Below are 55,503 nucleotides of genomic sequence, written 5' to 3'. Positions count from 1 at the left end.
ACACCGGACCCGTATCCGGGGACGGGGCCCGAGCATCCGGGTTTCATGACCCGCGGGGTGCTCGACCCCTCCACCTACTACTACCGGCGGCTGTTCGCCGACGCGGCCCGTGCTGTCGACGCCGCGCGAGCGATCCCGCAGATCGACCCGGCACGCGTGCTCGTCGCCGGGGGGAGCCAGGGCGGCGCGATCGCGCTGGCTGCGGCAGCCCTGGTGCCGGACGTGGCCGGGGCGATGATCGACGTCCCGTTCCTGAGCGACATCGCCCGCGCGCTGACGATCACCGACGAGGACCCGTACGCGGAGGTCGTGCGCTACCTGCGCATCCGACGCGACGACGCCGACGCCGTGCTGCGGACGTTGTCGTACATCGACGGCGTCACGATGGCTCGTCGGGCCCAAGCCCCTGCGCTCTTCTCGGTCGCGTTGATGGATCCCGTGTGCCCGCCGTCGACCGTCTACGCGGCGTTCAACGCCTACGCCGGCGCGGCCAAGGAGATCGTCGAGTACCCGTGGAACCAGCACGAGGGTGGCCAGCTCGACCACGAGGAGCGCAAGCTCGTCTGGGCGCTCGACCGCGTCGGACCGTCGGAGCCCGGCACCGAGCCGAGGCCTCGTCGTGGCACGGGGCCGGCATGACGGAGCCCGTGGTCGTCCCCGCCACACCGCTCGGACCGCTGCCCGACGCCTGGCGGACGTGCATCGGAACAGGTCGGATGAACCTCGCCCTGCGGGCCGACTACCAGGCCTCGCTCGCGCGGGTGCAACGAGAGATCGGGTTCACGCACATCCGCGGGCACGGGCTGCTCAGCGACGACATGGGACTCCTGCGGACGGAGGACGTCGGCGGTCGGTCGCACCGTCGGTACTCGTTCACCTACGTCGACCAGGTGCACGACTTCTTCCTGTCGCTCGGCATCCGACCGTTCCTCGAGCTCGGGTTCATGCCGTCGGCGCTCGCGTCCGGGCCCGAGACCGTCTTCTGGTGGAAGGGCAACATCACACCGCCGGCCGACATGGACGCGTGGGTCGACCTCGTGCAGGCCCTGCTCCGCCACCTGATCGAGCGCTACGGCATCGACGAGGTCCGGCACTGGCCGATCGAGGTGTGGAACGAGCCCAACCTCGACATCTTCTGGAAGGACGCCGACCAGGACGCCTACTTCCGGCTGTACGCGGCGACCGCACGGGCGATCAAGGAGGTGGACGCGTCGTTGCAGGTCGGGGGACCAGCTCTGGCGCCTGGGTGTGATGCGTGGTGGCCACCGTTCGCCGACTTCGTCGAACGCCATGCCGTGCCGGTCGACTTCGTGAGCAGGCACGCCTACTCCTCGTACGAGCCCGCCGAGATCCCCTTCGGCACCTACCAGAGGCTCATGCCGCCGTCGGCCCTGCTGGAGCAGTTCGCGGAGCCTCGGCTGCACCTCGCCGGCACCCGCCTCGCCGACCTGCCGGTGCACATCACGGAGTTCAACACCTCGTACCGGCCCGACAACCCGATCCACGACACCGCGTACAACGCGGCCTACCTGGCACCGGTCCTCGCGTCGGGAGGCGATCTGGTCGACTCGTTCTCCTACTGGACGTTCTGCGACGTCTTCGAGGAGCTGAACATCCCGACCTCGTTCTTCCACGGGGGCTTCGGCCTGCTCACGCACCGGCAGGTGGCGAAGCCGACGTTCCACCTCTACGCCTTCATGGCTCGGCTCGCCTCCCAGGTGCTCGCCCGCGGCGAGGACCACCTGGTGTGCGCGGACCCGGACGGCCGCGTGACGGTCCTGGCCTGGCAACCCGTCGGCTCCGGCGACGGACCGGCGCCCGACCGCCACGAGCTGTCCCTGTCGGTGCCCTGCAGCTCCTCGGGTTCTCCACTGCCGGACGGTACCGGCGTGTTCGTCCGGCGCGAGAGGGTCAACGAGACCGCCGGGAACGCGTTCACGGCGTGGCGCGAGCTCGGCCGACCGGCGTCACCCACCGCCCGCCAGCTCGACGACCTGCAGGCGTGCGCGAGCCCCGCCCTGGAGCACTCCCGACTGACCGTGGAGCGCGGACGCGTCACCCTGCGCCTGTCGCTGTCGCAGCACGAGGTGACCCTCGTCGAGCTCACCCCGGTCGTGGACACGGTCTACGACGGGCTGGACGACCGGCGACTGCTCGGCGGTGTCGACGACCGTCTCCTGGTCGAGCACGAGCGCTGAGAGCGGGACGCGACTCGTCACGGGGCCAGGAGACCGAGGTCCGTCGTGCCTCTCCGGGAGGTCGAAACGGGCCGGGACGCAGGTCCTCGCAGCGGACGAGCGCATCGTCCTCGTTCCCTGACCAGAGGCCTCAGGTGGTGGCTGCGGCGCCAGCGATGACGACGTGGAGGCAGTCGTCGAACAGGTCGTCGGGCGTGCGCCCGTCCTGGAAGTAGTCGGTGATCCCCGCGATCACGGTGGGGTGAGCCGCGGCGAACTCGGCCAGGTCCCAGCTCTCGAGCGCGACCTGGTCGGGGCGGGGTGCTTGCTCCTCGAGCACGTAGCCGACGGTGAAGCGCTCGGTGGCCAGGGTGATCACGCGCGCCTGGCGGAGCGGGACGCCCGCGTCGACGAGAGCGCTCATGGCGCGCTCGGAGATGGTGTTCATCGCGGCGGACAGCTGCGCGGCGGAGACCACGCGCGCTCCGTCGGGGTGGGCGAGCAACGCTCGGCGCAGCCCTCGGGCGAGCCCCGTCAGCCAGTCCTCCCAGGCCTCGTCGTCCTTGGGGGCCGACAGGTGCTGCACCAGGTCGGCGAGGATCGCGTCGGCGATCGCGGTGACGAGGGCGGCCTTGTTGGGCACGTGCCAGTAGAGCGAGGGGGACTGCACGCCGAGGCGGGTGGCGAGCTTGCGCGTCGTGACTCCGTCGAGCCCGTCGGCGTCCAGGAGCGCGACCGCCTCGGAGACGACCTGCGCGCGGTCCAACGCCATCGTCCGACCCCTTCCGCGAAAGCCTGTACTCCGACTCTATCAGTGATAGATTCTCCCTATCGGTGGTAGGGAGGATCGCGTCCCGCCACCGCTCGACGACGAGAGGGGAAGCCATGTCGAAGGAACATGTCGTGCGAGACGTGCTGCACGAGGCGACGCACCACGTGCCGGGGGTTCCCGAGCACCAGGAGAACCCCGACGGCCATCGAGGCCCCGGCCATCACGGTGGGTCTGTGCACGCGCGCTCGCTCCAGGGTCGCGACGCCGGCCTGGCTCCCGCGCACGATCGCCCGCCGCGGGTGCTGGTGGGCTGGCAGAGCTGGATCGCCGGCCTGTTCTCGCGCCAGACCGACTGACCTCAGGCGAAGGAGAACAGCGGCGGGAAGACGATCACGACGACCGCCGCCCAGGCCGCGTAGACCGGCAGGTACCGCGTCTGCCAGCGCTCGAGCTCCGCGAACGTGCCGCGACCACGCAGGAACCGGGCGCTCCGCCACGCGGAGACCCCGAGGTGGACGAGCAGCAGGAGGTTGAGCCCGAGCGCGGCGATCTTGTTGGGGCTGGTCCCGAACTGCGCGATCCGCGTGAGCATCGCGGTCAGCATGACGGCGTCGACCGCGAGGGCGGTCCCCACCAGGACGAGCTGGAGCCAGTCGGAGAGCGCGGGGGGTGCGAGCGGGTCGCGGGCCGAGATCGAGTAGAGGAGCAGCGCCAGGACGAGCACGAGGATCGCGTCCATCAGGATGAGCAGGTCGCGGTCCACCTCGACGAGGCCCCCCGACGCGATCAGGGCCACGAGGACGGCCACGAGCATGACGATGGTCAGCGGCGTGAAGATCCGGGTCAGCACGGGCGCGATGTTCTCGACGACGTCCTGCTTGGCCTCGACGAGCCAGGCGGCGACGATGAGGGCGCCGGGGACGGCGAACGGCATCACCCAGCCGGCGATCACCGGTTCGGGGTCGATGCCGACGAGCTGCAGCACCCCGGCGGTGAGCCCGAGCAGGACCCCGCCGCCCAGCGCGAGCAGCGTGAAGTAGATCGCGAGCTCGCCCGTGAACCGCACGAAGTCCATGCGCCGGCCGTCCGAGCGCCAGGAGCCGGCGACGTACGCGAGCCCCACCAGCAGCCACAGGACGACGGGTGTGTGCAGCACCGCGAGCACCTCGGTCGACCCCTCGGGGACGAACGGGTACGCGTTCAGCACGACGGCCAGCACGGCGAACGGCACGGCGATCGCCGCCACGGTCCGCGGGCCCGCCTGCCGCTTCCACCCGAGGTACGCGGCAAGGAACGGCACGACGAGCAGGCCCGCGTTGAGCGCAAAGGTGATCTCGTCGTCGAACCAGGCGATCCCGGCTCGCACCGCGACGCCCGCGCCGACGGCGAGTGCGAGCACCACGGTGAGCTCCCGCCAGCGCGGCGAGGGCGAGCCGGGGGACTCGTCGGGGACGAGCGCGAGCTGTTTCCACAGCCGGTCCGAGTGCTCACGGGCGTACTCGCGGGAGACCGCGTCCAGGTTGCCGAGGCGCTTGATCGCGACGAGGAACGCCTCGTCGTCGTCGAGCCCGATCGCGCGCAGGTCCGTCACCTGTCCGCGCAGGTGGTCCTCGAGCTCGTCGACGTCCGCCGACGAGATGACCTGACGCCGGTGCACGTACCCGCGCCACCGGTCGACCTGGGCCTCGAGCTCGTCGTCGTGCGCCATCACGCCCACCCCTCGACGACGGTGGCGGGCCGCGGCGCCGACTCCCAGACCTGCCGGAGCGCGTCCGCGACGACGGTCCACTGCGCCTGCCGCTCGGCGAGCGCCGCGCGCCCGGTCGGGGTGATCGCGTAGTGCTTGCGACGCCGGCCGGACTCGGACGTGCCCCAGGAGGACGAGACGTGGCCCAGCCGTTCGAGCCGGTGCAGGAGCGGGTAGAGCATGCCGTCGGTCCACTGCATGCGTCCCCCGGAGAGCTCGCCGACGCGTTTGAGGATCGCGTAGCCGTAGAGGTCGCCGTCCACGAGGATCCCGAGCACGAGCGGGGTCGCCGAGGCGGCGACCAGGTCCTTGTCGATGCGCACGACAGCTCCTCTACCTTGATGTGCTAGGTATTAAACCCTAGCGGCTCTAGGTATGGAGTCGACCGTTCGGGGGACTAGCTCGTCCCGACGAGCGCCATGCGCTCGGCGCGGGCGACCGCGTCGGGGATGGTCAGCCGGGTCACCGCGCCGCTGCGCCGGTCGACCAGGCGCGGCCCGTTGGCGACCGGTCCGTCGCCGCGTCCGCCGCTGGTGTCGAGGACGACCAGCAGGAACGACGCCTCGTCCTGGCGCGCCCGCCGACGGTCCACGTGCAGGTGGGGGGAGTCGAGCGTGGCCTCGACGGCGGCGACGGCCTCCGCCAGCGTCATCTCGTTCACGGTCATCGGGGAGCCCTCTCTCGCGCACTGCTCGTCGCAGGCGAAACAGGTACCTGGTCGCTCGGCATTCCGGCGCCGGCCCGATCCCGAACCCGCCCCGCCCGTCTAGCGGGGTCGGACCGGCTCAGCCACACGCCCGAGCCACGTGCTGACCAGGGGCTCCCGCTCGAAGCAGCTGTCCGCCTTCGGGCCACCCCAGTAGGCGCCGTGGATGGAGAAGTCGCCCATCAGGAAGATCTGCCACCACGGCTGCGCCGGCAGGTAGGTCACCTGTCGAGTGGGCTGCAGTGCCGCGCCGGGCGTCGCGGGCGTCGTCTGGGTCGTCGTGTCGTCGTCGTCGCGGAAGTTGGAGCCGAAGACGTCGGACGCGTTCAGGACGTTGATCCACTCGAGGTTCGAGGGGTAGGGCCAGCGGTCCTCGAACCACCGCGGCCAGTAGAGCCGCGCGAAGTCGGCGGGGCACCCGATGGTTGTCAACGACGTCACCATCGACGCCAGGTCACGAAGGTTCGGGTCGACGAGCGTCTCGCCGTCCCGGCTCCGCTGCGGGAAGAGGGCGTCCAGCAGCACCAAGGACCCGAAGCTGAAGCCGACGAGATGGATCGGCCCCCTCCACGTCCGGTCGCGCAGGCCGTCGAGGGCCTCCCAGACGGTGCGCACGACGGCCGCCCGGTAGCGCGGGTCGTCGGCGAAGTTCATCATCCGTTCGATGCGCTCGGCGCCGGCCGTGAACTGCGGGCGGTACCGGGCCCAGATCCCCGCGACGGCCACACCGGAGCCGATCGAGATCACGGCGGCGTTGTCGTCCCCGATGAACCCGTCCCCGATCCCCATCGCGTGCAGCGACGTCACGATCGCGACGACGGCCAGCAGGAGCAGCACCACCAGGGAGCCGAACCCCCACAGCAGCTGCATCCGAGCGCGGGCCGACTTGCCGGCCCGGCGGATCGCGGGAACGAGCATCAGCATCCCGCGGATCGCGAGGAACCCGCTCCGGACGAATCCCGGTGCCGACGCGCCCCTCCCGATCAGGTCGGCATCCTCGAGCCGGCTCAGGTAGTCCAGCTCGAGGACGTCCAGGACGGGGGAGCCGTCGGGTCCCACGATCGTCTTGCAGACCCGAAGGCCGGTGCCCTGCTCGCTCCTGTCGACCACCTTGTAGGTGCCGGGCAGGATGCTCGCCTTCTTCGCTATCAGCTCGGCCACGCGGGTGCCGCTGTTCGACGACGAGCGGGCGAAGGCCGGCGCGAAGATCAGGATCGGCAGCGTGCCGTCGCTCGGGTCGGGGGGCTCGCTCGTGGGCGGTGCCGGTGCCGGCACTGCTGCGGGCGCCATCTCGGGTGCTGCCTGCTCGCGTCGCTCGGTGTCCACGGACATGAGGCCCCTCCTCGTCGATCACTGAGAAAGGGTGAGATCGCCGTGGGCAGATACCTGCGGGCTCCGGTCACCCTCCCGACGTGTCGAGCGAGCCGTGCCGCAGGACCTGCCACACGGTCGGGAGCATCCTGCGGGCCGGGATGCCCTTCATGATCCTCGCGACCTGTCGGCCGACGACGAGCACACCGGCGACGCCGACGACGGACTGGACGACGATCAGCCAGATGAGCGCGTCGTCGGCCGGGATGCCGAGGACGTCGGCGAGCACGGGCGCGGCGAGCCAGACCGGGATCCACCACAGGAAGACGAGGAAGATGCCGACGCGCAGCCGCGTCGGCGACACCCCCCGGTCGTCGTCCGGCACGGCCCCGCGCGCCTATGCCCGGAGCGGGCCGCGCACGATCGAGTCGCCGGAGTGCGCCGGGTTCCCGTCGAGGCTCTCCTGCGACACGTCGACCACGGAGTACTGGGCCAGGTCGAGCCCCGCCGGCAGGTCGAACCGGCCCGACGTCCCCTCGAGCGTGCCGAGGCTGACCAGGCCGGTGACGTCGGGCGTCAGCAGCCAGACCTCCTGGAAGGCGTCGTCGGACGGCACGGCGGTGGACAGGTCGACCACCAGGACCCGGCCACCGTCGGGTGCGGTCTCGACGACGGCCGAGCCGGTCGCGCTCCACCCCGGGAGCGGTTCGAGCGTCGCCGTGGCCAGCACGGTGACCGGCTCGGTGCGGTTCGAGATCCACCACGCACCGCCGCCACCGATGACGAGCCCGACGGCCGCGGCGCCGGCCAACCACGGCCACGGGCGCTGCCGACGGCGCGAGCTCAGTGGGACGACCCGAGCGGGTGGTGGTTCCGGGGGCGCGACGGCCGCGCGGGTCTGCGGGGCGAGGCCCAGCTCGTCGGCGACGCGCTCCCAGACGGCGGGCGCGGGCGCGACGATCGGCAGGTCGCCGTTCCCGGAGCGGGCGATCCCGACGACCTCGCGCAGGGTCGACAGCTCGCCGGTGCAGCGCTCGCAGCGCTCGAGGTGGGCGAGGTCCGCTGCGGACCCGACGTCCTCGCCGAGCGCGAGGAGGGCGAGCACGTCGTCGTCCACGTGCGACTCATCGAACGACACCGTCGGCCTCCCATCTGGTCCGTAGTCGGGCGAGGCTGCGCCGGACGTGACTCTTGACCGTGCCGAGCGGCAGGTCGAGCCGGTTCGCGATCTGGTCGTGGGTGAGGTCGTCGTAGAAGGCGAGCCGCAGGATCGTGCGCTGCGGGTCGCCGAGCCGGTCCAGCTCGTCGGCGATCACCACGCGGTCCACCACGCGGTCGTCGACGACCGACGGCACCTCGTGCAGGGACTCCGCCGACCTGTCGCGCAGCCGTCGGTCCCGGGAGCGCCGCTCGTGCGCGTCCGCGACGACGTGGCGCGTGATGCCGAGCAGCCAGGCGGGCAGCCGCGACCGGGTGGGGTCGAACCGTTCACGGCTGCGCCAGGCCTGGACGAAGACCAGCTGGGTGACGTCCTCGGCGTCGGGGACGCTGCCGAGCGAACGGACCGCGATCGAGTGCACGAGCGTCGCCCAGCGCCGGTACGCCTCGGCGAGGGCGGACTCGTCCCCGCCGGCGAAGGCCAGACCCAGCTCTTCGACGCCGTCACCGTCTGGATCCCGGCCGTGGACGGCGTGCAGGCGCGCCTCGTCCCTGGAGCCCGGTCCGGGTACGGTCACGGACGGCTCCTCACTCGTGTGCGCCAGTGTCATGTCGCTATCCATCGACCGGCTCGGCCGTGACGACGACGTTGTCCTCATAGTGCCCGATGTCCCGTCGGAATGTCCCGCCGCAGGTCACGAGCACCAGTCGCGGCGCGCCCGTCCGGTCGAACCACTGCGCGACGGGCGCCACGTCCTTGGCGACCTCCTGGCGGTCGACGACCGTGTACGCGTGCTCGACGCCGTCCGCGGTCGTGAGCGTGAGCGTCGCTCCCGGAGCGACGTCGCGCAGCCGCGCGAACTGTCCGACGCCGGTGAGCCGGCTGTCCACGTGGGCGGCCAGCACGGTGGCGCCCTGGACGTCGGAGGGCGCCGGCCCGAACCGGTACCAGCCGGCGCGGTTCGCGTCCGGGGGGATCTGCATCTCGCCGTCGTCCTGGACGCCCACCGGGTCCACCGCCATGTCGATCGAGACGTCCGGCACGACGAGCCGTACGGGCGCCGGCGTCGCCGCGGCCGGGGGTGTCGCGCCGAGCGCGGCGTCGTGCACGGGGACCGACGGCACGGGCGCCGACGGCTCGGGTGGCGAGAGGCTCGGCCGCGGTCCCGCCGTGGAGGGCGACGGGACCGCGGGGTCCGGACCGCTGCAGGCGGTGACGAGGCCGATCGCGGCGATCAGGACGAGGAGGGCAGGGCGCACCGAGGCCCGGGCAGGCGCGGCGGCCTGCCCGGGCATCGGTGAACCGGTCCGCGACAGGGTCAGCTCGACCGGGTCGACGAGCGGCGGGCGATCCCCAGACCGACCAGGCCTGCGACGGCCAGAGCCCCGAGCGCGTACGGCCAGGCGGGTGTGCCGGAGTCGCTGACGAGGCCGACCTCGCCCGCGTTCACGCCGGAGGGGGAGCCGTGCAGGCCGGTGATCGTCTGCGTGGCGAGCGCGAGCGTGGCGGGCGTGGCCGTCGCGCTGCCCCATGCGTAGACGATCGTGTTCGTGCCCTCGGCGACCGGCACGTCGGCCGGGCCCAGGAGCGCTGGTGTCGTCGTCCCGGTCGCGGTGACGCTCGCCGAGACCGTCCCGGCCGGCAGGTTCAGCACCTTCTCGTTCGGGTTGGTGAGGTTCGTGATCACCGCGGTCCCGCCCGCGAGGACGTCGACCCCGGGTGCCGCGGCGACGTGCCGCACCGTCAGCCGCCCCTGCCCGGCGGCCGTGGTGGAGATGTCGTTCGTGAACAGCGTGGCGGTCGGGGTGCCGGCCGCGTCGAGGTGGGCCACGGCGGTGTAGTTCTTGCCGGCCTCGAGCGCGAGATCGACCGGCCCGATCGCCGGTGCCGAGGCGTCGGCGGCGTCCGCGGCCGTGATGGCGACGGTGTACGTCCCGGCCGGAAGGTCCAGGGGACCCGCCATCGACCCGGGTGTGAAGTCGTCGAGCGTCCGCTCGCCGTTGACCCACACGTCGACGGTGAGCCCGGGCACGCCGTGGAACACGGAGAGCTTGGCGGGGTCCGCGGCCGACGCGGGCACCGCGGCGAGCGTGAGGAGGGCGAGGGTTCCGGCGGCGATGCCGGCGAGCAGTCGTGCGCGCATGGTGCGTCCTTCGAGGACTGGCCCGACGAGCGGGGCGGCCGATGTGCTGACACCCCTCCTTCGCCCGTCGGGCCGTCCCCGGATGCAGGGTCGGCGACCTAGAGGTCGACGGGCCGCAGCACGAAGGTGATCGCGTGCGCGATCTGGACGTTGCCCGCGTTGAGGTCGAGGCGACCCGGGATCAGGAACGGGTTGAGGTCGTTGCGGTCCTGGTCGCGCAGCTGCACGATCCCCCACCGCTTCGAGATCACGTCCACAGTGAACGTGCCGCCCTGCGCGGTGGTCAGGACCGCGTCGTCACTGGCCAGCGCGGTGCCGGAGTCGATCGTGGCGCCGGGGACCACGTGGTAGAGCAGGACCTGCTCGAGGGCGTCGATGCCGACGGCGCCCGCGAGCGCCGTGAACACCTGCTCCTCCGAGCCGTACCAGCGGTGGGTCAGGTCCTTGGCCAGGAGCTGGAACGCGCGGTCGGTGGGCAGGAACGCGGTGAGCGGGACCGAGCCGTCCGCGAGGACGGCGACCGGGCTGGAGGGCTTCGCGGCCAGCACCGCGCCGATCGCCTGGTCCAGGATGTCGAAGTCCCGCCAGCTGCGGTCGAACGTGTCCCCGTCGGACGCGAGCAGGGCGGCCAGGCTCGACGTGCCGGAGGGTGGCGCGGCAGTGGCGGCGGGCGCGAGCGCGACGCCGGTCCCGGCGGCCAGACCTGCGACGACCAAGGTCGTGATCGTGCGACGGATCCTCATGGTGGGCTCCTTGCGTGGGTGGGAGGTCGGCGGGCGGCTGATGCACCCGCGCACCTTCTTCGCTCGCCGGACCCGGTCGGGATGCACCGAGGTCGTCGGCTTGCGCCTCGCCGAGGACGTGTGAGGCTGGCAGCGGCGACCGGCTCCAGCGTCGGGGTGGTGTGGTTCGCCACCGAACGCGCAAGGACCTCTCCATGAAGCTTCCCCATCCACGCGGCGCTCTGAGCGAGGCTCTCGTCGACGTGCTCGGCGCCTCGGCCGACAAGGCCCGCGTCTCCGGAGACCTGGTGGACCGGGCGATCGCTGGTGCCGACGACCTGCTCACGGACGACGATGTCCAGCTCAGCCTCTACGTGCTCTACGAGCTCTTCTACCGCGGGTTCGCCGGCGTGGAGGAGGAGTGGGAGTGGGACCCGGACCTGCTCCGGGTCCGCGCGACGCTGGAGCTCGCCGTCGAGTCGGCGCTGACGGAGGCGCTGGACGTCCCCCGCGGAGTGCCCCCGGAGCGCGGAGCCGTCGCCGGGGCGCTCTTCGCCATGACTGCGCCGAGCCCGGGTCCGAGCCTGTCGCGATACGTCGCCAAGAGCGCGACGGTCGAACAGCTGCGCGAGCTCCTCGTGCACCGGTCGCTCTACCAGCTCAAGGAGGCCGACCCGCACACCTGGGCGATCCCGCGGCTGGAGGGGCGGCCCAAGGCGGCGTTGGTCGAGATCCAGGCCGACGAGTACGGCGGCGGTGCGCTCGAGCGCATGCACGCCGAGCTGTTCGCGCGGACGATGCGCGGCGCCGGGCTCGACCCGCACTACGGCGCCTACGTGGAGCAGGTTCCGGCGGTGACGCTCGCGCACGTCAACGTCATGTCGCTGTTCGGGCTGCACCGTCGTTGGCGAGGTGCCACCGCCGGGCACCTGGCGGCGTTCGAGATGACGTCGTCGCTGCCCAACCGCCTGTACGGCGACGGCTTCCGGCGGCACGGGTTCGACGCGGACACCACCGGGTACTTCGACGAGCACGTCGAGGCGGACGCCGTGCACGAGCAGATCGCCGGCCGCGACCTGGCGGGCGGTCTGGCCGAGCAGGAGCCCGAGCTCGTCGACGACCTCTTCTTCGGCGCCGCGGTCTGCCTGTACCTCGACGACCTCGTCGCGGGCCACGTGCTGGAGGCGTGGCAGGCGGGCGAGTCCTCGCTGCGCACGCCATGAGCGAGCGCCCGCCGCGCGCGCGGCCGACCGAGCCGAGCATCGTCGCCTGCCCGGACGGGCCGATCCTGGTCCGGGGCGACGTCGCCATCGTCGACGGCTCGGGTGCGCCTGTGCCGAGACGACGGGCGACGGTGGCCCTGTGCCGCTGTGGGTCGTCGGCGATCAAGCCCTTCTGCGACGGGTCGCACAAGGCGATCGGCTTCAGCGCGCCCTGACCTGCGTCGGACGGCAGACTCGACCCATGGACGTCGCCGCCTGGGTCTTCGACTACGAGCGCGCGTGGCGCGACCGTGACGCAGCCGGGATCGACCGCCTGTTCACGGACGACGCGCGCTACCTGCGATCCGCCTACGACGACGGCCTGTCCGGCATCGACGAGATCCGCGGTTTCTGGGACGACGACACGCCGTTCACCATGACCTCGGCCGTGCTCGCGGTGGACGGCGACACGGCCGTGGTCCGGGCGGAGGTGCACTACCTCGGCGACGAGCCCCACGAGTACCGCGACCTGTGGATCCTGCGGTTCGCCCCCGACGGCCGGGTGCGGCACTTCGAGGAGTGGGCGCACTGGCCGGGCATGCCCGGGTGGAGCGAGTCGCAGGCGTGACGCGCGTGGGACCGGTGCGCGTGACCCGACCCCAGGCCCTCGCCTGGCGGATGCGTCGCCACCTGCTGGAGCCGGTCGGCACCGGCAGCGCCGAGGACGTCGTGCGGCGGCTGACCGCGATCCCCGCGCAGTCCGACGTCGACCTCGCGGTCCGGACCCGGCAGCGGGCCTCCCGGGCGGGGGAGGTCGAGGCGGCGGTGCGCGACGGCCGGCTGCTGCGGACGTTCGCGTTCCGCGGCGCCGTCCACCTCCTCACGCCCGAGGAGGGCGGGGCGTACCTCGCGCTGCGTGCGGCAGGCCGGCAGTGGGAGCTTCCCAGCTGGCAGCAGCACTACGGCCTCGCGCCCGAGGCCTGGCCCGCGTTCCGGTCCGCGGTGCGGGACGCCCTCGACGACCGCCCCCTGACCCCGGCCGAGCTCGGCGACGCCCTCGCCGAGCACCACGGGTACGCGCACCTGCGGTCGATCTTCGCAACCGATCCGTGGACGCTGCTCAAGGCTCTGGCGTGGCAGGGCGATCTGACGTTCGGCCCGTCGCGAGACGGCCGGGCGACCTTCCAGCGGCTCGACCAGAACCCTCGGTGGACGAGCTGGCCGGACCTCGCCGACGCGGGCCGGCACGCGGTCACCGCGTATGCGCGCGCCTACGGGCCGACCACCCCGGACCACCTGCAGTACTGGCTCGGCGCCGGGCTCAGCGCCGGCCGCCGGCGGATCGCGGCGTGGGTCGACGACCTGGCCGACGAGCTCGCACCCGTCGACGTGGACGGCACGACGGCGTTCGTGCTCCGGGAGGACGTCGACGAGCTCGTCGCGACACCGCCGACGGACGTCGTCCGGCTGCTGCCCGGGTACGACCAGTGGGTGCTCGGGCCGGGGACCGCAGACCCCGACGTCGTGCCGCCGGCCCGCCGCGCGCTCGTCACTCGCGGCGCGAACGTGGTGGTGGCCGCAGGGGTCGTCGCCGGGACGTGGTCGGTGCGCGACGACGCGCTCGAGGTGACGCTGTTCGAGGCGACGACGACCCCCGCGCCGAGTGCCCTCGACGAGGGGGTGGCGCGGCTCGCGGGAGTCCTCGAGCGCGACCTGCGTCCCACCGTGACGACCGGCTGACGGCGTGGCCCCTCGCTCGCCCGACGGATCGGCGCCCCCGGGCGTACGGTCGAAAGGACGCGTCCGCCGACCGGCGCACGCCCGGACAGGAAGCAGCCAGATGAGCACCGAGACCCCGGTCCCCGACGACGAGACCCGCGCGCACGCGACCGATCCGGCGGAGGGTGCCGACGGTGCCCCGGACGCCGTCGGCGGGGACGCTCGCGAGCACGCGAGCGAACCCGCCGAGGGCGAGGACCCTGACGCCTGACCCGGCGGGCCTCAGACGCGCTGCTCCGGAGGCGCCTCGTCCACGACGACGTCGGGGTCGATCCGGTCGGCCGCGCTCAGTCGCTCGTCGAGCTCGGTGCGTGCACCGCTGGCCTCCTGGGCGTGGGAGCGAGCCTCGTTCTGGAGCGCCGCGGCATCCGCGGCCCGGGCGTCGGCCTCGGCCTGCGCGAGCCGAGCCTGGGCGTCGAGACGGGCCGCCTCGGCCTCACGTCGCTGCAGCTCGACCTGGTCGGCGGCCGCCTGCTCGCGGATCGCCTGCGCCTTGGCGCGCTGTGCGTCCTCCCGACGCCGTCCGCGGCCGGCGAGTGCCACCACCGCGACGATGATCACGATGATCACGACGACGGCGACGATGATCCAGACAGTCTGAGCATCCATTTCGGGAGCCTCCTTCTGTAGGTTCCCCCCAGCTGGTATTGGACTGCCGTCCCGATGGGGCCGCAACCCGGGCGCGCGCCCGGGAGGCGTGCTCCGGTCGCCTGGGCGGATGACGATCCGATCGCCGAGACTGGCCCGATGACCGACCGCTACGACGGCCACATCCTCGGCTTCGCGACCGCGGACGGTCGGCGCGTCGTCGTCGGCCGCTGGCTGCGTTCGCCCTGGCCGCCGTTCGCCGACGTCATGACGCAGGACGCCGACGGGCGGCGCACGCTGATCGCCCCGAGCCGCGGCATCGCCGACGAGATCGCCGCGACCTACCAGTTCGACGAGGTCGTCGTCGCGCCGGTGCAGGTGCGGTGCGACCGTGCGGCGCGGACCTGGGACGTGTCGGCCGGTGCGCTCGACGCCGTCGTGACGCTGGGCGGACCGACGGCCCTGGGCCGGGCGCTGGCCGCCGTGCCGCGCTCCGTCACGAGGTCGCGCGCGTTCGCGACGTTCGCCGACCCGGTGGTGCGAGTGGTCCTGCCGGGGGTGCGCACGCGGGGGACCGCCGGCGCCGACCGGCGCGAGTGGTACGGCGCCGTCGGTCAGCACCGCGTCGCCGACGTGCGCGCGACCTGGCACTCCGTGCCGTGCGGCGCGCTGCTGCCGACGGTGCCCGCGGTGCAGTTCGGATTCTCGTCGGTGCCCGACCGTCCGACCGTCACCGCGGTGCGGACGACCATCGTTCGGGTCGGCTGACCGCGCCGGCACCGGTTCCGGTTCCGGTTCCGGTTCCGGTTCCGGTTCCGCGAACGCTACGGGGAGACGGCCCGCTCAGACGAGGGCCGCGGCGTCCGCCCGGGCGCGGGACTCCAGGATCGCCGGTGCGTTGGCCTCGGACCACGAGCGCATGGTCTGGAGCGCGTCGAGAAGTGAGGTGCCGAGCGGGGTCAGCCGGTACTCGACGCGCGGCGGCACCTCCGCGAACGCCTGGCGGGCCACCAGCCCGTCGCGCTCGAGCGCCCGCAGGGTCTCGGTCAGCACCTTGGGCGTGATGTCGGTGAGCAGTCCGCGCAGCTCGGAGAAGCGCAGCACCGAGCGGTCCAGCGACAGCAGGATGCGGACGGTCCACTTCTCGCCGACGCGTGCGAGCACCATGCGGCTCGGGCAGGCGACGTCGAGGACGTCGTAGGGCACGGTATCCACGGGGTGACCGACTTCCGTTGAAGTGACCAGTTTCCAATCCATACTATCGGCGACGACGCAGCTCATCCACGACAAGCGGGAGTCCTCACATGTACGTCCTTCTCACCGGCGCCACCGGGTACGTCGGGTCGAACGTCCTCGCCGCACTGCGGTCCGCGGGCCACGAGGTGCTCGCCGTCACGCGCAGCGAGTCGTCCGCGGCGCAGGCCCGGGGGGCGGGGGCGAAGGCCGTCGTGCACGACCTCACCGACACCGCCTGGCTGGTCGACGAGCTCGGCACGGTCGACGCCGCGATCCACACGGCGGCCACGGGGGACGGGCAGAACCCGGCGTTCGACGACGCGGTGATCGACGCGGTCGTCCGGGCGTTCGCGGGCACGGACAAGCAGTACGTGCACACCAGCGGCATCTGGGTCTGGGGTGCGGGCGAGGTCGAGGAGGACGGACCGCTCGACCCGCCGACGATCGTCGCGTGGCGGCTCGAGCGCGAGGACCGGCTGCTCGCCGCGGACGTGCGCGCGACGATCGTCGCGCCCGGCATCGTCTACGGGCAGGGCCGCGGGATCGTGGCGGGTGTGCTCGGCGCCGGGCCCCGGACCGAGGACGGCGCGCTGCGCCTGGTCGGCTCGGGGGAGCAGCACTGGACGACGGTGCACGTCGAGGACCTCGCCGACCTGTACGTCGCGGCCCTGTCCGGCGGGCTGCGCGGTCGCGTCGCGGGGGCCTCGGGCCAGAACCCGACGGTGCGGGAGATCGCCCAGGCGGTCGTCGGCGCCGACGGTCGGGTGCTGCCCGAGTCCGACGACGAGACGCGCGCCCGGCTCGGCGCCGGATTCGCGGACGCGCTCCTGATCGACCAGCGGGCGACGGGGGCGCTCGCCCGCGCCACCTGGGGATGGGTTCCTCGTCGGCCGAGCCTGCTCGAGGAGCTGTCCGCCTGAGGCGAGACGTGTCTCACATGTCACGTCCCTGGACGCCCCGGGCACAGATCCCCGAACGTGCCCTAGTTTTGGGCCCGTGACTGCACCGAGCGACGCCCCGCAGGGTCTGGCCAACCACGAGGTACCCGAACCGCTGCGCAACGACGTGCGGGTGCTCGGCGAGTTCCTGGGTCGAGTGCTGCGCGAGGCCGGCGGGGACGACCTGCTGGCCGACGTCGAGCGGTTGCGCGAGCTGGCGATCCGGGCGCACAACGGGCCGGACGCCGAGGCGCTGGCGCAGGCCGAGGAGCTGGTGTCCGGCTTCACGCTGGCCCGCGCCGAGCAGGTCGCCCGCGCGTTCACGTGCTACTTCCACCTGGCCAACACGGCCGAGGAGTACCACCGCGTGCGGGTCCTGCGTGAGCGCGAGGCCAGCCTGCTGCCGCACCACCTGGCGCCCGACGACTCCCTGCCGGCCGCGGTCGCGCAGCTCGCGCAGGAGGTCGGCCAGGACGTCGCTCGCCAGCGGTTGTCCGAGATGGAGTTCCGCCCGGTCCTGACAGCGCACCCCACCGAGGCCCGCCGCCGCGCGGTGTCGGCGTCGATCCGGCGCATCGCCGAGCTGGTCGCCGAGCGCGACTCCCGGAGCATCGGGGGCATGTCGCTCGCGGAGAACGACCGTCGGCTGCTCGGCGAGATCGACACCCTGTGGCGCACGGCCCCGCTGCGCGAGGCCAAGCCCACGGTCCTCGACGAGGTCCGCACCGTGCTCAGCGTCTTCGAGTCCACCCTCGCCGACACCCTGCCGGACGTGTACCGGCGCCTCGACGACTGGCTCCTGGCCGACGCCGCCGGCACCACCGCGCCCGCGGTCCGCTCGTTCGCGCGGCTCGGGTCGTGGATCGGTGGCGACCGCGACGGCAACCCGAACGTCACCGCCGAGATCACGCTGCAGGCCGCCGCGATGGCGTCGGACAAGGTGCTCAGCGAGCTCGAGGTCTCGGCGCGCCGGACCGCGGGCGGCCTGACGCTCTCCGCCGACGACACCCCGGCCTCCGCCGAGCTCACCGCGCTGTGGGACGGCCAGGTCGCCCTCTCGCCGGCGCTGGCCGAACGGATCGCCGTCGACGCACCGAACGAGCCCCACCGCCGCGTCGTCTACTTCCTGGCCGAGCGCCTCGCCGCCACGCGCCGGCAGGACGCCGAGCTCGCCTACGCCGACGCCGCCGAGTTCGAGTCCGACCTCGCGGTCGTGCAGCGCTCGCTCGCCGAGGCCGGCGCCCCGCGGTCCGCCTACGGCGAGCTGCAGCGACTGATCTGGCAGGTGCAGACCTTCGGGTTCCACCTGGCCGAGCTCGAGGTCCGGCAGCACTCGCAGGTCCACGCCGGCGCGCTCGCGGACATCGCGACGAACGGCCTGGGCGGCGAGCTGGAGCCGCGCACCGTCGAGGTGATCGCCACGTTCCGCGCGCTGGGTGAGGTGCAGCGCCGGTTCGGCATCTCGGCGGCCCGCCGCTACATCGTCTCGTTCACGCAGTCCGCCGAGCACCTGGCCGCGGTCTACGAGCTGGCGGAGCTCGCGTTCGAGGGCGCGGACTTCACGCCGACCATCGACGCGATCCCGCTGTTCGAGACCTTCGCGGACCTCGAGGCGAGCGTCGACATCCTCGAGGGTGCGCTCGCGTTCCCGCAGGTCCAGCGCCGGCTCGCGGAGAACGGTCGCCGCGTCGAGGTCATGCTCGGCTACTCGGACTCGTCGAAGGACGTCGGCCCGGTCTCTGCGACGCTCACGCTCGACACGGCGCAGCGCCGCATCACCGAGTGGGCGCGGCGCAACGACATCGTCCTGACCCTGTTCCACGGCCGCGGCGGCGCGCTCGGACGTGGCGGCGGCCCCGCCAACCGCGCCCTCCTGGCCCAGCCCCCGGGGTCCGTGGACGGCCGGTTCAAGCTCACCGAGCAGGGCGAGGTCATCTTCGCCCGGTACGGCGACCCGGTCATCGCCGCCCGGCACATCGAGCAGGTCGCCGCGGCGACCCTGCTGGCCGGCGCGCCGTCGGTGGAGAAGCGCAACGCGGCCGCGACCGACCGGTTCAGCGCGCTGGCCGCGCGCATGGACGAGACGTCCCGCGTGCGGTTCCACGAGCTGGTGAAGTCCCCGGGCTTCCCGCAGTGGTTCGCCGAGGTGACCCCGCTGGAGGAGCTCGGGCTGCTGCCGATCGGCTCGCGGCCGGCCCGTCGTGGCCTGTCCGTCGAGTCGCTCGACGACCTGCGCGCGATCCCGTGGGTGTTCTCCTGGTCGCAGGCGCGCATCAACCTGGCCGGCTGGTACGGCCTGGGCACCGCGCTCGAGGAGGTCGGCGACCTGGACGAGCTGCGTGCCGCGTACGCGCAGTGGCCGCTGTTCACCACGATGATCGACAACGTCGAGATGTCGCTGGCCAAGACCGACCAGCGGATCGCCGAGCGCTACCTCGCCCTCGGTGACCGCGACGACCTGGCCGGCCAGGTGCTCGAGGAGATGGCGCTGACCCGCAAGTGGGTCCTGCTCATCACCGACAGCGACGCGATCCTGTCGCGCCGCCGCATCCTCGGCCGCGCGGTGCAGCTGCGCAGCCCGTACGTCGACGCCCTCTCGCTCCTGCAGCTGCGAGCCCTGCGTGCGCTGCGCACGGGTGCGGCGCCCGAGCAGGTCGACGACCTGCGACGACTGCTCCTGCTGTCCGTCAACGGCGTCGCCGCGGGTCTGCAGAACACCGGCTGACTCGACCCCGCCTCTCGACACATGGGCCCGGTTCCGGACGCGTATCGTCCGGAACCGGGCCTACGGTCGTCTCATGACAAAGACCGTTCCCTGGGAACCGCCCCTCGCGAGCAACGAGCTCGACCACCTCGTCGGCGCGCTCGACCGGATGCGCACGACCTTTCGCTGGAAGGCCGACGGACTCGACAGCGCCGGCCTCGACCAGCACATCGGTGTCTCCGCACTGACCCTGGGGGGACTGCTCAAGCACCTCGCAGCCGTCGAGGACACCACCTTCTCCTGGAAGCTCGCGGGCCAGCATCCCGGCGAGGGGATCTGGCACCCCGAGACCTGGGGCGAGAACGACACCGAGATCCTGTCCGCCGTGAACGACAGTCCCGAACAGCTCTACGCGGCGTGGGACGACGCGGTCGCACGGTCGCGCGACCGGCTGGCTACCGCGCTGGCCTCCGGCGACCTCGGCCAGGAGGTGCGCGACGGCGACGACGCGGGCAACCACGCCAACCTGCGTCGGTTGCTGTTCGACCTGCTCGAGGAGTACGGCCGGCACACGGGGCACGCGGACCTGCTGCGCGAGGCGGTCGACGGCCGTGTCGGCGAGGACCCGCCGCTCGACTGGCGCCCGGTCTCGGGTGCGCCGCTGGGCTGGATCCGGGAGTGGGACCGGTAGGTCAGGGCCCCGTCGGGCCGAAGCGTTCCGTGCGGATGCGGTCGGGGTCGTGGCCGAGGTCGACCAGCGTGTCGGCCACGAGCTCGACGAAGGGTGTGGGGCCGCAGACGAAGACGTGCGCGTTCTCCGACGGCGGGTAGCACGCGTCGCGCAGCACGTCGGCGTTCACGCGCCCGACGGGTCCGCTCCACCCGGGCGGGCCCGTGCGGGTCCACACGCGGGTGATCGCGACGTCGGGCTCCAGCGACGCGAGCTCGTCGGCGTACAGGGCGTCGGCGGGCGTACGGACCGACACGAGCAGCCGGAACGGCGAGGCCGAACCGACATCGCGGCGCGTCCGCAACATCGACATGAGCGGGACCAGCCCCGAGCCCCCGGCGACGAGCTGCACCGGGTGTGGGTCGGTCGCGTGCCAGACGAACCAGTTGCCGACGGGGCCGCGCAGCTCGAGCTCGTCGCCGACCTGGAGGTCCTCGGTGAGGTACGGGGAGACCTCGCCGTCGTCGACGACCTGGACCGTGAGCGCGATCCGCTCGTCGACCATGGGCCCGCCCGGGCGGCCCATCGTGCCGGGGGAGGCGAGCGAGTAGGAGCGCTGCGTGGAGTACCCGTCCTCGGCGGTCAGCCGCACGTCGACGTGCTGCCCGGGCATGGCACCGTGCCATCCGGGTACGTCGAGCTCGAGGGTTGCCGCGGAGGGGGTCTCGAACCGGCGGTCGACGAGCGTCCCGACCAGCCAGGGGAGGGCGTAGAGCTCAGTCACCCCAGTACCGCTGTTCCTTCCAGGGGTCGCCGTACTCGTGGTAGCCGAGCCGCTCCCAGAAGCCCCAGGTGTTCTCGGTCATGAGCTCCAGGCTGCGGACCCACTTGGCCGACTTCCAGAAGTAGAGGTGCGGGACCAGCAGCCGGGCCGGTCCGCCGTGCTCGGGCGGCAGCGGCGCGCCGTCGTACTGGTACGCGATCCAGGCCTTGCCGCCGCGCAGGTCCTCGAGCGGGACGTTGGTGGTGTAGCCGCCGTCGCAGTGCGCCATGACGTAGGCGTGGTCGGGGTCGATCTCGACCGCGTCGAGCAGCGTGTCCAGCGAGATGCCGCGCCAGACCGAGTCGAGCTTGGACCACTTGGTCACGCAGTGGATGTCCTTGACGACGTCCTCGTGCGGCAGGTGGGTGAGCTCGGACCAGGACCAGGTCTTGAGCTCGCCGCCGTCGGCCGTGATCGAGAACGTCCACGTGGCCAGGTCCGCACGCGGCGTGGGACCGGCGGACAGGACCGGGAAGCCACGTTCGAGGTACTGACCGGGTGGGATGCGGGGGTCGGTCTCACGCTTTCCGCGGAAGCCGCGGGAGATGATCGCCATTCGAGAGCTCCCAGGGTGCGTCGGAGAGTCCCATCATGCGGCGCCACCTGCGGATACGCCAGAGGCCGGCCCGAGAAAGGGCCGGCCTCTGGTGAAGAACGGTGGATCAGCCGCGCGAGTAGACCACGCGGGGGCCGCCGGACGACGACGCGCCCGAGCCGCCGCCGGAGCCGCCGCGACCGGAGCCGCCACGACGACGACGCTGGCCCGAGGGGGCGCCGGCAGCGGTGCCGCCCGACGCCTGACGCTGGCGCTGGCCGCCCGACGGCGCACCCGACGAGGCGGCGGCCGAGGCCTGACGGCTCGAACCGTTGCCGCGACCGGAGCCGCGACGGCCACCGCCGCCACCGGAGGACTGCTGGGTGACGGGAGGCGCGACGTAGCGCACGGGGGCCGCCTGCTCGCCGACCAGGGACGTCAGCGTCGCGTCGCCGGCGTTGACCGGCTTCGGGGTCGCGGTGATCTTGGCCGCACGGGTCAGCTGGCGGACGTCGCCGCGCTGCTCGGGCAGGACGATCGTGACGACGTCGCCGCCCGACCCGGCACGCGCGGTGCGGCCGGAGCGGTGCAGGTAAGCCTTGTGCTCGGCAGGCGGGTCGACGTGCACGACGAGCTCGATGTCGTCCACGTGGATGCCGCGGGCGGCGATGTCGGTGGCAACGAGCACGCGCACGGAGCCGTTGGAGAACGCCTCGAGGTTCCGCTCGCGGGCGGCCTGGGCCAGGTTGCCGTGCAGGTCCACGGCGGGGATGCCGTCCATGGTGAGCTGCTTGGCCAGCTTCTTGGCCTGGTGCTTGGTGCGCATGAACAGGACGCGGCGGCCCGTGCCCGAGGCGAGGTGGTGGACGACGGCCTTCTTGGCCTCGGCGTCGCGGACCTCGAACAGGTGGTGGGTCATCGCGGCGACCGGCGACTCGGCGCTGTCCACGGAGTGCTCGACCGGGTTGCTCAGGTAGCGCTTGACCAGCTGGTCGACGCCCTTGTCCAGCGTCGCCGAGAACAGCAGGCGCTGGCCGCGTGGCGGCGTCTTGTCCAGGATCCGCTTCACGACGGGCAGGAAGCCGAGGTCGGCCATGTGGTCGGCCTCGTCGAGAACCGTGATCTGCACGTCCTCGAGCGAGATGAGCCTCTGGTTGAGCAGGTCCTCGAGGCGGCCCGGGCACGCGACGACGATGTCGACGCCGCCGTTGAGCGCGGAGACCTGACGGCCCTGGGACACGCCGCCGAAGATGACGGTGGTGTTCAGGCCGAGCACCTTGGCCAGCGGCGCGATGGTCGCGTCGATCTGGGTGGCGAGCTCGCGCGTCGGGGCCAGGACGAGAGCACGGGGCCGACGAGCGACCTTGCCCTTGCCGGCGGCGGCCGTGCGCGTGACGAGCGGGAGGGCGAACGCGAGGGTCTTGCCGGAGCCCGTGCGGCCGCGGCCGAGGACGTCACGGCCCGCCAGGGAGTCGGGGAGCGTGGCGGTCTGGATGGGGAAGGGGGCCGTGATGCCCTGGTCCGTCAGAGCGGCGGACAGGGCAGAGGGCACGCCGAGATCGGCGAAGGAAGTCAAGGTAGAGCCTTTCAAGAGGCTTGGTCGGGGTCCGCCGCCAGAGCAACCTGAGCGAGTGCTCGGGGGACCTCCACGACGCGGGGCGCGCAGGTTCGCGCAGCCCGTGGTGCCGTCAGTCTCTCATACAGGTGTCTCGAAACCGGTTCGCGGTGTCGAGCATCACAAGGGACCATCGAATCCAGCGGCGGGCGTCGGGGGGAAGATCAGGCATGACCAGCAGCGTGATCGCATCGGCACGGGAGCTGCGGAAGGTCTACGGCTCGGGTCCGACGGCGGTGCGCGCGCTCGACGGGGTCGACGTCGACCTGGCGCGCGGCGAGCTCACGGCGATCATGGGACCGTCCGGATCGGGCAAGTCGACCCTCATGCACTGCCTCGCAGGCCTGGACAAGCCCACCTCGGGCACCGTCGTCGTCGACGGGGAGACCGTGAGCTCGATGTCCGAGCGCAGGCTGACCGCGCTGCGGCGCACCCGCGTCGGCTTCATCTTCCAGGCCTACAACCTCGTGCCGACGCTGACCGCCCTGGAGAACATCACGCTGCCGCTCGACATCGCGCGCAAGCCCGTCGACCGCGCGCACCTGGACGTCGTGGTCGAGACCCTGGGCCTGACCGACCGGCTGAGCCACAAGCCGAGCGAGCTGTCCGGCGGCCAGCAGCAGCGCGTCGCGTGCGCGCGGGCGCTGGTGAGTCGTCCCGCGGTCGTCTTCGCCGACGAGCCGACGGGCAACCTGGACAGCACCGCGTCCGCGGAGGTGCTCGGGTTCCTGCGGCGCAGCGTCGACGAGCTCGGGCAGTCGGTCGTCATGGTGACGCACGACCCGACGTCGGCCGGCTACGCGCACCGCGTCCTGTTCCTCGCCGACGGCCGGCTCGTCGGCGAGCTGCGCGACCCCACCCCGGAGGCGGTCCTCGCGCAGCTGGCGAGCATCCGCACCGTGAGCTCGTAGTGGTCCGCGTCGCCCTGCGGGGCGTCCGCGCCCACCTGGTGCGGTTCTGCCTCTCTGTGCTCGCCGTGGCGCTCGGCGTGGCCTTCGTCGCGGGCACGTTCGCCCTGCGCACGATGCTCGGCTCGACGTTCTCCGACATCGTCGCGACGACCACCCTCGGCGACGCCTACGTGCGGGGCGCGGACGTGGTCGGTGGCGCGGACGAGCAGAACGTCGTCGCCGGGACGCCGCGCAACCCCGTGCCGCTGACGCTCGTTCCGCAGCTCGAGGACGTCGACGGCGTCACCGCCGCGATCCCCGACCTGTCCGGCCCGGTGGTGCTGGTCGGCTCGGACGGGACCGCGGTGCAGAGCACGCAGGCGCCGAGCCTCGGCTTCGCCTACGACGACCGCAGCCGGGCGGTCGAGCTCGTCGCCGGGCACGCGCCGACAGGTCCCGACCAGATCGCCGTCGAGTCCTCGACGCTCCAGGCCTCGGGGCTGTCGCTCGGCGACGCGACCACGATCGTGATCGGCGGCGAGGTCCGGCCGGTCACCGTCGTGGGCGAGGTCGGGCTCGGCTCGGCCCTGGCCGGCGCGACCGTCGTCTTCGTCGACCGGCAGAGCGCGACGGCCGCGTTCGCCCCCGACGGCACGGTGTCGTCGATCTCCGTGCTCGCTGACGACGGCCTCTCGGAGCAGGAGCTCGTGGACCGGCTCGCGCCTGTCGTCGCGGACGACGACGCCCGCGCGGAGGTGATCACGGGCGACGAGATGCGCGACGAGGCCATCGCCAACGTGCTGACGCTGCTCGGGTTCATCACGACGTTCCTGCTGGTGTTCGCGGGGATCTCCCTCTTCGTCGGCGCGTTCATCATCTCCAACACGTTCTCGATGTGGGTGCGGCAGCGGATGCGCGAGTTCGCCCTGCTGCGCGCGGTCGGGGCGTCGCCGCTGCAGGTGTTCACGTCGATCGTGCTGCAGGCGGCGATCGTCGGGGTGATCGGCAGCGTGATCGGCGTCCTGGGTGGGCTCGGGCTCGTCGTGCTCCTGCGCGGCGTGCTGGGCTCCGCCGGCATGCAGCTGACCGGGAGCGTGCCGCTCGACGGCTTCACGATCGTCGTGTCGGTGCTCGTCGGGACGCTGGTCAGCGTGCTCGCGGCCGCGCTGCCCGCCCGCCGGGCCGCGCTGATCCCGCCGGTCGAGGCCCTGCGCGACGAGGTCACGGTGCCGGAGCGCTCGCTGCGCCGGCGCGCGATCGTCGGCGGCGCGCTGGTCGTGGCCGGGGTGGTCATGGTGGTCGCGGCGCTGCTCGACCCGACCGGCGACCACGCGGGCGCGATGCTCGGGTACGGCGCGGGTGCGGTGGTGATCGGAGTGCTCGCGGCGTCGCCGGTGCTGGCGCGCGGCATCCTGCGCGTGCTCGCGGTGCCGTTCAGCGGCTGGCGGCCGGTGGGACGGCTGGCCCGGGGCAACGTCACGCGCAACCCGCGTCGCACCGCGAACACCGCCGGGGCGCTCATGATCGGCATGGCGCTGGTCGGCGCGGCCGCGGTGATCGCGGCGACGACCCAGGCCTCCACGAGCGCGATCGTCGCTCAGGAGGCCACGACCGACTACATCCTGCGCGGTGCCGCGCAGGGGCCCGTGCCGGCGCAGGCGGTCGAGGACGTCCGCGCCCTGCCCGACGTGCGCGCGGCCGACACGTTCGCGACCGCCTCCGTCCTCGTCGGCACGGACTCCTTCGCCGTCACGGGGATCGACCCCGACGCGATCGGCCGCAGCATCGACACCGAGGTGATCGAGGGCTCGTTCCACGACGCGCTCGCCGCCGGCCAGGTCGCGGTCCAGCGCACGACGATGGACGACCAGCACTGGGCGCTCGGCGACGCCCTGTCCCTGACGGGGCCGAGCGGCTCGCAGGACCTGACGATCGGCGCGGTCATCGACTCGCCCGCGTTCGGCGTCCCGCTCGTCGTCGGCCAGACCGAGCTCGACCAGCTCGTGCCGCCGGACCAGCAGCTCGTCACGACGGTCTTCGTCACCGCCGCGCCGGGGGCCGACGTCGCGGCCCTGCGCGGCGAGCTCACGGCGACCGTGAAGCCGTACGTCGTCGTGTCCGTGATGGACAGCGCGGAGTTCGTCTCCCAGCTCGCCGACCAGGTGAACCGCGTGCTGGTCATCCTGTACGCGCTGCTCGGGCTCTCGGTGGTCATCGCGGTGCTCGGCATCATCAACACGCTCGCCCTGTCGGTCATCGAGCGCACCCGCGAGATCGGGCTCCTGCGCGCGGTGGGCCTCGGGCGCCTCCAGCTGGGGTCGACGATCACGGTCGAGTCGGTGCTGACCGCGGTCTTCGGCACGCTCGTCGGGCTGGCCGTGGGCGTCGCGCTCGCTTCGACGCTGCCCACCGTGTTCTCCGACGTGGGCCTGCGCTCGTTGGCGATCCCGTGGGTCAGCCTCGCGCTCATGGTCGTGCTCGCGATCGTCGTCGGGGTGCTCGCGGCCGTGTGGCCGGCCATCCGTGCGGCGCGTCTGCCCGTGCTCGAGGCCGTGTCCACCGAGTGATGACTACCCTCGGAGCGTGAGCGACACCGGGTACGGCGACTTCGAGTTCGAGCGTCGCTTCTGGGTGCGCGACCTGCCGGGCGAGCTGCTGGACGCCTCGCCGGCGCTGATCGTGCAGAGCTACGTCCTGGCCGACGAGGGGTACGCGATCCGCGTCCGCGTGCAGGCCACGGTCGAGGGGCTCGTGCTGGCGCCCGGCGCGGACGAGCTCGGGCTGCTGGCCGAGTACGCCGACCAGATGGACTTCTGCGCGATCACCGTCAAGGGACCGATGAACGAGGGCACCCGCTACGAGGCCGAGCGCGAGATCGACGTGCTCGTCGGGCTCGAGATGGTGCGGCGCGGCGGCGCGCGGGTGGCCAAGACCCGGCACTCCGTCTGGCTCGGCGACGACGGCTGGGTGATCGACACCTTCGCAGGGGCGAACGCCCCGCTGGTGGTCGCCGAGGTCGAGCGCGGGGGACCGGTCACCGACCTGACGATCCCGTCGTTCTGCGTCACCGAGGTCACGTCGGACCCGCGGTTCTCCAACGACGCGCTCGCGGGCCGGCCCTACGGCGGGTGGGCCTCCGACTACGAGGCCGAGCTGGCCGCGGACGGACCGCGGTTCCTGAAGAGCCTCGGCCACAACCACCGGGAATAAAGGTTGTAGCGTCAACCATTGAGGTGAGCATGTCGACCGCACCCACGCCCGGACAGGGCGCCGCCGTTCCGCTCGCTCCGACCCACGCCCACGACTCGATCGCCGCGGGCACGGGTATGGACGCCGTCACGCTCCTCGTCGGGGACCTCGACCGGCAGCTGCAGTTCTACCGCGACGCGCTCGCACTCGACGTCCTCGAGCAGCCGGACCGCTTCGACGCCGGTCCCGCCACGGTGGTCCTCGGGCGCTCGGGCACCCCGCTCGTCATCCTGCAGCACGCGCCCGACCTTCCGCCCGCCGTCCGCGGCGCCGCGGGCCTGTTCCACACCGCGATCCTGTTCGACGACGAGGCGGGCCTCGCGGCGACGCTCGCGTCCGTCGCGCAGCGCGAGCCCACGTCCTACGTGGGCTCCGCCGACCACCTGGTGTCGCTGGCCTTCTACTTCACCGACCCGGAGGGCAACGGCGTCGAGCTCTACTGGGACCGCAGCCGTTCGCTGTGGAACCGGACACCCGACGGGCGCATCGAGATGGGCTCGTTGCGGCTGGACCCGAACGCGTTCCTCGGCGAGCACCTGACCGACGAGCTGCTCGAGGCTCCCGGGGCGGGCGACGCCGTCGTCGGCCACGTGCACCTCTCCGTCGGCGACGTGCCCTCGGCGCGCGCGTTCTACGTCGACGCGCTGGGCTTCGACGTCACGGCCGAGTGGCACGGTGCGCTCTTCGTGTCGGCGGGCGGCTACCACCACCACCTCGCGATGAACACCTGGAACAGCGCCGGCGCCGGTCCGCGCGCCTCGGCCCTCGGTCTCGGTGAGGTGCGGATCGCCGTGCCGACGTCCGACGACCTCGGCGCGCTCGCCGACCGCGTCGCCTTCGCCGGGTACGCCGCCGCCCACGACGGTCAGACCCTGAGGTTCGAGGACCCCTGGCGCAACGTCGTCCGCGTGAGCGCCACGGCCTAGGAGCCCCCGCGCACCCCGCCGTCAGTGGGTCCAGTGCAGGTGACGCGGGGAGGTGGCCCGGTCGACGAGCGGCCGGGCCGCGTGCACGGCGTCGTCGGCCGCTCGGTCGGCGAGGGCGTGCAGGCGGCCGTAGGTGAACGTGTCCTCGCCGTCGGCGAAAGCCTGCAGGCCCAGCCGTCGCAGCGTCTCGCGACGGACGACCGCGTCGTGCTGGTCGCCCAGCACCTCCTGGAGCCGCTTCGCCCGCTTCGCGCTCTTCGCGGCCGGCTTGCCGAACGCGCTGGTAGCGACCTCGCTGGCGTAGCGCGCGCGGCGAGCGGCCTTGCGCACCTCGTGCAGGGCCTCGTCCCGCTCGTCGTCGGGCGCGACGTCGAGCGCGTCGACCGCTCGGTCCAGCCGCTTCCACGCCTTGCGCGCACCCGGACGCAGGTCGTCGACCGCGGGTGCGCCCCGCACGACGTCGTCGAGCAGCTGGACCAGCTCCTCCCACGACGGTCCGAGGCGGCTGCCCAGCTGGTCGAGCCCGGCCTGCTGGGCGGCGGTGAGGTCCTCGTCGAGGCGCAGCGCGACCGGCCCGCGCACGAGGTCGGGCGGTTCGGCCGCGACCGCGCGGCGCAGGGCGTGCAGCTCGACGGCGGGGTCCCGTGCCGCGCCGAGCGCGTGCCCGAGGTCGCGCAGGGCGGTCCGCAGGGGCTCGTGGTCGTCGCCGTAGACGGCCAGCGCCGTGCGCAACCGACGGCTCGCGGTCCGGGCGTCGTGCACCGCGTCGCCGCCTCCGGCGCGGAGCCCGGGCTCGGTGTCGGCGAGCCGGCGGGCATGGCGCGCCAGGTAGGCGCGCACGGGCTCGTCGTTCCCCATCAGGACTCGCGCGCTCGCGTCATGGGTCGAGCGTGCCACGCGCCCGGTGTCGGGCGCGCCGGACCCGCGGGCGGCGGCACCGGTGGGATGCGCTCCTAGACTGGACGGGACCGCGACGAGGAGGTGCCGCCGTGCCCGTCGGCCGACGACGAACCTCGGGTGCCGTGTGCGCGGCCGCCCTCGCGCTCGTCCTGCTGGGCCTCGGCGCGTGCACCGCGGACCTGACGGACCCCGTGGTGTCGCCGACCCCCACGCCGACACCGACCCCGACGCCCACGCCGAGCCCGTCTCCGGTCGCCGCGCAGGTCGGCGCCCCGGCCGCCCCCGCCACGGTCCTGCCCGCGGCCACCCCGTACGACGCCGCGCTCGAGGTGTCGCGGACCCTGTTCGCCTCCGCACCGGTCGTCGTCGTCGCGCCTGCGGAGGACGCGACGGCGCAGGCGACCGCTGCGGCCATGGCCGTCGAGCTCGGCGTCCCCGCGCTGCTGACGACGACGACCGCGACTCCGACCGCGGTCACCGAGGAGGTGGCGCGGCTGGGCGCCGGCACGGTCGTGGCCGTCGGCGCCGTGCCGCCCGTCGCGCCCGCCGGGGTGGCCCAGGTGCCCCTGGCGCACGCGAGCCGCGCGTCGCTGCCGCCGACGCGCAAGCCGACCCCGCCGCCGGGCACGGTCGCGCTGACCGGTGTCGGCGCCGAGAGCCCCGTCGCGCTCGCGACGATCCACGCGGCGGGCGTCCCGGTCGTCGACATCCCGGGCGGCGACCCGCGGGCGACGACCGCGGCTGTCCAGGCGCTCGCGGCCACCACCCCGGACCACGTGATCGCGCTCGGCGCGGCGTTCGGCCCGCCGGACCGGCTCGCCGCGCGGACCGCGGTGGCGCGCACCGGCGTGCTCGTCGGTGGTGGCGGCCAGCTGGTGTTCCCGCAGGTCCCGGGCCTCCCGGGCAAGAAGTACGTCGCGCTGTACGGTGCCCCGGGCACACCGGCCCTCGGCGTGCTGGGGGAGCAGGACGTTCCGTCGACGATCGTCCGTGCGGCCGCGACGGCCGCGCCGTACGTGCCGCTGACCACCGACACGATCGTGCCGGCGGTCGAGGTCATCGCGACGATCGCGTCGGGCAACCCCGAACCCGACGGCACCTACTCGCGCAAGGGGTCGGTCGAGTCGCTGCGCCCGCTGGTGGAAGCCGCCGGTGCCGCGGGCATGGCGGTCGTCCTGGACCTGCAGCCCGGCCGCCAGGACTTCCTGACGCAGGCGCAGCTGTACGCCGACCTGCTCGCGCTGCCCTACGTCGGCCTCGCGCTCGACCCCGAGTGGCGGCTCGCGCCGGACCAGGTGCACCTGCGCCAGATCGGGTCGGTCGGCGTCGACGAGGTGAACGCGACGACCGCGTGGCTCGCCGACTTCACGGCCCAGCGCCACCTGCCCCAGAAGATGGTGGTGCTCCACCAGTTCGCGCCGCGGATGATCGTCGACCGGTCCCGTCTGGACACGTCGCGCGACGAGCTCGCGATCGTCGTCCACGTGGACGGCCAGGGCGGCCAGCCCGACAAGGCCGGCACCTGGAACGCGATCCGCACCGACGCGCCGCCCGTGCACTGGGGCTGGAAGAACTTCTACGACGAGGACGCGCCGATGCTCGACCCCACCCAGACCTACCAGGTCCAGCCGGTCCCGGACCTGGTCAGCTATCAGTGAGGTCGTCAGGCCCGCAGGCGCCGAAGGTCGTCGGCGAGGTGGGCGAGCGCGCTGCGGTACAGCTGCGGCCCGACCGAGACGCGGGCGACGCCGATCGCGCGGAGCTCGTCCAGCGAGCTGCCGGGCAGCGGTAGTCCCGCGTTGACCGGCGCGCCGACCTCGACGATCGCGCGCAGGTCGTCGTGCCCCGCTCCGGGAGGGAACACGCAGTCGGCGCCGGCGGCCCAGTACGCCTCGGCGCGGCGGACCGCGTCGCCGCGCTTCTGGTCGTCGGCCAGCGGGGACGTGGGGAAGAAGGAGTCGACGCGTGCGTTGATGACCAGCGGCACCCCGGTCCGGTCGGCGGCGGCACGCATCTGCGCGAGGTAGGCGGCGCGGGCCTCGACGTCGAGGAGACCGCCGTGGGCGTGGTCGCTGTCCTCGACGTTGCACCCGACGGCGCCGATCCCGACGAGCAGCTCGACGAGCTCCTCGGGCGGCAGCCCGTAGCCGGCCTCGGCGTCGACGCTCACCGGCACGTCGACGCAGGCGACGATGCGCCGGGCGACGTAGAGCATCTCGTCGTGGGGTGCGCCCTCACCGTCCTCGTAGCCCAGGGCGGCGGCGATCGCGTTGCTCGCCGTCGCGACCACCGGGAAGCCCGCGTCGACGACGGCACGGGCACTGGCCACATCCCAGGCGTTGGGCAGCACGAGCGGATCGCCCGGGACGTGCAATGAACGGAGCAGAGCCGCCCTGGCGGCCTGGCCGGACCTGTCCTCGGGCTGCACTGCGCTCACGACTGTCCTCCACGTTGCTGGTTCTGGATCTGCTCGGAGATGCGCTTGATGCGGCTCAGGCGCGCGTCCCAGGTGCGGCCGACCTCGTTGAGCTGCCGGACCGCCCGGGCGAGCTGGGCCTCGTCGACCTCGTAGCGCCGCTCGCGACCCGCCGGTGTGGCGTGCACGAGGCCGACCGCGTCGAGGACGCTCAGGTGCTTGGTGACGGCCTGCCGCGAGATCGGGAGCTGCTCGCTCAGGCTGGTGGGCGTGCCGACCCCCTCCGCGAGCAGCAGGTCCAGCAGGCGCCGTCGGGTCGGGTCGCCGATGGCCGACCAGAGGTCGTCGTCGATCGCGGCGATCACCGCGCCACCACGGACGGTGCGTACTCCTGCAGCCGGGGCAGGAACACGTCCCAGCCGCGCTCGTGGTCGGCGAACTCCTCCTCGAGGACGGCGGCCTCCCAGCCCTTCTCGCGCCAGCCGCTCTCCGTCAGGCGCAGGATCGTGCCGTCGCCGGCGCGTTCGAGCTCGATGGTGACCAGGAGCGAGTTGCCGGGCTCGGGCAGCTGGCCCTCGGGCGCCACCCAGCGGAACGAGAACCGGTGGGGCGGCTCGACGTCGACCACGACGAACGTGGCCACGTGCGCGCGGTCGCCCCAGACGAGCTCGCCCACCTCGCCCGGTGCAGGCTCGAACGAGGCCTCGTCGGACCACCACATCGAGATGTGCTCGGGCCGGCTCACGACGTCGAACACGATCTCCGGCGCCGCGTCGATCCGGATCTCACGCGCCAGCACCCCGAACTCCACAGCAGACCTCCACGAGCAACGTTTTGTTGCGCACGAACGTAGCCGTCCCCACCGACATGCGCAACCGGATGTTGCGTGATGCAGCGAGGTCAGTCGCCCCGAGGGAGCATCTGCTGGACCGCCCAGCGATTGCCGTCCGGGTCGGCGAAGAACGTGAACCGACCCCACGGGAAGTCCTGCACCGGCTCGGCCTCGACGCCGTTCGCGACGAGGTGGTCGTAGACCGCCTGGCTGTCGTCGACGACGACCTGCAGCCCCTGCAGCGTGCCCGGTGCCATGGGCGTCATGGTGAGGTCCAGCACGATGGAGCAGGCCGACCCCGGGGGAGTCAGCTGCACGAACCGGAGGTCCTCGTTCACGGTGATGTCGTGGTCGTCGTGGAACCCGACCTTGTCCACGTAGAACGCCTTGGCGCGGTCGATGTCGGAGACGGGGATGGGAACGAGCTCGATCTTCATGTCCATGGATCGAGCATCTCGCCAGAAGAGGTCATCCGCTGTCCTGTACGTAGGCTCGAGCCATGACCTTCCCCATCCGCATCGGAGTCCAGCTCCAGCCGCAGCACGCCGAGTACGCCCAGATCCGCGACGCCGTGCGTCGTGCGGAGGACCTCGGCGTCGACGTCATCTTCAACTGGGACCACTTCTTCCCGCTCACCGGCGACCCCGACGGCTTGCACTTCGAGTGCTGGACCATGCTCGGCGCCTGGGCGGAGCAGACCAGCCGCGTGCAGATCGGCGCGCTCGTGACCTGCAACTCCTACCGCAACCCCGAGCTCCTGGCCGACATGGCGCGGACCGTCGACCACATCAGCGGCGGACGGCTGATCCTCGGGATCGGCGCCGGGTGGTTCGAGAAGGACTACGACCAGTTCGGGTACGAGTTCGGGACGGCCGGCAGCCGGATCGCGGACCTCGCGCAGGCGCTCCCGCGCATCAAGGCGCGCTGGGCCGCGTCCAACCCGGTGCCGACGCGCGACATCCCCGTGCTCATCGGTGGTGGCGGCGAGCGCAAGACGCTGCGCGTCGTCGCCGAGCACGCGGACGCCTGGCACTCGTTCGGGGACGTGCACACGCTCGAGCGCAAGAGCGCGATCCTCGACGAGCACGGGTCGGACGTTGGCCGGGACACCGCAACCCTGGTCGAGCGGTCCGTCGGGGTCGGCAGGCCGCCGCACGAGGTCGCCGATGCCCTGGTCGCGGCCGGGGTCACGCTGTTCACCGTCGGGGCGAGCGGGCCGGACTACGACCTGTCGCTCGTCGAGCAGTGGGTGGCCTGGCGCGACGCACAAGGGTGACGGTCCGACCTGGACCAACATCCGCGCCTAGGCTCGGTCGTGATGAGTCGAGCGAACGGCACTGAGCCCCGATGGGGTCGGCGTGTCCTGCTCGCGCTCGGGGCGCTGCTCGTGGCGCTCGTCTTCGGGATCACGACGGCCTCCGTCGAGAGCAGCCTGGGGCCGCACGAGGCGCGCTACGACATCACGACGGACGACACGGTCACGATCGACCTCGGGCCCCTGGGCACGCTGCGGATCGACTCGCCGCTGCCGATGACCCTCGGGGTGCACGTCACCGTGCAGGAGATCCCGGCGTCGGTGACGCAGCTGAACCAGGCCAAGACGCTCGAGGCGCTCAGCGGGGACCTGCAGTCCTACCTGCAGTTCTTCTCGGGTCCCGAGGCGACGGTTCAGGACGTCGGGCGTGCGCTCGTCGTCGACGCCCTGGTGCGGACCCTGCTCGCGCTCGCCGTGCTGGTCGGGGCGTGGTGGCTGGTGCGAATGCTCGTCGGCGCCGTCCGCTGGCAGGAGCTGTCCCAGCGGGCCGAGCCGCACCGCCGTGCCGCGCTCGCGGCCGGCCTGGTGGTCGTCGTCGGCGCCACGGTGCTCACGTCGAGCGTGGGTGCCGACGACCAGCCGATCGCCTCGCGGCCGACGTCGGCGGTGTTCGACGGGACCCCGCTGGAGGGCGCCGAGGTCACCGGCCGGCTCGGCGGCGTGATCGACACCTACGGCGGTCAGGTGATCTCGGAGCTGCGCAAGAACGAGGAGTTCTACGCCAAGGCCGACGACTCCCTGAAGGTGGCGTGGGACGAACGGCAGGCGCTGATCGACGAGCGGGATGCGCAGGCGGCCAGGCCGCGGCCGTCGGTCTCGTCCACGGCCGAGCCGACGAAGGAGCCGGTCGACGAGGCCGACCTACTGACCGTGGTCGTCATCTCCGACCTGCACTGCAACGTCGGCATGGCCCCGCTGATCAAGACGCTCGTCGAGCGGTCGGGCGCCGACCTCGTGCTCGACGCGGGGGACACCACGCTGAACGGCACGAGCGTCGAGCAGTACTGCGTGACGACGTTCGCGCGTGCCATCCCGAAGGGCGTCGAGCTCGTGACCTCGCCCGGCAACCACGACTCGCGCGAGACCTCGCGACGCTACGCCCGGGCCGGCGCGACCGTGCTGGACGGATCGGTCGTCGAGGTCGACGGCATGCGGATCCTGGGCGACCGGGACCCGAACGAGACGCGCGTCGGAGCGGGCGGGACGGCGCAGGCGAGCAAGGAGTCGGCGGCCGACGAGGCCGCGCGACTCGCGAAGACGGCGTGCGACGACGAGGACGGCGTCGACCTGCTGCTCATCCACACGCCCACCGTCGGCGACGAGACGCTCGACGACGGCTGCTCGCCCGCACAGGTCTCGGGGCACCTGCACCGGCGCAACGGACCGGTCCGCTTCGGGGAGGGCGTGCGCTACATCAGCTCCAGCACGGCGGGCGCGACCCTGGGCCAGCCGACCGTCGGACCGCTCCACGGCGTGGCTGAGATGACGGTCCTGCGATGGGACCCGAGCACCCGCCTCTTCGTCGACTACCAGGTGGTCCAGGTGCGGCCCGACACGTCGGCGAGCGTCTGGCCCCGGCTGCGGTGGCCGGCCGTGGCGGCGGACGCCGTCGTCCCCGGTCCCCCCGGGCGTTCACCCGTGTGATCGGCGCCCAGCGAGTCGTGGCAGTGGAGCCTCGACGCGCGCTGTCTAGGCTGGGCGCGTGAGCATCCCGACCACGCCCGAGCTGAGCGCCGTCACCCAGGACTACCTCAAGGTCGTCTGGTCGGCGCGCGAGTGGTCGGACCAGCCCGTGACCACCAAGATGCTGGCGGGGCGGCTGGGGGTCGGCCCGTCGACCGTCTCGGAGACCGTCCGCCGGCTCGCCGACAGCGGGCTCGTCACGCACCAGCCGTACGGGGCCGTCGAGCTCACGGCGGACGGCGAGCGGCACGCCCTCGCGGTCGTGCGCCGCCACCGGCTCATCGAGACGTTCCTCGTGGAGGTGCTCGGCTACGGCTGGGACGAGGTGCACGACGAGGCCGAGGTGCTCGAGCACGCCGTCTCCGAGCTGTTCGTGGAGCGGATCGCGGCGCAGCTCGGGCATCCGGTACGCGACCCGCACGGCGACCCGATCCCGGCCGCCGACGGCTCGATCCAGGTGCCGCCCGCGACGCAGCTGTGGGACGTGCCGCCCGGCGAGTTCGCGGTCGCGCGGATCTCCGACGCCGACCCCGAGCTGCTCCGGTACGTCGAGACCGTGGGCCTGGTCCTCGACGCCCCGCTGACCGTCGTCGAGCGACGCGCGGTCGCCGGGGTCGTCTCCGTGCGGGTCGGCCCGGCGGGCGCCGACGACCGGCGGACCGTGGACCTCGGCGAGGTCGCCGGTCGGGCGATCTGGCTGGTCGCGGCGCCGGTGTCGTAGGCTCGGCCCATCCACCGGAGCTGTCGACGACGCGTCTCCGCCGCCTTGTCGAATCGATTCGTCCCGGAGGAACCAGGGTGCTCTCGCCCGCACGTGCCCGCGCCGCGCTGTTCGCGCTCGCGCTCGGGGGGTTCTGCATCGGCACCACCGAGTTCGCGACCATGGGGATGCTGCCCGAGATCGCCACGGACCTCGGTGCGCCGATCCCGACGGCGGGCCACGCCATCACCGCGTACGCGCTCGGCGTGGTGGTCGGTGCACCGACGATCGCGGTGCTCGGCGCCCGTATGGACCGGCGGCGGCTGCTGCTCCTGCTCATGGCCGCGTTCGTCGTCGGCAACCTCCTGTCGGCGTTCGCGCCGAGCATGAGCCTGCTCGTCGCGTTCCGGTTCCTCGCCGGCCTGCCGCACGGCATCTTCTTCGGCGTCGGGGCGGTGATGGGTGTCGCGGTCGTCGGCATCGAGCGACGAGGACGCGCCGTCGCCGCGATGATGGCCGGCCTGACCATCGCGTGCGCGGTCGGGGTGCCCCTGACGTCGATCGTCGGCGACACCGTGGGCTGGCGCTGGTCGTTCGTCGGGGTCAGCGCGCTCGGGCTCCTGACGCTCGGGGCGCTCGGGGCGTGGACCCCGTCGCTGCCGGTGTCGGCAGGCACCACCGTGCGCACCGAGGTCTCGGCCCTGCGGAACCGCCGGCTGTGGATCGCGTTCGGCGCCGGTGCGATCGGCTTCGGCGGCATGTTCGCGGTCTACTCCTACGTCAAGCCGCTGCTCACCGAGGTGACCGGTCTCGGCGTCGGGCTCGTCCCGGTCGTGCTCGCGCTGTACGGCATCGGCATGACCATCGGCACCCTCGTCGGCGGGCGGCTCGCGGACCGGTCGGTTCTCGGCACCGTGATCGGGAGCATGGTCGCGACGATCGTCGTGCTCGTCGTCATCGCGCTCGTCGGCTCGTACCCGGTGCCTGCGGTGCTCGCCCTCGTGATGCTCGGCGTCACGTCCCAGGTGCTCGGGCTGTCGCTGCAGACGCGGCTCATGGACGTCTCACCCGCGGCTCCGTCCCTCGGGGCGGCCCTGTGCCACTCCGCGCTCAACCTCGGCAACGCGGCCGGGGCGTTCGTCGGCGGCCTCGTGATCGCCGGCGGGATGGGCTACCTGGCGCCCGCGTGGGTGGGTGCCGGGCTCACGGCGATGGGACTGGTCGTCGTGCTCGCGGTCGGCCGCGGGGAACCGCCGTCGCTCGTCGGAACGGCCCCGGACGCCGACGAGTCCGGGAATGCCGTGCGTGACCTCACGCCCGAGCTGACTTCCCGCTGACCGCGGCGGACCGGCATCTCGGTCCGGGGACCGACGGCCGGGCGCAGAGGGAGTAGACCTGCAGGGAACACTCAACGTTCCGCGCTCGGTGTTCGTCTACCTCTGTGACGGCCGCACCCAGCGGAAGGGGGCCGCGATGAACCGATGGGAGCCGGTCCTCACGGACCTGGTGCGGTACCGCGGCGCGGCCCTCGTGCACTACGCCGCACTGCTGTGCGGTGACCGGCGCGAGGCGGAGGACCTCGTCCAGGACGCCCTGGTCCGGACGTTCACGACGATGCGACGCCCACAGGGGGACGGCCCGGGCGACCTGGCGGCGCTGGAGCACGCCGAGGCGTACGTCCGTCGGACCGTGCTCAACCTCTTCCTCGACGGGTACCGGCGCCGGCGTCGGTGGGGTGCCGTCCGGCACCTCCTGGGCGGACAGCCATCGACGGACGGGCCTGACCAGCTGAGTCCCGACCGCCTCGACCTCGCGACCGCACTGGGGGCGTTGCCACCGCGGCAGCGGGCCTGCGTCGTGCTGCGCTTCTACGCCGACCTGACGGTCGACCAGATCGCCGACGACCTCGGGGTCAGCGCAGGGACCGTGAAGCGACACCTGCACGACGCCAACACCGGCCTCGCGACGAGGCTCGTGATCGACGAGGGGGCGACATGAACCTCGAGGAGCTGCTGCGCCGGGAGCGCGAGGTCGCTGAGCCCAACCCGCTGGCCGACCGTACCGAGGAGCTCGTCTCCCGGGTCCGCCGCCGTCGTCGTCTGGTCGCCGTCGCGTCGGGTGCGCTCGTCGTGGCTGCCCTGGCGATCACGACGGCCGTCATCGGCCAGACGCTCCCGCGCGAGGTGGCGCCGGCCGAACCGAGCCCGTCGCCGACGCTGGCGCTGGGGTCGGACGAGACGCCGGTCGATCCGGGGCTCTACGCCTTCCCGGTGCTGGATGCGTCTCCTGGGTATCGGGTGCCGTTGGTGTCGGTTCCCGAGGGGTTCATCAGTGCCGCGGAGGGGGTGTGGTCGGGCGAGATCGAGGCCGACGATGGGCGTGTGCTGTTCATCTGGGAGATCAACAGCGTCTCTTCGCACCCGTGCGAGGCCGGGGCGACCGCGGTCCCGGTCGGGCCGACGACGGCGGACCTGGCCGCTGCCCTGGCCGCCCAGCCGATGCGATCCGGGACGGATCCGGTCCCGGTGACGGTCGACGGGTTCGACGGGTTCTATGTGGAGCTGTCCGTGCCGGACATCGACCTCGCTGCCTGTCCGGGTGGGAAGTTCAACAGCTGGCCGGGTCGCTGGCAGCAGGCTCCCGGGCAGGTCGACATGCTCTGGATCCTCGACGTCGAGGGGCAGCGCATGGTCTTCGATGCCTCGCGCTCCGCGGGAGTCGACGGGCAACAGCTGGCCGAGCTCAAGGACATGGTCACGACCACGACGTTCGCCCCCGCGGACAGCGCGTAGCTCAGCGTCGGCGCGTGCCGAAGATGCTCCGCGTGATCTCACGCCCGAGCTGGGTGCCCGCCGACCTGAGCAGGCTGTCGAGCGGGCTCGTCCGGCTGGTCGGCCGCTTCGGCGCGCTCCGCTTCGCCTCCTTGGCCGCGTCGTCGGCCCGTTCCTGCGCCTCGCGCGCCGCCTCCTCCTTGGCCTCCTGCGCCTGGGCGGCGGCGGCACGCGCCGAGAGCAGCTCGTACGCGGACTCGCGGTCCACCGCGGCTCCGTAGCGTGGTGAGAGTGGCGACGACGCGATCGTCGAGGACATCGCGGCGGCCTCCATCGGCTCCATCGACGACTGGGGAGCGCGCAGCCGGGTCCAGGCCACGGGCGTTGGCGTCCCGCGCTCGGACTGCACGGTGACGACTGCCTCACCCGTGCCGAGCGACTGGAGCAGCTGCTCGAGGTCGTACGGCGAGGTCGGGAACGTGCGCGCCGCGGCCCGCAGCGCCTTGGCGTCGTCGGGAGTGAACGCGCGCAGGGCGTGCTGGACGCGGTTGCCCAGCTGGCCCAGGACGTCGGCGGGCACGTCCTTGGGGCTCTGCGTCACGAAGAACACGCCGACGCCCTTGGACCGGATCAGGCGGACCGTCTGGGTGACCTGCGTGAGGAAGTCCTTCGACGCGCCGGTGAACAGCAGGTGGGCCTCGTCGAAGAAGAACACGAGCTTGGGCTTGTCCGGGTCGCCGACCTCGGGCAGGGCCTGGAACAGCTCGGCCAACAGCCACATGAGGAACGTCGAGAAGAGGGCCGGCCGGTCCTGCACGGCGGGCAGCTCCAGCGCGCTGATCACCCCCCGGCCGTCCGTGGCCGTGCGCAGCAGCTCGGAGACGTCGAACGCGGGCTCCCCGAAGAACGCGTCGGCACCCTGCCCCTGCAGGCCGACGATCTCGCGCAGGATCACGCCCGCGGTCGCCGCCGACAGCCCGCCGATCCCGGCCAGCAGCGGCTTGCCCTCGGCGCTGACCAGGTACGCGATCGTCGCCTGCAGGTCCTTGAGGTCGAGCAGCGCCAGCCCCTGCGTGTCCGCCCAGTGCATGATCAGCCCGAGGCTCGACTCCTGCGTGTCGTTCAGGCCCAGCACCTTGCTGAGCAGCAACGGTCCGAAGTCGGTGACGGTGGTCCGCACGGGCGCGCCCTCGCCGATCCCGCCGAGGCTGAGGAACTCCACGGGCGACGCGGTGGCCACCCAGTCCTGACCGAGGCTGGACGTGCGGGCGAGCAGCTTCTCGCTCGACGTGCCGGGGACGGCCAGCCCGGACAGGTCGCCCTTGATGTCCGCGACGAACACCGGGACCCCCGCGGCCGAGAGGCCCTCCGCGAGCACCTGCAGCGTCTTGGTCTTGCCGGTGCCCGTGGCGCCGGCGACGAGCCCGTGCCGGTTCATCATCGCCAGCGGGATGCCGACCGGGGCGCCGGGGACCGCGACGTCGTCCTCGACCAGCGCACCGATCGTGAGCATCGGACCGGGGAACGTGTAGCCCGCCAGGATCTCGGCGGCGTGCGGCGAGAGCTGCCCGGCGGGTACCGCGCCGTCGGCCGCGACCGGCGCCGCAGGTTCCGTCGCTCCGGCAGCGGGTGGCGCTGCCGTACCGGCGGCCGCGGCCTCGGCCGCCGCCAKGGCCGCTGCGGCAGCCTCGGCCTTCGCCTCGGCGGCGTCGGCGGCGGCCTGCGCGGCGGCCGCTCGAAGGGCGGCGAGATCCGCGGCGGACGTACCCGAGGCAGACGACGGCGTGCTGTCCGACATGTCCGGAGCATACGGCGGACGTGGTCACCGCACCCGGGCTGGCAACCGGCCCCGGTAAACTCGATGGGTGACCTCGCAGGACGCCCCCGACACCACCGCCAGCACGACGTCCGACGACGTCCCCTTCCGCTACACGGCCGACCTCGCGCGCGAGATCGAGCTCCGCTGGCAGGACGAGTGGGAGAAGCGCGGCACGTTCTTCGCCGCCAACCCCGTCGGCGCCCTCACGGACGGCGAGGGGCGCAACGCGGACCCGTCGCAGCCGGCGTTCTTCGTGATGGACATGTTCCCGTACCCCTCGGGCGCGGGCCTGCACGTCGGGCACCCGCTGGGGTACATCGGCACGGACGTGGTGGGCCGGTTCCGCCGGATGCAGGGCGACAACGTGCTGCACGCCCTGGCGTTCGACGCGTTCGGGCTTCCGGCCGAGCAGTACGCGGTGCAGACGGGGGAGCACCCGCGGACCAGCACCGAGGCGAACATCGCGATCATGCAGCGCCAGCTGCGCCGCCTGGGCCTGGCGCACGACTCGCGGCGCACGTTCGCGACGATCGACCCCGGCTACGTGCGCTGGACGCAGTGGATCTTCCTGCAGATCTTCGACTCCTGGTACGACGAGACCGCAGCCCGCCCGGACGGCGGCACGGGCCGTGCCCGCCCGATCGCGGAGCTCGTCGCCGAGTACGACTCCGGCGCCCGGGGCGACGCGTGGGCGTCCCTGGACGCCGTCGAGCGCCGTCGCGTGCTGGACACGCACCGCCTCGCCTACGTCTCCGAGACGCCCGTGAACTGGTGCCCCGGCCTGGGCACGGTGCTGGCCAACGAGGAGGTCACCTCCGAGGGACGCTCCGAGCGCGGCAACTTCCCGGTGTTCCAGCGCAGCCTGCGGCAGTGGAACATGCGGATCACCGCCTACGCCGACCGCCTCGTCGACGACCTGGAGTTCATCGACTGGCCCGACAAGGTCAAGGCGATGCAGCGCAACTGGATCGGCCGCTCCTCGGGGGCGCGGGTGCGGTTCGCGGTGCAGGGCGGCGAGCAGATCGAGGTCTTCACGACGAGGCCCGACACGCTGTTCGGCGCGACGTTCGTCGTCGTCTCCCCGGAGCACCCGCTGCTCGACGAGGTCCCGGTCTCCTGGCCCGACGGCACCAAGGACGTCTGGACCGGCGGGCACCGCACCCCGGTCGACGCCGTCGCGGAGTACCGGGCGGAGGCGGCGTCGAAGTCCGCGATCGAGCGGCAGGCCGACGCCGGCAAGAAGACCGGCGTGTTCACGGGCCACCTGGCCACCAACCCCGTCAACGGCGACCTGCTGCCGGTCTTCACCGCCGACTACGTGCTCATGGGCTACGGCACGGGCGCGATCATGGCCGTCCCGGGCGGCGACGTGCGCGACTTCGCGTTCGCGGAGGCGTTCGACCTGCCGGTCGTCTACACGGTCGACGCCCCGGAGGGCACCACCCCGGGTGCCCGCACCGGCGACGGCCGGACGATCAACTCGTCGAACGAGGAGACCTCCCTCGACGGCCTGTCCGTCGCCGACGCCAAGGCAGCGATCACCGACTGGCTCGCCGCCCGCGGCGTGGGCGAGGGCACCGTGACGTACCGCCTGCGCGACTGGTTGTTCAGCCGCCAGCGCTACTGGGGCGAGCCCTTCCCGATCGTCTACGACGAGCACGACCTGCCGCTCGCCGTCCCCGAGTCGGCGCTGCCCGTCAACCTGCCGGAGGTGCCGGACTACGCGCCGCGCACGTTCGACGCCGACGACGTCCACTCGACGCCCGAGCCGCCGCTGGGCCGCAACGACGACTGGGTCAACGTCACGCTCGACCTGGGCGACGGGCCGAAGACCTATCGTCGCGACACCAACACCATGCCCAACTGGGCCGGATCGTGCTGGTACTACCTGCGCTACCTGGACCCGACGAGCGACGTCACGCTGGTCGACCCGGCGCTCGAGGCGTACTGGATGGGCCCGGGGCACGGTGAGCAGAAGCCCGGCTCGATCGGCGGCGTGGACCTGTACGTCGGTGGCGTCGAGCACGCGGTCCTGCACCTGCTCTACGCGCGGTTCTGGCACAAGGTCCTGCACGACCTGGGCCACGTCTCCAGCGGTGAGCCGTTCCAGAAGCTCTTCAACCAGGGGTACATCCAGGCGTACGCGTACACCGACGCCCGGGGTGTCTACGTGCCGGCGGACGAGGTGGTCGAGGACGCGTCCGTCGAGTCCGGGTTCACCTGGCGCGGCGATCCCGTCAACCGCGAGTACGGGAAGATGGGCAAGTCGCTGAAGAACGCGGTCACGCCCGACGACATGTACGCGGAGTACGGCGCCGACACCCTGCGCGTCTACGAGATGTCGATGGGCCCGCTGGACCTCTCCCGCCCGTGGGAGACCCGCGCGGTCGTCGGGGCGCAGCGGTTCCTGCAGCGCCTGTGGCGCAACGTCGTCGACGAGGGCACGGGTGCCCTGGTCGTCACCGACGAGGCGCCGTCCGACGAGACGCTGCGCGTGCTGCACCGCACGATCGCCGACGCCACGGCGGACCTCGCAGCGATGCGGGTCAACACCGCGATCGCCAAGCTCATCGTGCTGAACAACCACCTGACCACCTTGGCGACGACGCCCCGTGCCGCCGTCGAGCCGCTCGTGCTGATGACCGCGCCGGTCGCGCCGCACGTCGCGGAGGAGCTGTGGCAGCGGCTCGGCCACGACGCCTCGCTCGCCTACGCACCCTTCCCGGTCGCCGACGAGGCCTACCTCGTCGAGGAGACGGTCACCTGCATCCTGCAGGTGCAGGGCAAGGTGCGCGGCCGCATCGAGGTCCCGGTCGACGCCTCCGACGACGACCTGCGCGCCGCCGCGCTCGCCGACGCCGGCGTGCAGCGGGCGCTCGACGGCCGCGACATCCGGACCGTCATCGTCCGCGCACCCAAGCTCGTCAACGTGGTGCCGGTCTGAGCCGCCGGCCGGCGGTCACCAGGGTCGCGATCGTCACCGACTCGACGGCGTCGCTGCCGCCGGGCGCCGCGGAGCAGTGGGGGATCGGCGTCGTCCCGCTCGACGTGATCGTGGACGGCGTCGAGCACGTCGAGGGGGTCGACCTGTCCCCGGCCGACCTGCTCGGCGCGCTCACGCAGGGTTCCCGCAAGGTCACCACGTCGCAGCCGCCACCGGCAGCGTTCGCGGCCGCCTACGAGCGGGCCGCCGCGGACGGGGCGCGCGAGATCGTCTCCGTGCACCTGTCCGGCGAGCTGTCCGGCACCGTGCGCGCAGCGCGGCTCGCGGCCGGCTCGTCGCCGGTGCCCGTGCAGGTCGTCGACTCGCGTGCCGTCGGCATGGCGCTCGGGTTCGCCGTGATCGAGGCCGCGCGGCTCGCTTCGCAGCCGCTCCCCGAGCTGCCTGCGCCGTCCGGAAGGCTGGCCGCCGCACGAACCTGGTGGCAGGACCGGCATCGCGTCGACCCGGTGCCGCGGACCGGCGCCGAGGTCGCCACCCGCGCCCACCGCACGGCCGAGTCCGCACGCGTCTGGTTCCTCGTCGACTCCCTCGACCACCTGCGCCGCGGGGGCCGGCTCAGTGCGCCTGCCGCCGCCCTCGGCACCGTGCTCGGGCTGCGGCCGATCCTGACCCTCTCCGACGGGGGCGTCGAGCTGCTCGAGAAGGTCCGCACGCGTCGCGCGGGTCGCGACCGCCTCGTCGCGCTCGCGATCGCCGACGCCTCGGGGCGGGTCTCCGCCCGCATCGCCGTGCACCACCTCGGGCAGCCCGAGATGGCACAGGCGCTGGCCGACGAGCTGTCCGCCGACCTCGGCGACCGGCTCGTCGAGGTCGTCGTCAGCGAGTCCAGTGCGGTCCTCGCCGCACACGCGGGGCCCGGTGTCCTCGGAATCGTCGTCGCCGACGCCTGATGCTTTCCCCTTCTGGCCCCGACGCCTGACGCTTTCCTCTTCTGGCCCCGACGCCTGACGCTTTCCCCCTCTGACCCCGGCGGCTCCGGCTTCGGCCGCGGCCTCGCCGAGCCGACCACAGCACCTGGCGCGTGGCCTGGGGCCTGCGCGCTGCGCATCGTCGAGGCCGCCGGCGACGCGTGCGACCTACGGTCGCCAGGTGCTGCGCCGAGACCGTGAGCTGACCCGCGCGGTCCGTCGACGCCTCGACACGGTGACGGCCCGTCCCGGTCGCCGAGCGGCCACCGGCTGGGTTCCCAGCCTGGCGTCTACGCCGCCCTTGCCTTCCGCGCCCTCGGTCCCGTCTCCGTCCAGCGCACCGGATCGGCATCCCGTCGAGTCGTCACTCGGCGGCCGGCCACCCCGGCCGGACGCTCGCGCGCCTGCCACGCGATCCGGGGCGGCGCTCAGGGATGCGGCGGACTCCTATGCCTCCGCCCATGGCACCCACGTGGGCCGGCACCCGCGGCGACGGCTGCGCTGGTCCGTGTCGTGGCGGCTCGTCGGCGTCGGCGGGGCCGCCGTCCTGCTGCTCGCCGGTGGGGTCGCGCTGCGGGCCGCGTCCGCCGCACCGGGTGCGCCGGTCTCCCTGCCCGTCCCGGCACCGGACGGCACCCCGTCACCCACGGTCTCCAGCGGCGACCCCATCGTCGTCGTCGACGTCGTGGGTGCGGTCGCCGTACCGGGCGTCGTGCGGCTGCCGACCGGGTCCCGCGTCGTCGACGCCGTGACGGCGGCGGGTGGCCCGGCTCCGGACGCCGACATCGGGGCGTTGAACATGGCCCGGGTGCTCGTCGACGGCGAGCAGATCGTCGTGCCGCGCCCGGGGGAGAGCGTCCCGGCCGGCGGCGCGCCCGTCGCCACCGCGGACGACCTGGTCGACCTGAACACGGCCGACGAGACCGCGCTCGACGCGCTCCCCGGCATCGGCCCGGTGCTCGCGCAGCGGATCGTCGCGCACCGCGAGGACGGGCCGTACACGTCGGTGGACGAGCTGGGGGACGTGAGCGGCATCGGCCCCACGCTGCTCGAACGCCTCCGCGACCTGGTGCGCGTGTGACGACGGCGAACCGCATGACGACTGGGACACCGGTGACCGTCGCGGTGGCGTCGGGCGACCGCAACCTGCCTGTCGGGGATCGCGACCCGGCCGCGACCGTCGCCGCCGCCGAGGTCGTGGCGGATCGCGACCCACTCACGATCGGCATCCGCGCCGAGGTCGTGGAGGTTCACGACCCGCTCGTGACGGCCACCACGGCCGAGCTCGTGGAGGACCACGACCGGCCCGCGATCGCCACCACCGCCGAGATCGTGGAGGACCACGACCCGCCGGTGACCGTCGACCTGCGCCTCGCGGTACCGGCGGTCGGAGCGTGGATCGCGGCTCTCGCGGTGGTGCGGGCGAGCCCGGGTGTCGTCGCGGTCGTCGCGGGTGGCTGCGTCGTCATCGCGGTTGTCGGGGTGGTGCGTCGGACCCGCCCGGCGTGGACGCCGACCTTCGCACTCGTGCTCGTGGCGGTCGCCGCGGTCCTCGGAGCGGGCGCCGCCCAGACGCACGCCCGGGCGCAGGGACTCCTGCCGCAGCTCGTGGAGGCGCAGTCAGCCGCCGTGCTGACCGGGCGGGTCGTCGGCGAACCCGCGGTCCTGCCTCCCGCGTGGCCGGGCGCCCCTCCGCGAGCCCGGTGCCTCCTCGCGGTCGAGACGGTCGTCGCTCACGGGCGCACGTCCGGCGCCGTCGGGCAGGTCCTCGTCCTCGGGCCGCCAGCCCTCGCGGCGGTGCCCTACGGCGCGCAGCTAGTGGTCTCGGGACGGATGCAGCCCGGCGCGCCCGGCGCGCGGGTCACTGCGGTGCTGCTGACCGGTGCGGACCCCCAGCTCCTGCGGGACGCGGCACGGTGGGACGCGGTCGCGACGAGCGTCCGCGAGGACGTCGCCGACCTCGCGGACCGGCTGCCGGGCGACGCGCGTGCGCTGCTCCCGGGGGTGACGGTGGGCGACACGAGCGGCGTGCCGAGCGACCTCACGGCCGACATGCGAGTCGCCGGCCTCACGCACGTCACGGCCGTCTCCGGGGCGCACTTCTCGCTCGTCGCGGTGCTCGTGCTCACGCTCGCGACGGCGCTGCGTCTGCCTCGTGGCTGTCGAGCGGTCGTGGTGGTGGGCGCGATGGCGGCGATGGTCGTCCTCGTGCACCCGTCGCCCAGCGTCGTGCGTGCCGCGGCGATGGGGCTGGTCGCGGCGGGCGGCCTGCTCGTGGGCCGTCCGCACCGAGCACCTCCGGCCCTGTGCGCGGCGGTCGTCGTCCTGCTGGTGAGCGACCCGTGGCTGGCCGGCGAGCTCGGCTTCGTGCTCTCGGTGCTGGCGACCGGCGGCCTGGTGCTGCTCGGCGGCCCGCTCGCGCAGCGCTGGTCGGCCCGCATCGGACGTCCGGCCGCACAGGCGCTGGCGCTGCCGGTCGCCGCCCAGCTCGCCTGCGCACCGGCCATCCTGCTCGCGACGCCCTCCGTCGCGCTGTATGCGATCCCGGCCAACCTGCTGGTCGCTCCGGCGGTCGCACCGGCGACAGTCCTCGGGCTCGCCGCGGCGGGTCTCGCGTCGTGGTTCCCGTGGGGTGCGCACGTGCTGGCCCTCGGCGCGGGCGCGGCCTGCTGGTGGATCGGGGCCGTGGCGCGGGTCGCGGCAGCCGCGCCGGGCGCGCAGCTGGCGTGGCAGCCCGGCCCGGTCGGCATCGGGCTGCTCGCCTGCGCCAGCGTCTGCACGGCACGACTGCTCGTCGCCCGACGGTGTCGGTGAGTTCTGGCAGGCTGTGCGAGTGCCTCCTGCTGCTCGCCGTCCCGCCGCCAAGACCGTCGGTGTCTCGTGGGACGCGGTCGAGCTCGCTCCCATCCTGCTCGTCAGCGGTGCCGAGGACCTGCTCGCGGACCGCGCGGTCGACCGGGTGGTCGCCCTCGCCCGGGCCGCCGACCCCGGCGTCGAGGTGACCCGGCTGGACGGCGCGGACTACGTCGTCGGAACCCTCGGTGTCGTCGCGAGCCCGTCCTTGTTCGCCGAGGACAAGGTCCTCGTGGTCGACGCCCTGGAGAAGGGGCCCGACGAGCTGCTGTCCGACGTCACGCAGTACGTCGGGTCGCCTCCGCCGGGCGTCGTGCTGGTCCTGCGGCACGGAGGCGGCGTTCGCGGCAAGAAGCTCCTCGACCTGCTGCGCTCCACGGGCGTGCCCACAGTGGCGTGCGACGTCATCAAGTCCGACTCCGACAAGAGTGCGTTCGTCACGGCGGAGCTGCGCCGGGCGGGCCGGCGCGCTGACGCCGCGGCGGTCCGCGCGCTCGTCGACGCGGTCGGCAGCGACCTGCGCGAGCTCGCGGCCGCGTGCTCGCAGCTGGTGGCGGACACCTCGGGGCTCATCGGGGCCGACGTCGTCGAGCGCTACTACGGCGGGCGGATCGAGGCGACCGGCTTCCGGGTGGCCGACGCGGCCGTCGCGGGCCAGGCGGGCCAGGCGGTCGCCCTGCTACGGCACGCGCTGGCCACGGGCGTCGACCCGGTCCCGATCGTCGCCGCGCTCGCTGCCAAGCTGCGGGTGCTCGCCAAGGTCGCGGCGGTCCGGGGGCGGGGTGCCGGTGCGCTGCGGGACCTGGGACTCGCGCCGTGGCAGACGGACCGGGCGGTCTCGGACCTGCGCCGGTGGACGCCCGAGGGCCTGGCCGGTGCGATCTCGGCGGTCGCGCAGGCGGACGCGGAGGTCAAGGGGGAGGGGCGCGACCCCCGGTTCGCCGTCGAACGGGCGGTGCTGCGGGTGGCCGCGTCCGTCGGAAGCTGAGCCGTTCGGGGGACGCCCGTTAGGCCACGAGGGTGATCGCGGGTCCGAGCGCGTCGCCCTGCAGGAGCTCGAAGCCGAGCGACCGGCATTCCTGGACCAGCGTGTCGTTCCAGACGCGCTCCGCGACGAGCACCGCACCGTTGCGCCGGGCGAGCTGCACGATGCTCGGACCGACCCGGTCGACGTCGCGGACGTCGATCTTCACGTAGTCCGCGTAGGGCAGCATCGCGATCTGGTCGGCCTCTGCCGCGAAGTCGTCGATCGCGATCTTGTAGCCGCGCTCCCGCAGCCGCGCGAGCCCAGCCAGGACGGCGTCGTCGGCTGCCACGGACTCGACGATCTCGAGGACCAGCCGACCCGCGTGAGCAGGCAGGGGACGGTCGTCGACGACGAACGAGCGGGTCACGTTGACGAACGCGGGGTGCAGGTCCCCGGGCGGCCCGTCGCCGAACAGCACGTCCAGGACGGACGCGGTGGCGATGTCCTGACGGTCCGAGCGCCAGCGGTCGACCTGGGCGGGCAGCCCGTCCCGGGACCGGTAGAGGAACTCGTTGCCGTACAGCTGGCCGTCGGAGGTCCAGATCGGCTGACGCGCGATCGGGAGCTTCGCGGGGGTTCTGGGGGAGACTGCGGCCACGGTCACGCTGGATGAGAGTGAGCTGCGACGGATCTATGACGCCGTTCACCCGATCGGACGCACCCGGTGTGACGGGAGCGCGGCGCACCCACGTGCATGGGGTCAGTGGTTGACGCGGGGTGCGCCGGCACGGTCCAGGACGCCGGCGCGCTCCAGCAGGTTGCCCTGGAAGAGCGTGAAGCCCAGGTCTCGCGCGTGGCGCAGGGTGTCCGCGCTCTCGACGAACTCCGCCACCAGCAGAGCGCCGTACGACCGTGCGAGGTGCACGACGGGAGGCCCCTCGACGTCGAGGTCGCGGACGTCGATCTTGACGAAGTCGGCGTGCGGCAGGAGGCGACGCTGGTTGGGGTTGCTGACGAACGACGGGACCGCGATCCGGAAGCCCTGCTCACGCAGCCGGCGGATGCCGGTGATCACTGCGGGATCGATAGTCACACCGTCGTTGATCTCTATGACCAGGCGATCCGGTCGAGCAGGCACCGGGAGCTCGCCGACGAGATAGGCCCGCGGGCAGCGGACGAAGAGCAGCCGACCGTGGGCCACGTGCTCGAGGTCGACGCGTCCGAACGTGGCTCCCAGGACGTGTGCCGTGGCGCGCTCGTGCTGGTGCGCGTTCCACGTCGTGGCGGTTGCCGTGTGCTGGTCAGGGGACCTAAAGGAGAGCTGGTAGGCGAAGGGACGGCCGTGCTCCGAGAAGATCCCTTGGCGTGCGACGAGGACCGGCTCGCGAGCGATGCGCTGCGACCACTCCTGGCGGAGGGCCAGCGGGATGGCGTCCTCCACCGCGGCCGCGAGGTCCGCGAGCCTGCCGTCGGCGTCGTCCGGTGTCATGCGAACTATGACATCACAACTTCAAGCCTATGAACGAGGAACTGTGGGTGGAATTCTCATGAGTGGGCCCAAGGTCCCGATCGGACGGGTGACGGACCGTTCAGTTTCACCCGATCCCCCTACCAAACGCCCACCATGCGGACTACTTCGCCCTTCATCGGTCATCATGGTGTTGACCTAACCCCTTGCTGAAATTGACAGGAGATCCACCATGTCTCGCTCCATCAAGTCCGCCATCGCCATCGCCGCCCTCGTCGTCACGCTCGGCCTGACCGGCGGCCCCGCCGCCGTCACCGCCCTGGGCTTCACCACCAACGGCGGAGCGACCGGCTGCTGCCGCACGGCGCAGTAAGCCTGGCATCGCGATGAACGCGGTCGTCGTCACATCATCACCCCCCGAAGGGGTGGTGCATCGTGCCCACGTCACACATACAATGACTGACCATGACCACGATTGCTGACCGGGTGCGCGACGCCCGGCTTGCTGCGGGGCTTTCACAGACCGCACTGGCCGGGTCCGCGTTCTCCCCGAGCTACATCTCTTTGATCGAGGCGGGTCATCGTGAACCGACCGACTCCGCCCTTGCTGTGCTCGCTATCCGACTGGGCACCACCCTCGAGTTCCTCAAGCACGGTGAGGACGGACCGAACGAGGCACGTACCCGGCTGGAGATCGACTATGCACGGCTCGATCTGACGCAGGGTGACGCAGCAGGCGCCAAGCGGCGGCTCGAGGTCCTCGACCTCGACATCGTCTCGCCGGCGCTCCGCGTCGAGGCCCTCACCACGCTGGCCCGTGCACACGAAGGTCTCGGCGACCTGGAGTCCGCCGTGGCGATCCTCGAACCCCTGCTCGAGGACGCGCGCAGCCGTGCTCATCACGTCGAGTCCGCCAAGCTGGCCAACGCGCTGGTCGCGTCGTACCTCGAGGCCGGTGACCTTCACCGTGCCGTCGAGGTCGGCGAGCACACGCTGACCGAGCTGGAGAGCGCCGAGCTGACGGGGACGGACGGGCACCTTCGCCTGGCGTCCACGGTCCTGTGGGCCTACGTCGAGCGCGGCGACCTCCTGTACGCCACGCACCGGGCGGCAGAGCTGGTCCGTCTGGCCGAGTCGCTCGGGACGCCACGCGGTCGGGGCAGCGTGTACTGGAACGCTGCTCTCGTGGCCGAGCAGCGCCGGGACTACGAGCTCGCCCAGCGCTACACCGAGCGGGCGCTCGCGCTCCTCTCGGAGGGTGAGCCCGACCGCGACCTTCCTCGGCTCCGGCTCAACTACGCGTGGCTCCTGCTGCGCTCCGAGCCGGCGGACCCGACGGCGGCGCTCGAGCAGATCGAGCGTGCGGCCCCGGACCTGGCCGTGCTCGGTTCGGAGCTCGAGCTGGCACGCGTCGATGTCGAGCGCTCGCGGGCGCACCTCCTGCTGGGGGACATCGGGGCTGCTGAGGAGTTCGCGACCGCCGCACTCGAGCGTCTCGGCGAGCCCCCGCGCGTCGAGACCGCGATCGCGCACCTCTCGCTCGGGGACTCCCTGCATGCTCGGGGCGACCTCGAGGGGTCCGCACGTGCCTACCGCCTGGCGGCAGACATGCTCGGCATGATGTCCGCGTCACGGCAGTCTGCGGCTGCCTGGCGCGATCTCGGTGACCGGTACGCGTTGCACGGCGACACCTCCGGTGCCGCCGAGGCGTACGACCGGGCACTGCGGGAGGCCGGCTTCCGGCCGACCGTGCCGCTCAGCTCCTGGGAGACCTGGTCGCTGGCCTGATCGGACTGCACACGACGAAGGCGCCTCCCGTCCGGGGGGCGCCTTCGTCGTACCTGGGCGTCGGAGCCGCGCCTCGGACGACGACGAACGGGGCCAACCCGAAGGCCGACCCCGTTCGTGAAAGCTTCGTGCAGGCAGACTGAGCAGGGCTCAGAGCGCGGCGACCGACTTGGCCAGCGCCGACTTCTTGTTGGCCGCCTGGTTGGCGTGGATGACGCCCTTGGAGACGGCCTTGTCGAGCTTGCGCGAGGCGGACACGAGCGCCGTGTTGGCGGCGTCCTTGTCGCCACCGGCGACGGCCTCACGGACGCGACGGATGTGCGTCTTGAGCTCAGACTTCACCGCCTTGTTGCGCAGGCGCGCCTTCTCGTTGGTGGTGATGCGCTTGATCTGGGACTTGATGTTGGCCACGTAGGGACTCTCTTGTGCGTTCGCCGAAGCGATCTGACAGGTCTAGAGGGCGCACACAGCTCCGGGACTGGGGCGTGGGGACACCCGCGGAGAGGAACTGGGCTTGTGCCCGCCGACCCGGGCGGACACGCGACTGACCATGTTAGCAGCACAGTGGGGTCAGACCGAAACCCGCAGGGCCACCGCCCCGGCCGGGCTCACCAGCCCTTGCACTCCCTGAGCGCGGCGCTGACGCGGTCGAACAGGGCGCGGTCCATGACGGCACCCTCACGCCGGAACGCGGTCGGGTGCAGCTGGACGACGCGGTCGAGCCGGACCTCGCTGGGTCGGCGCTGCGCGTCCCAGCTCCCGGAGCCGATGTCGAGCCAGACCCGTCCGTGGCGGGCCTCGGCGGCGGCGTTGCGAGAGTGGTCCTTGCTCGTGAGCATCAGGCCGAGCACGTTGGTGCCCGCCCGCGCGATGACGAGGACGGGTCGGTCCTTGCCCTGGGAGGTGTCCTCCTCGTACGGCACCCAGCCCCAGACGATCTCGCCGGGGTCGGCGTCACCGTCCAGGCTCGGCGCGTACGTCGGGTGGACGACCCCGCCGTGGTCGGGCAGGACGACCCGGTGGGGCGGGGCGGCTGCCGGGGTACGCCTGAACCGGGCGAGGAGCCGGTGCAGGGCCGGCCAGCGGGTCGCGCGAGTCACGGTCAGAAACGTAGCGGTCATGGGCCGGGCCGGTCGGGTTTCGGCAGCTGCCGGGCGCACGCGGAGACGCACACTAGCGGTCCCACGTGCGCGTTCTGTTACCGGGCCGGGCGGTTCGTAACGCGCCGTTATCACCGGGCGGATACTGTCCGGAACATGGCGGACCTGTTCGAGGACTACCCAGCGGGCGCGGCCTGGGACGAGATGATCGGCGCCGACGGGGGATCCCGCGCGGCCTACAAGGGTCTGCACACGGCACTGGCCGAGCTGAGCGCCGGCGAGCTGCGCGGCCGGGCGGAGACGCTGGCCCGTTCCTACCTCGCCCAAGGCGTCACCTTCGACTTCGCCGGCGAGGAGCGACCGTTCCCGCTGGACGTCGTCCCGCGCGTCGTCGCCGGGGACGAGTGGGAGCACGTCGCTCCCGGCGTGGCCCAGCGGGTGCGGGCGCTCGAGGCATTCCTCGCCGATGTCTACGGTCCGCAGCGCGCCATCGCGGACGGCGTCATCCCGCGGTCGGTCGTCGTCTCGTCGACGAACTTCCTGCGCGCCGCCCGGGGCATCACCCCGCCCAACGGCGTGCGCGTCCACGTCTCGGGGATCGACCTCATCCGCGACAGCCTCGACGGCTGGCGGGTGCTCGAGGACAACGTGCGCGTCCCGTCGGGCGTCAGCTACGTCCTGTCCAACCGCCGGGCGATGGCGCAGACCTTTCCCGAGCTGTTCGCCGCGCTGCGGATCCGGCCCGTCGCCGACTACCCGCGTCGGCTGCTGGCGGCGCTGACGGCCGCCGCGCCCCACGGCGTGGACGAGCCGACGGTCGTCGTGCTCACGCCGGGCGTCTTCAACAGCGCCTACTACGAGCACTCGCTGCTCGCGCGGATGATGGGTGTCGAGCTGGTCGAAGGCCGCGACCTGTTCTGCGCAAGCGGACGCGTCTGGATGCGCACGACCCAGGGCCGCCGCCGTGTCGACGTGATCTACCGCCGGGTGGACGACGACTACCTGGACCCGGTCGTGTTCCGCAACGACTCGTTCCTGGGCAGCCCCGGGCTGATGACGTGCGCGCGGAACGGGACCGTCACCATCGCCAACGCGGTCGGCAACGGCGTGGCCGACGACAAGCTCGTCTACACCTACGTGCCGGACCTGATCCGTTACTACCTCTCCGAGGAACCGATCCTGCGCAACGTCGACACGTGGCGGCTCGAGGAGCCCGACGCGCTCGAGGAGGTGCTCGACCGGCTCGACGAGCTTGTCGTCAAGCCCGTCGACGGGTCGGGCGGCAAGGGGCTCGTGGTCGGGCCGAAGGCGACCAGCCACGAGCTGGCGGCGCTGCGGGTCCGGCTGCGGGAGGACCCGCGCGGCTGGATCGCGCAGCCCGTCGTGCAGCTGTCCACCATCCCGACGCTCATCGGCGACAAGCTGCGGCCGCGGCACACCGACCTGCGGCCGTTCGCGGTGAACGACGGCGAGTCGGTGTTCGTCCTGCCGGGCGGGTTGACGCGCGTGGCGCTGCCCGAGGGCGAGCTGGTGGTCAACTCGTCGCAGGGCGGCGGGTCCAAGGACACCTGGGTGCTCGGCGGCGCTGTGCCGCGCCGGGCCGTGCGGCACGGTTCCGACCTGCCGCAGTCGGTCGCGCAGGACGAGGCGGTCCCGATCGAGTCCAACCCGAACGACATGCGCGCTCAGGTCATGCAGCAGCAGCAGCAGCTGGTTCGCGAGTTCCCCGTCGGAGGTGGTGGCGTGTGCTGAGCCGCATCGCGGAGTCGCTGTTCTGGATCGGGCGGTACGTCGAGCGTGCCGACGACACGGCGCGCCTGCTCGACGTCCACGTGCAGATCCTGCTCGAGGACCCGTGGGCGGAGGAGGACCTGGCCTGCCGGTCTCTGCTGTCCGTGATGGACCGGCCCGCGGAGCCGAGCCACGTGATGGTGGGCCGCGAGTACGTGCTCGACATGCTGGCGTACGACCGGTTCGCGCCGTCATCGATCGCCGGGTCGCTGGTCTCGGCGCGGGAGAACGCGCGACGGGCCCGGGAGACCATCTCGACCGAGCTCTGGGAGTCGCTCAACGCGACGTGGAACCAGCTGCCCTCGCACATGCGCCCGGCCCGCCCGCACGACTACTTCACGTGGGTGCGCGAGCGCGCCGCGGTCGTCGCCGGGATCACGGACTCCGCGACCTCGCGCGACGACACGTGGAACTTCATGGTGCTGGGCCGCTCGATCGAGCGGGCGGACATGACCGCACGGCTCCTGACCACGCGCGCGCTCGCCGGGTCGGCCGGGCCGAGCTGGACGACGCTGCTGCGCTCCTGCGGCGCGCACGAGGCGTTCCTGCGGATGTACCGCGGTGCCGCGTCCGACGAGCGGGCTGCGGGGTTCCTGCTGACCGACCAGCTGTTCCCGCGGTCGATCGTCTTCGCGCTCAACCAGGCGGAGTCGTGCCTGGCGGCCCTCGAGCCGACGGCGGACCGGGCTGCGGTCGACGACGCCCGGCGGCACATCGGCTACGTCCGGACGAACCTGGAGTACCGGCCGCTCATCGAGGTCCTCGATGCGCTGCCCAAGGAGATGGAGCGCGTGCAGCGGGCCTGCTCGGCCGCGTCGGACGCGATCCGGGGCCGGTACTTCCCGAGCGGCTCCGCGACGAACTGGGTGGGAGAAGCGCTGTGAGCCGGCTGCGAGTGGTCCACACGTCCGCGTTCCAGTACGCGAGCCCCGTGCTCGCGTCGTACAACGAGGCGCGGATGACGCCGCTGACCCAGCAGGGTCAGACGGTGCTGGAGTCCAAGATCGACGTCCACCCGCACACGGGCTGGTCCGAGTACCGCGACTACTGGGGAACGGCTGTGTCCGCGTTCGAGGTGCTGACCCCGCACGAGTCGATGGTCGTGACAGCCGAGCACCTCGTCGACGTCGCGGAGCGCCAGCCGCTGCGCAACCCGGCCGGCTGGGAGACCTTGCGCGGTACCGAGCTGCGCGACCGGCTCGCCGAGTTCCTCTCGGACACGCCGACCACGGCACCGCCCGAGGACGTCGTCGAGCTGGCCCGTCGCGTCGCGGCCGACCTGCCGCCCGCGGAGGC

The 55,503-nt window shown here is 72.9% G+C and carries 59 protein-coding genes (2 of these 59 cut by a window edge); 33 read left to right on the top strand and 26 right to left on the bottom strand.

The window, feature by feature from the left end; all coding sequences use genetic code 11:
* Positions 1-639: the 3' portion of an acetylxylan esterase gene (locus AC1DZC_RS07315; RefSeq protein ID WP_477042760.1), read on the top strand. 369 nt of this gene lie to the left of the window's left edge; 639 of the gene's 1,008 nt are visible here — the last part of the coding sequence; its start codon lies beyond the left edge, outside the window; its stop codon occupies positions 637-639.
* Positions 636-2,198 (top strand): GH39 family glycosyl hydrolase, encoded by a 1,563-nt coding sequence (locus AC1DZC_RS07310; protein WP_477042759.1) that lies wholly within the window; start codon positions 636-638, stop codon positions 2,196-2,198. Before AC1DZC_RS07315 ends, AC1DZC_RS07310 begins: the two co-directional genes overlap by 4 nt.
* Before the next feature lie 130 nt (positions 2,199-2,328).
* Here AC1DZC_RS07310 and AC1DZC_RS07305 read toward each other — a convergent pair whose 3' ends face one another.
* Positions 2,329-2,949, bottom strand: a complete 621-nt coding sequence (locus tag AC1DZC_RS07305; protein ID WP_477042758.1) for a TetR/AcrR family transcriptional regulator C-terminal domain-containing protein — start codon at positions 2,947-2,949, stop codon at positions 2,329-2,331.
* 131 nt (positions 2,950-3,080) lie between these two features.
* Here AC1DZC_RS07305 and AC1DZC_RS07300 point away from each other — a divergent pair, with 131 nt between their 5' ends.
* A complete protein-coding gene (locus AC1DZC_RS07300) occupies positions 3,081-3,305 on the top strand; it encodes a hypothetical protein (protein ID WP_477042757.1) in 225 nt (74 codons plus the stop codon).
* Between the two features lie 2 nt (positions 3,306-3,307).
* Here the strand turns inward: AC1DZC_RS07300 and AC1DZC_RS07295 are convergent, their stop codons facing one another.
* The 10 genes from AC1DZC_RS07295 to AC1DZC_RS07250 all read right to left on the bottom strand — a co-directional run bounded on the left by AC1DZC_RS07295 (position 3,308) and on the right by AC1DZC_RS07250 (position 10,758).
* Positions 3,308-4,657, bottom strand: coding sequence for a permease prefix domain 1-containing protein (locus AC1DZC_RS07295; RefSeq protein WP_477042756.1), 1,350 nt, complete (start codon positions 4,655-4,657; stop codon positions 3,308-3,310).
* Positions 4,657-5,019 (bottom strand): PadR family transcriptional regulator, encoded by a 363-nt coding sequence (locus tag AC1DZC_RS07290; protein ID WP_477037999.1) that lies wholly within the window; start codon positions 5,017-5,019, stop codon positions 4,657-4,659. The genes AC1DZC_RS07295 and AC1DZC_RS07290 overlap by 1 nt, the downstream gene beginning before the upstream one ends.
* Positions 5,020-5,093: 74 nt before the next feature.
* Positions 5,094-5,363 carry a hypothetical protein gene (locus AC1DZC_RS07285; RefSeq protein WP_477042755.1) on the bottom strand — a complete coding sequence of 90 codons (270 nt, stop codon included), beginning with the start codon at positions 5,361-5,363 and terminating at the stop codon, positions 5,094-5,096.
* Between the two features lie 99 nt (positions 5,364-5,462).
* The gene (locus AC1DZC_RS07280; protein ID WP_477042754.1) at positions 5,463-6,734 is read right to left on the bottom strand and encodes a hypothetical protein; all 1,272 of its coding nucleotides are present in this window, start codon (positions 6,732-6,734) and stop codon (positions 5,463-5,465) included.
* Between the two features lie 67 nt (positions 6,735-6,801).
* Positions 6,802-7,098, bottom strand: a complete 297-nt coding sequence (locus tag AC1DZC_RS07275; RefSeq protein ID WP_477042753.1) for a hypothetical protein — start codon at positions 7,096-7,098, stop codon at positions 6,802-6,804.
* Positions 7,099-7,110: 12 nt separating this feature from the next.
* On the bottom strand, positions 7,111-7,830 hold the full coding sequence (locus tag AC1DZC_RS07270; protein WP_477042752.1) for an anti-sigma factor: 720 nt from the start codon (positions 7,828-7,830) through the stop codon (positions 7,111-7,113).
* A 7-nt stretch (positions 7,831-7,837) separates the two neighbouring features.
* Positions 7,838-8,449, bottom strand: coding sequence for an RNA polymerase sigma factor (locus AC1DZC_RS07265; RefSeq protein ID WP_477037994.1), 612 nt, complete (start codon positions 8,447-8,449; stop codon positions 7,838-7,840).
* Between the two features lie 37 nt (positions 8,450-8,486).
* The gene (locus AC1DZC_RS07260) at positions 8,487-9,167 is read right to left on the bottom strand and encodes a class F sortase (protein ID WP_477042751.1); all 681 of its coding nucleotides are present in this window, start codon (positions 9,165-9,167) and stop codon (positions 8,487-8,489) included.
* Between the two features lie 23 nt (positions 9,168-9,190).
* Positions 9,191-10,015 (bottom strand): DUF4397 domain-containing protein, encoded by an 825-nt coding sequence (locus AC1DZC_RS07255; protein ID WP_477042750.1) that lies wholly within the window; start codon positions 10,013-10,015, stop codon positions 9,191-9,193.
* Between the two features lie 98 nt (positions 10,016-10,113).
* Positions 10,114-10,758 (bottom strand): fasciclin domain-containing protein, encoded by a 645-nt coding sequence (locus AC1DZC_RS07250; protein ID WP_477037991.1) that lies wholly within the window; start codon positions 10,756-10,758, stop codon positions 10,114-10,116.
* 194 nt (positions 10,759-10,952) lie between these two features.
* On the opposite strand from AC1DZC_RS07250, the gene AC1DZC_RS07245 reads away from it, so the two are divergent.
* The 5 genes from AC1DZC_RS07245 (at position 10,953) to AC1DZC_RS07225 (ending at position 13,929) form a co-directional block, all read left to right on the top strand.
* Positions 10,953-11,960, top strand: a complete 1,008-nt coding sequence (locus tag AC1DZC_RS07245; RefSeq protein WP_477042749.1) for an iron-containing redox enzyme family protein — start codon at positions 10,953-10,955, stop codon at positions 11,958-11,960.
* Positions 11,957-12,175: a CDGSH iron-sulfur domain-containing protein gene (locus tag AC1DZC_RS07240; protein WP_477037989.1), complete on the top strand. Its 219-nt coding sequence runs from the start codon at positions 11,957-11,959 to the stop codon at positions 12,173-12,175. The genes AC1DZC_RS07245 and AC1DZC_RS07240 overlap by 4 nt, the downstream gene beginning before the upstream one ends.
* Before the next feature lie 26 nt (positions 12,176-12,201).
* On the top strand, positions 12,202-12,567 hold the full coding sequence (locus AC1DZC_RS07235; protein WP_477042748.1) for a nuclear transport factor 2 family protein: 366 nt from the start codon (positions 12,202-12,204) through the stop codon (positions 12,565-12,567).
* A gap of 20 nt (positions 12,568-12,587) precedes the next feature.
* Positions 12,588-13,679 (top strand): DNA glycosylase AlkZ-like family protein, encoded by a 1,092-nt coding sequence (locus AC1DZC_RS07230; protein WP_477042747.1) that lies wholly within the window; start codon positions 12,588-12,590, stop codon positions 13,677-13,679.
* Positions 13,680-13,779: 100 nt separating this feature from the next.
* On the top strand, positions 13,780-13,929 hold the full coding sequence (locus AC1DZC_RS07225; RefSeq protein ID WP_477042746.1) for a hypothetical protein: 150 nt from the start codon (positions 13,780-13,782) through the stop codon (positions 13,927-13,929).
* 11 nt (positions 13,930-13,940) lie between these two features.
* Here the strand turns inward: AC1DZC_RS07225 and AC1DZC_RS07220 are convergent, their stop codons facing one another.
* A complete protein-coding gene (locus AC1DZC_RS07220) occupies positions 13,941-14,327 on the bottom strand; it encodes a hypothetical protein (RefSeq protein ID WP_477037985.1) in 387 nt (128 codons plus the stop codon).
* Positions 14,328-14,465: 138 nt separating this feature from the next.
* On the opposite strand from AC1DZC_RS07220, the gene AC1DZC_RS07215 reads away from it, so the two are divergent.
* The gene (locus tag AC1DZC_RS07215) at positions 14,466-15,074 is read left to right on the top strand and encodes a hypothetical protein (RefSeq protein WP_477042745.1); all 609 of its coding nucleotides are present in this window, start codon (positions 14,466-14,468) and stop codon (positions 15,072-15,074) included.
* A 75-nt stretch (positions 15,075-15,149) separates the two neighbouring features.
* Here the strand turns inward: AC1DZC_RS07215 and AC1DZC_RS07210 are convergent, their stop codons facing one another.
* Positions 15,150-15,521, bottom strand: coding sequence for a winged helix-turn-helix transcriptional regulator (locus AC1DZC_RS07210; protein WP_477037983.1), 372 nt, complete (start codon positions 15,519-15,521; stop codon positions 15,150-15,152).
* Positions 15,522-15,610: 89 nt separating this feature from the next.
* On the opposite strand from AC1DZC_RS07210, the gene AC1DZC_RS07205 reads away from it, so the two are divergent.
* The 3 genes from AC1DZC_RS07205 (at position 15,611) to AC1DZC_RS07195 (ending at position 19,875) form a co-directional block, all read left to right on the top strand.
* Complete coding sequence (locus tag AC1DZC_RS07205) at positions 15,611-16,462, top strand: NAD-dependent epimerase/dehydratase family protein (protein ID WP_477042744.1); 852 nt, start codon at positions 15,611-15,613, stop codon at positions 16,460-16,462.
* A 76-nt stretch (positions 16,463-16,538) separates the two neighbouring features.
* A complete protein-coding gene (locus AC1DZC_RS07200; protein WP_477037981.1) occupies positions 16,539-19,205 on the top strand; it encodes a phosphoenolpyruvate carboxylase in 2,667 nt (888 codons plus the stop codon).
* A 73-nt stretch (positions 19,206-19,278) separates the two neighbouring features.
* Positions 19,279-19,875 (top strand): mycothiol transferase, encoded by a 597-nt coding sequence (locus tag AC1DZC_RS07195; protein WP_477042743.1) that lies wholly within the window; start codon positions 19,279-19,281, stop codon positions 19,873-19,875.
* A 1-nt stretch (position 19,876) separates the two neighbouring features.
* Here AC1DZC_RS07195 and AC1DZC_RS07190 read toward each other — a convergent pair whose 3' ends face one another.
* From AC1DZC_RS07190 to AC1DZC_RS07180, 3 genes are all read right to left on the bottom strand, one after another.
* Positions 19,877-20,638, bottom strand: coding sequence for a ferredoxin reductase (locus AC1DZC_RS07190; protein WP_477037979.1), 762 nt, complete (start codon positions 20,636-20,638; stop codon positions 19,877-19,879).
* Complete coding sequence (locus AC1DZC_RS07185; protein ID WP_477042742.1) at positions 20,631-21,233, bottom strand: sulfite oxidase-like oxidoreductase; 603 nt, start codon at positions 21,231-21,233, stop codon at positions 20,631-20,633. Before AC1DZC_RS07185 ends, AC1DZC_RS07190 begins: the two co-directional genes overlap by 8 nt.
* Positions 21,234-21,339: 106 nt before the next feature.
* Complete coding sequence (locus tag AC1DZC_RS07180; protein ID WP_477042741.1) at positions 21,340-22,788, bottom strand: DEAD/DEAH box helicase; 1,449 nt, start codon at positions 22,786-22,788, stop codon at positions 21,340-21,342.
* Between the two features lie 209 nt (positions 22,789-22,997).
* Between AC1DZC_RS07180 and AC1DZC_RS07175 the strand changes: the two genes are divergently transcribed.
* Genes AC1DZC_RS07175 through AC1DZC_RS07160 form a run of 4 tightly spaced genes read left to right on the top strand, consistent with a single transcriptional unit; the run spans position 22,998 to position 27,892 of the window.
* Entirely contained in the window at positions 22,998-23,738 is a 741-nt protein-coding gene (locus AC1DZC_RS07175; RefSeq protein ID WP_477042740.1) for an ABC transporter ATP-binding protein, read from the top strand.
* Positions 23,738-26,284 carry an ABC transporter permease gene (locus AC1DZC_RS07170; RefSeq protein ID WP_477042739.1) on the top strand — a complete coding sequence of 849 codons (2,547 nt, stop codon included), beginning with the start codon at positions 23,738-23,740 and terminating at the stop codon, positions 26,282-26,284. The genes AC1DZC_RS07175 and AC1DZC_RS07170 overlap by 1 nt, the downstream gene beginning before the upstream one ends.
* 16 nt (positions 26,285-26,300) lie before the next feature.
* Entirely contained in the window at positions 26,301-26,927 is a 627-nt protein-coding gene (locus tag AC1DZC_RS07165) for a CYTH domain-containing protein (RefSeq protein WP_477037974.1), read from the top strand.
* Between the two features lie 29 nt (positions 26,928-26,956).
* Entirely contained in the window at positions 26,957-27,892 is a 936-nt protein-coding gene (locus AC1DZC_RS07160; RefSeq protein ID WP_477042738.1) for a VOC family protein, read from the top strand.
* A gap of 21 nt (positions 27,893-27,913) precedes the next feature.
* Here AC1DZC_RS07160 and AC1DZC_RS07155 read toward each other — a convergent pair whose 3' ends face one another.
* On the bottom strand, positions 27,914-28,789 hold the full coding sequence (locus AC1DZC_RS07155) for a CHAD domain-containing protein (RefSeq protein ID WP_477042737.1): 876 nt from the start codon (positions 28,787-28,789) through the stop codon (positions 27,914-27,916).
* A 92-nt stretch (positions 28,790-28,881) separates the two neighbouring features.
* Between AC1DZC_RS07155 and AC1DZC_RS07150 the strand changes: the two genes are divergently transcribed.
* On the top strand, positions 28,882-30,450 hold the full coding sequence (locus tag AC1DZC_RS07150) for a hypothetical protein (protein WP_477042736.1): 1,569 nt from the start codon (positions 28,882-28,884) through the stop codon (positions 30,448-30,450).
* A gap of 5 nt (positions 30,451-30,455) precedes the next feature.
* On the opposite strand, the gene AC1DZC_RS07145 is transcribed toward AC1DZC_RS07150, so the two are convergent.
* From AC1DZC_RS07145 to AC1DZC_RS07130, 4 genes are all read right to left on the bottom strand, one after another.
* The gene (locus AC1DZC_RS07145) at positions 30,456-31,229 is read right to left on the bottom strand and encodes an isocitrate lyase/PEP mutase family protein (RefSeq protein WP_477042735.1); all 774 of its coding nucleotides are present in this window, start codon (positions 31,227-31,229) and stop codon (positions 30,456-30,458) included.
* On the bottom strand, positions 31,226-31,573 hold the full coding sequence (locus tag AC1DZC_RS07140; RefSeq protein WP_477042734.1) for an ArsR/SmtB family transcription factor: 348 nt from the start codon (positions 31,571-31,573) through the stop codon (positions 31,226-31,228). The genes AC1DZC_RS07145 and AC1DZC_RS07140 overlap by 4 nt, the downstream gene beginning before the upstream one ends.
* Entirely contained in the window at positions 31,570-32,019 is a 450-nt protein-coding gene (locus tag AC1DZC_RS07135; protein WP_477042733.1) for an SRPBCC domain-containing protein, read from the bottom strand. Before AC1DZC_RS07135 ends, AC1DZC_RS07140 begins: the two co-directional genes overlap by 4 nt.
* Before the next feature lie 89 nt (positions 32,020-32,108).
* Complete coding sequence (locus AC1DZC_RS07130) at positions 32,109-32,483, bottom strand: VOC family protein (RefSeq protein WP_477042732.1); 375 nt, start codon at positions 32,481-32,483, stop codon at positions 32,109-32,111.
* Positions 32,484-32,539: 56 nt separating this feature from the next.
* Between AC1DZC_RS07130 and AC1DZC_RS07125 the strand changes: the two genes are divergently transcribed.
* The 6 genes from AC1DZC_RS07125 (at position 32,540) to AC1DZC_RS07100 (ending at position 38,530) form a co-directional block, all read left to right on the top strand.
* The gene (locus AC1DZC_RS07125) at positions 32,540-33,316 is read left to right on the top strand and encodes an LLM class F420-dependent oxidoreductase (RefSeq protein ID WP_477037966.1); all 777 of its coding nucleotides are present in this window, start codon (positions 32,540-32,542) and stop codon (positions 33,314-33,316) included.
* Between the two features lie 42 nt (positions 33,317-33,358).
* Positions 33,359-34,999, top strand: a complete 1,641-nt coding sequence (locus AC1DZC_RS07120; protein WP_477042731.1) for a metallophosphoesterase family protein — start codon at positions 33,359-33,361, stop codon at positions 34,997-34,999.
* Between the two features lie 58 nt (positions 35,000-35,057).
* Positions 35,058-35,759 carry a metal-dependent transcriptional regulator gene (locus tag AC1DZC_RS07115; protein ID WP_477042730.1) on the top strand — a complete coding sequence of 234 codons (702 nt, stop codon included), beginning with the start codon at positions 35,058-35,060 and terminating at the stop codon, positions 35,757-35,759.
* A 77-nt stretch (positions 35,760-35,836) separates the two neighbouring features.
* Positions 35,837-37,075: an MFS transporter gene (locus AC1DZC_RS07110; RefSeq protein WP_477037963.1), complete on the top strand. Its 1,239-nt coding sequence runs from the start codon at positions 35,837-35,839 to the stop codon at positions 37,073-37,075.
* Positions 37,076-37,211: 136 nt separating this feature from the next.
* The gene (locus AC1DZC_RS07105; protein WP_477037962.1) at positions 37,212-37,736 is read left to right on the top strand and encodes a sigma-70 family RNA polymerase sigma factor; all 525 of its coding nucleotides are present in this window, start codon (positions 37,212-37,214) and stop codon (positions 37,734-37,736) included.
* Entirely contained in the window at positions 37,733-38,530 is a 798-nt protein-coding gene (locus tag AC1DZC_RS07100) for a hypothetical protein (protein ID WP_477037961.1), read from the top strand. The genes AC1DZC_RS07105 and AC1DZC_RS07100 overlap by 4 nt, the downstream gene beginning before the upstream one ends.
* 1 nt (position 38,531) lies before the next feature.
* On the opposite strand, the gene AC1DZC_RS07095 is transcribed toward AC1DZC_RS07100, so the two are convergent.
* Entirely contained in the window at positions 38,532-40,307 is a 1,776-nt protein-coding gene (locus AC1DZC_RS07095) for a helicase HerA-like domain-containing protein (protein ID WP_477042729.1), read from the bottom strand.
* 67 nt (positions 40,308-40,374) lie between these two features.
* On the opposite strand from AC1DZC_RS07095, the gene leuS reads away from it, so the two are divergent.
* From leuS to holA, 5 genes are all read left to right on the top strand, one after another.
* Entirely contained in the window at positions 40,375-43,272 is a 2,898-nt protein-coding gene (gene leuS / locus AC1DZC_RS07090; RefSeq protein WP_477042728.1) for a leucine--tRNA ligase, read from the top strand.
* Complete coding sequence (locus AC1DZC_RS07085; protein WP_477042840.1) at positions 43,269-44,222, top strand: DegV family protein; 954 nt, start codon at positions 43,269-43,271, stop codon at positions 44,220-44,222. The genes leuS and AC1DZC_RS07085 overlap by 4 nt, the downstream gene beginning before the upstream one ends.
* 490 nt (positions 44,223-44,712) lie before the next feature.
* On the top strand, positions 44,713-45,321 hold the full coding sequence (locus AC1DZC_RS07080; protein ID WP_477042727.1) for a ComEA family DNA-binding protein: 609 nt from the start codon (positions 44,713-44,715) through the stop codon (positions 45,319-45,321).
* 14 nt (positions 45,322-45,335) lie between these two features.
* Positions 45,336-47,054, top strand: a complete 1,719-nt coding sequence (locus AC1DZC_RS07075) for a ComEC/Rec2 family competence protein (protein WP_477042726.1) — start codon at positions 45,336-45,338, stop codon at positions 47,052-47,054.
* A gap of 19 nt (positions 47,055-47,073) precedes the next feature.
* Complete coding sequence (gene holA / locus AC1DZC_RS07070; protein ID WP_477042725.1) at positions 47,074-48,081, top strand: DNA polymerase III subunit delta; 1,008 nt, start codon at positions 47,074-47,076, stop codon at positions 48,079-48,081.
* Between the two features lie 19 nt (positions 48,082-48,100).
* On the opposite strand, the gene AC1DZC_RS07065 is transcribed toward holA, so the two are convergent.
* Both AC1DZC_RS07065 and AC1DZC_RS07060 read right to left on the bottom strand, forming a co-directional pair.
* Positions 48,101-48,724, bottom strand: coding sequence for an EAL domain-containing protein (locus AC1DZC_RS07065; RefSeq protein WP_477042724.1), 624 nt, complete (start codon positions 48,722-48,724; stop codon positions 48,101-48,103).
* Between the two features lie 96 nt (positions 48,725-48,820).
* Entirely contained in the window at positions 48,821-49,549 is a 729-nt protein-coding gene (locus AC1DZC_RS07060) for an EAL domain-containing protein (RefSeq protein WP_477037954.1), read from the bottom strand.
* Positions 49,550-49,760: 211 nt separating this feature from the next.
* Here AC1DZC_RS07060 and AC1DZC_RS07055 point away from each other — a divergent pair, with 211 nt between their 5' ends.
* Both AC1DZC_RS07055 and AC1DZC_RS07050 read left to right on the top strand, forming a co-directional pair.
* Positions 49,761-49,901, top strand: a complete 141-nt coding sequence (locus AC1DZC_RS07055; protein ID WP_477037953.1) for a hypothetical protein — start codon at positions 49,761-49,763, stop codon at positions 49,899-49,901.
* Positions 49,902-49,993: 92 nt separating this feature from the next.
* Complete coding sequence (locus AC1DZC_RS07050) at positions 49,994-51,316, top strand: helix-turn-helix domain-containing protein (RefSeq protein ID WP_477042723.1); 1,323 nt, start codon at positions 49,994-49,996, stop codon at positions 51,314-51,316.
* Between the two features lie 150 nt (positions 51,317-51,466).
* Here the strand turns inward: AC1DZC_RS07050 and rpsT are convergent, their stop codons facing one another.
* Positions 51,467-51,727 carry a 30S ribosomal protein S20 gene (gene rpsT / locus AC1DZC_RS07045; protein WP_028046688.1) on the bottom strand — a complete coding sequence of 87 codons (261 nt, stop codon included), beginning with the start codon at positions 51,725-51,727 and terminating at the stop codon, positions 51,467-51,469.
* Positions 51,728-51,924: 197 nt separating this feature from the next.
* The gene (locus AC1DZC_RS07040) at positions 51,925-52,416 is read right to left on the bottom strand and encodes a type II toxin-antitoxin system PemK/MazF family toxin (RefSeq protein ID WP_477037951.1); all 492 of its coding nucleotides are present in this window, start codon (positions 52,414-52,416) and stop codon (positions 51,925-51,927) included.
* 156 nt (positions 52,417-52,572) lie between these two features.
* Here AC1DZC_RS07040 and AC1DZC_RS07035 point away from each other — a divergent pair, with 156 nt between their 5' ends.
* The 3 genes in view from AC1DZC_RS07035 to AC1DZC_RS07025 are tightly spaced (each overlapping or abutting the next) and all read left to right on the top strand, a layout consistent with a single transcriptional unit that may run on beyond the window.
* Positions 52,573-54,168, top strand: coding sequence for a circularly permuted type 2 ATP-grasp protein (locus AC1DZC_RS07035; RefSeq protein ID WP_477042722.1), 1,596 nt, complete (start codon positions 52,573-52,575; stop codon positions 54,166-54,168).
* The gene (locus tag AC1DZC_RS07030; RefSeq protein ID WP_477037949.1) at positions 54,162-55,091 is read left to right on the top strand and encodes an alpha-E domain-containing protein; all 930 of its coding nucleotides are present in this window, start codon (positions 54,162-54,164) and stop codon (positions 55,089-55,091) included. The genes AC1DZC_RS07035 and AC1DZC_RS07030 overlap by 7 nt, the downstream gene beginning before the upstream one ends.
* Positions 55,088-55,503: the 5' end (the start) of a transglutaminase family protein gene (locus tag AC1DZC_RS07025; RefSeq protein ID WP_477037948.1), read on the top strand. It continues 424 nt past the right edge of the window; 416 of the gene's 840 nt are visible here — the first part of the coding sequence; the start codon lies at positions 55,088-55,090; its stop codon lies beyond the right edge, outside the window. The genes AC1DZC_RS07030 and AC1DZC_RS07025 overlap by 4 nt, the downstream gene beginning before the upstream one ends.

It is taken from the genome of Cellulomonas sp. P2_B4, assembly GCF_056404795.1.
Note: the sequence above shows the minus strand (reverse complement) of the source record. Positions and strands in the feature narration are given on the sequence as shown.

Bases quoted from the DNA above. Each gene is read 5' to 3' on its own strand.
- AC1DZC_RS07310 (WP_477042759.1), top strand. From the start codon at position 636: ATGACGGAGCCCGTGGTCGTCCCCGCCACACCGCTCGGACCGCTGCCC.
- AC1DZC_RS07305 (WP_477042758.1), bottom strand. From the start codon at position 2,949: ATGGCGTTGGACCGCGCGCAGGTCGTCTCCGAGGCGGTCGCGCTCCTG.
- AC1DZC_RS07295 (WP_477042756.1), bottom strand. From the start codon at position 4,657: ATGGCGCACGACGACGAGCTCGAGGCCCAGGTCGACCGGTGGCGCGGG.
- AC1DZC_RS07285 (WP_477042755.1), bottom strand. From the start codon at position 5,363: ATGACCGTGAACGAGATGACGCTGGCGGAGGCCGTCGCCGCCGTCGAG.
- AC1DZC_RS07280 (WP_477042754.1), bottom strand. From the start codon at position 6,734: ATGTCCGTGGACACCGAGCGACGCGAGCAGGCAGCACCCGAGATGGCG.
- AC1DZC_RS07260 (WP_477042751.1), bottom strand. From the start codon at position 9,167: ATGCCCGGGCAGGCCGCCGCGCCTGCCCGGGCCTCGGTGCGCCCTGCC.
- AC1DZC_RS07255 (WP_477042750.1), bottom strand. From the start codon at position 10,015: ATGCGCGCACGACTGCTCGCCGGCATCGCCGCCGGAACCCTCGCCCTC.
- AC1DZC_RS07250 (WP_477037991.1), bottom strand. From the start codon at position 10,758: ATGAGGATCCGTCGCACGATCACGACCTTGGTCGTCGCAGGTCTGGCC.
- AC1DZC_RS07245 (WP_477042749.1), top strand. From the start codon at position 10,953: ATGAAGCTTCCCCATCCACGCGGCGCTCTGAGCGAGGCTCTCGTCGAC.
- AC1DZC_RS07240 (WP_477037989.1), top strand. From the start codon at position 11,957: ATGAGCGAGCGCCCGCCGCGCGCGCGGCCGACCGAGCCGAGCATCGTC.
- AC1DZC_RS07235 (WP_477042748.1), top strand. From the start codon at position 12,202: ATGGACGTCGCCGCCTGGGTCTTCGACTACGAGCGCGCGTGGCGCGAC.
- AC1DZC_RS07225 (WP_477042746.1), top strand. From the start codon at position 13,780: ATGAGCACCGAGACCCCGGTCCCCGACGACGAGACCCGCGCGCACGCG.
- AC1DZC_RS07220 (WP_477037985.1), bottom strand. From the start codon at position 14,327: ATGGATGCTCAGACTGTCTGGATCATCGTCGCCGTCGTCGTGATCATC.
- AC1DZC_RS07215 (WP_477042745.1), top strand. From the start codon at position 14,466: ATGACCGACCGCTACGACGGCCACATCCTCGGCTTCGCGACCGCGGAC.
- AC1DZC_RS07205 (WP_477042744.1), top strand. From the start codon at position 15,611: ATGTACGTCCTTCTCACCGGCGCCACCGGGTACGTCGGGTCGAACGTC.
- AC1DZC_RS07195 (WP_477042743.1), top strand. From the start codon at position 19,279: ATGACAAAGACCGTTCCCTGGGAACCGCCCCTCGCGAGCAACGAGCTC.
- AC1DZC_RS07185 (WP_477042742.1), bottom strand. From the start codon at position 21,233: ATGGCGATCATCTCCCGCGGCTTCCGCGGAAAGCGTGAGACCGACCCC.
- AC1DZC_RS07175 (WP_477042740.1), top strand. From the start codon at position 22,998: ATGACCAGCAGCGTGATCGCATCGGCACGGGAGCTGCGGAAGGTCTAC.
- AC1DZC_RS07160 (WP_477042738.1), top strand. From the start codon at position 26,957: ATGTCGACCGCACCCACGCCCGGACAGGGCGCCGCCGTTCCGCTCGCT.
- AC1DZC_RS07130 (WP_477042732.1), bottom strand. From the start codon at position 32,483: ATGGACATGAAGATCGAGCTCGTTCCCATCCCCGTCTCCGACATCGAC.
- AC1DZC_RS07125 (WP_477037966.1), top strand. From the start codon at position 32,540: ATGACCTTCCCCATCCGCATCGGAGTCCAGCTCCAGCCGCAGCACGCC.
- AC1DZC_RS07120 (WP_477042731.1), top strand. From the start codon at position 33,359: ATGAGTCGAGCGAACGGCACTGAGCCCCGATGGGGTCGGCGTGTCCTG.
- AC1DZC_RS07105 (WP_477037962.1), top strand. From the start codon at position 37,212: ATGAACCGATGGGAGCCGGTCCTCACGGACCTGGTGCGGTACCGCGGC.
- AC1DZC_RS07100 (WP_477037961.1), top strand. From the start codon at position 37,733: ATGAACCTCGAGGAGCTGCTGCGCCGGGAGCGCGAGGTCGCTGAGCCC.
- AC1DZC_RS07075 (WP_477042726.1), top strand. From the start codon at position 45,336: ATGACGACTGGGACACCGGTGACCGTCGCGGTGGCGTCGGGCGACCGC.
- AC1DZC_RS07060 (WP_477037954.1), bottom strand. From the start codon at position 49,549: ATGACACCGGACGACGCCGACGGCAGGCTCGCGGACCTCGCGGCCGCG.
- AC1DZC_RS07055 (WP_477037953.1), top strand. From the start codon at position 49,761: ATGTCTCGCTCCATCAAGTCCGCCATCGCCATCGCCGCCCTCGTCGTC.
- AC1DZC_RS07050 (WP_477042723.1), top strand. From the start codon at position 49,994: ATGACCACGATTGCTGACCGGGTGCGCGACGCCCGGCTTGCTGCGGGG.
- AC1DZC_RS07035 (WP_477042722.1), top strand. From the start codon at position 52,573: ATGGCGGACCTGTTCGAGGACTACCCAGCGGGCGCGGCCTGGGACGAG.